The sequence below is a fragment of the Bacillus sp. SA1-12 genome (genome assembly GCF_000981385.1).
In the GTDB taxonomy this organism is placed as follows: Bacteria; Bacillota; Bacilli; order Bacillales; family Bacillaceae; genus Metabacillus.
This window is the reverse complement of record NZ_LATZ01000121.1, coordinates 1-57,671: the sequence shown is the minus strand read 5'-3', so window position 1 is coordinate 57,671 and position 57,671 is coordinate 1. Positions and strand designations below refer to the sequence as shown.

45 protein-coding genes and 6 pseudogenes are annotated in these 57,671 nt (G+C 35.9%); 14 read left to right on the top strand and 37 right to left on the bottom strand.

Annotation, left to right across the window (positions count from 1 at the left end; all coding sequences use genetic code 11):
• Positions 1 to 214: 214 nt before the first annotated feature.
• A complete protein-coding gene (locus WQ54_RS24170) occupies positions 215 to 1,540 on the top strand; it encodes a glycosyl hydrolase family 18 protein (protein WP_046588145.1) in 1,326 nt (441 codons plus the stop codon).
• A 1,199-nt stretch (positions 1,541 to 2,739) separates the two neighbouring features.
• Here the strand turns inward: WQ54_RS24170 and WQ54_RS34930 are convergent.
• The 3 genes and pseudogenes from WQ54_RS34930 to WQ54_RS24150 all read right to left on the bottom strand — a co-directional run.
• The gene (locus tag WQ54_RS34930; protein WP_231597638.1) at positions 2,740 to 2,973 is read right to left on the bottom strand and encodes a CBO0543 family protein; all 234 of its coding nucleotides are present in this window, start codon (positions 2,971 to 2,973) and stop codon (positions 2,740 to 2,742) included.
• Positions 2,974 to 4,824: 1,851 nt separating this feature from the next.
• Positions 4,825 to 5,145 carry a 2Fe-2S iron-sulfur cluster-binding protein gene (locus WQ54_RS24155; RefSeq protein ID WP_046588143.1) on the bottom strand — a complete coding sequence of 107 codons (321 nt, stop codon included), beginning with the start codon at positions 5,143 to 5,145 and terminating at the stop codon, positions 4,825 to 4,827.
• A gap of 701 nt (positions 5,146 to 5,846) precedes the next feature.
• Positions 5,847 to 6,203, bottom strand: a pseudogene (locus WQ54_RS24150) (DNA alkylation repair protein); the annotation flags it as partial.
• Here WQ54_RS24150 and WQ54_RS34925 point away from each other — a divergent pair.
• A pseudogene (locus WQ54_RS34925) lies at positions 6,201 to 6,374 on the top strand (DNA alkylation repair protein); the annotation flags it as partial. The pseudogenes WQ54_RS24150 and WQ54_RS34925 overlap by 3 nt on opposite strands.
• A 222-nt stretch (positions 6,375 to 6,596) precedes the next feature.
• Here WQ54_RS34925 and WQ54_RS24145 read toward each other — a convergent pair.
• The gene (locus WQ54_RS24145; RefSeq protein WP_046588141.1) at positions 6,597 to 7,079 is read right to left on the bottom strand and encodes a DUF6584 family protein; all 483 of its coding nucleotides are present in this window, start codon (positions 7,077 to 7,079) and stop codon (positions 6,597 to 6,599) included.
• A 347-nt stretch (positions 7,080 to 7,426) separates the two neighbouring features.
• Between WQ54_RS24145 and WQ54_RS24140 the strand changes: the two are divergent.
• Positions 7,427 to 8,641: pseudogene (locus WQ54_RS24140) on the top strand (IS110 family transposase).
• Between the two features lie 482 nt (positions 8,642 to 9,123).
• Here the strand turns inward: WQ54_RS24140 and WQ54_RS33030 are convergent.
• The 7 genes from WQ54_RS33030 to WQ54_RS24110 form a co-directional block, all read right to left on the bottom strand.
• Positions 9,124 to 9,216 (bottom strand): YjcZ family sporulation protein, encoded by a 93-nt coding sequence (locus WQ54_RS33030; protein ID WP_084822306.1) that lies wholly within the window; start codon positions 9,214 to 9,216, stop codon positions 9,124 to 9,126.
• 979 nt (positions 9,217 to 10,195) lie between these two features.
• Positions 10,196 to 11,080, bottom strand: coding sequence for a pyridoxal 5'-phosphate synthase lyase subunit PdxS (pdxS, locus tag WQ54_RS24135; RefSeq protein ID WP_046588139.1), 885 nt, complete (start codon positions 11,078 to 11,080; stop codon positions 10,196 to 10,198).
• A gap of 70 nt (positions 11,081 to 11,150) precedes the next feature.
• Positions 11,151 to 12,575, bottom strand: coding sequence for an NAD-dependent succinate-semialdehyde dehydrogenase (locus WQ54_RS24130; protein ID WP_046588156.1), 1,425 nt, complete (start codon positions 12,573 to 12,575; stop codon positions 11,151 to 11,153).
• Positions 12,576 to 12,634: 59 nt separating this feature from the next.
• Positions 12,635 to 13,990: a 4-aminobutyrate--2-oxoglutarate transaminase gene (gabT, locus tag WQ54_RS24125; protein WP_197089669.1), complete on the bottom strand. Its 1,356-nt coding sequence runs from the start codon at positions 13,988 to 13,990 to the stop codon at positions 12,635 to 12,637.
• Positions 13,991 to 14,063: 73 nt separating this feature from the next.
• Positions 14,064 to 15,437, bottom strand: coding sequence for a putrescine aminotransferase (locus tag WQ54_RS24120; protein ID WP_046588136.1), 1,374 nt, complete (start codon positions 15,435 to 15,437; stop codon positions 14,064 to 14,066).
• A gap of 192 nt (positions 15,438 to 15,629) precedes the next feature.
• Positions 15,630 to 17,102 carry an aldehyde dehydrogenase family protein gene (locus WQ54_RS24115; protein ID WP_046588154.1) on the bottom strand — a complete coding sequence of 491 codons (1,473 nt, stop codon included), beginning with the start codon at positions 17,100 to 17,102 and terminating at the stop codon, positions 15,630 to 15,632.
• 325 nt (positions 17,103 to 17,427) lie between these two features.
• The gene (locus WQ54_RS24110) at positions 17,428 to 18,777 is read right to left on the bottom strand and encodes an APC family permease (RefSeq protein ID WP_046588135.1); all 1,350 of its coding nucleotides are present in this window, start codon (positions 18,775 to 18,777) and stop codon (positions 17,428 to 17,430) included.
• A gap of 360 nt (positions 18,778 to 19,137) precedes the next feature.
• Between WQ54_RS24110 and speB the strand changes: the two genes are divergently transcribed.
• A complete protein-coding gene (gene speB, locus WQ54_RS24105; RefSeq protein ID WP_046588133.1) occupies positions 19,138 to 20,106 on the top strand; it encodes an agmatinase in 969 nt (322 codons plus the stop codon).
• A gap of 222 nt (positions 20,107 to 20,328) precedes the next feature.
• On the opposite strand, the gene WQ54_RS24100 is transcribed toward speB, so the two are convergent.
• From WQ54_RS24100 to WQ54_RS24080, 5 genes are all read right to left on the bottom strand, one after another.
• On the bottom strand, positions 20,329 to 22,467 hold the full coding sequence (locus tag WQ54_RS24100; RefSeq protein WP_046588152.1) for a sigma 54-interacting transcriptional regulator: 2,139 nt from the start codon (positions 22,465 to 22,467) through the stop codon (positions 20,329 to 20,331).
• Between the two features lie 125 nt (positions 22,468 to 22,592).
• Complete coding sequence (locus WQ54_RS24095) at positions 22,593 to 22,844, bottom strand: hypothetical protein (protein WP_046588130.1); 252 nt, start codon at positions 22,842 to 22,844, stop codon at positions 22,593 to 22,595.
• A 63-nt stretch (positions 22,845 to 22,907) separates the two neighbouring features.
• Positions 22,908 to 23,177 carry an SAV0927 family protein gene (locus WQ54_RS24090; protein ID WP_052737957.1) on the bottom strand — a complete coding sequence of 90 codons (270 nt, stop codon included), beginning with the start codon at positions 23,175 to 23,177 and terminating at the stop codon, positions 22,908 to 22,910.
• Entirely contained in the window at positions 23,174 to 24,466 is a 1,293-nt protein-coding gene (locus tag WQ54_RS24085) for a Glu/Leu/Phe/Val dehydrogenase (protein WP_046588128.1), read from the bottom strand. Before WQ54_RS24085 ends, WQ54_RS24090 begins: the two co-directional genes overlap by 4 nt.
• Before the next feature lie 334 nt (positions 24,467 to 24,800).
• Positions 24,801 to 25,160, bottom strand: coding sequence for a hypothetical protein (locus tag WQ54_RS24080; RefSeq protein WP_052737956.1), 360 nt, complete (start codon positions 25,158 to 25,160; stop codon positions 24,801 to 24,803).
• Between the two features lie 1,059 nt (positions 25,161 to 26,219).
• On the opposite strand from WQ54_RS24080, the gene WQ54_RS24075 reads away from it, so the two are divergent.
• The gene (locus WQ54_RS24075; protein ID WP_156178118.1) at positions 26,220 to 26,402 is read left to right on the top strand and encodes an aspartyl-phosphate phosphatase Spo0E family protein; all 183 of its coding nucleotides are present in this window, start codon (positions 26,220 to 26,222) and stop codon (positions 26,400 to 26,402) included.
• Between the two features lie 703 nt (positions 26,403 to 27,105).
• Here the strand turns inward: WQ54_RS24075 and WQ54_RS24070 are convergent.
• Together WQ54_RS24070 and WQ54_RS24065 are read right to left on the bottom strand one after the other, a co-directional pair.
• Positions 27,106 to 27,960, bottom strand: a complete 855-nt coding sequence (locus tag WQ54_RS24070; RefSeq protein ID WP_046588125.1) for an oxidoreductase — start codon at positions 27,958 to 27,960, stop codon at positions 27,106 to 27,108.
• 38 nt (positions 27,961 to 27,998) lie between these two features.
• Positions 27,999 to 28,547, bottom strand: coding sequence for an NAD(P)H-dependent oxidoreductase (locus tag WQ54_RS24065; protein WP_046588123.1), 549 nt, complete (start codon positions 28,545 to 28,547; stop codon positions 27,999 to 28,001).
• 358 nt (positions 28,548 to 28,905) lie between these two features.
• Here WQ54_RS24065 and WQ54_RS24060 point away from each other — a divergent pair, with 358 nt between their 5' ends.
• Positions 28,906 to 29,793 (top strand): AraC family transcriptional regulator, encoded by an 888-nt coding sequence (locus WQ54_RS24060; RefSeq protein WP_046588121.1) that lies wholly within the window; start codon positions 28,906 to 28,908, stop codon positions 29,791 to 29,793.
• A 441-nt stretch (positions 29,794 to 30,234) separates the two neighbouring features.
• Here the strand turns inward: WQ54_RS24060 and WQ54_RS24055 are convergent, their stop codons facing one another.
• Both WQ54_RS24055 and WQ54_RS24050 read right to left on the bottom strand, forming a co-directional pair.
• On the bottom strand, positions 30,235 to 30,723 hold the full coding sequence (locus WQ54_RS24055) for a membrane protein (RefSeq protein ID WP_046588119.1): 489 nt from the start codon (positions 30,721 to 30,723) through the stop codon (positions 30,235 to 30,237).
• An 11-nt stretch (positions 30,724 to 30,734) separates the two neighbouring features.
• Positions 30,735 to 31,223, bottom strand: coding sequence for a CBO0543 family protein (locus WQ54_RS24050; protein ID WP_046588116.1), 489 nt, complete (start codon positions 31,221 to 31,223; stop codon positions 30,735 to 30,737).
• A gap of 205 nt (positions 31,224 to 31,428) precedes the next feature.
• Here WQ54_RS24050 and WQ54_RS33940 point away from each other — a divergent pair, with 205 nt between their 5' ends.
• Positions 31,429 to 31,500 carry a DegQ family regulator gene (locus tag WQ54_RS33940; protein ID WP_156178126.1) on the top strand — a complete coding sequence of 24 codons (72 nt, stop codon included), beginning with the start codon at positions 31,429 to 31,431 and terminating at the stop codon, positions 31,498 to 31,500.
• Between the two features lie 309 nt (positions 31,501 to 31,809).
• Here WQ54_RS33940 and WQ54_RS24045 read toward each other — a convergent pair whose 3' ends face one another.
• Positions 31,810 to 33,630 (bottom strand): phosphatase PAP2 family protein, encoded by a 1,821-nt coding sequence (locus WQ54_RS24045; protein WP_231597637.1) that lies wholly within the window; start codon positions 33,628 to 33,630, stop codon positions 31,810 to 31,812.
• A gap of 691 nt (positions 33,631 to 34,321) precedes the next feature.
• On the opposite strand from WQ54_RS24045, the gene WQ54_RS24040 reads away from it, so the two are divergent.
• Positions 34,322 to 34,624 (top strand): helix-turn-helix transcriptional regulator, encoded by a 303-nt coding sequence (locus WQ54_RS24040; protein ID WP_046588115.1) that lies wholly within the window; start codon positions 34,322 to 34,324, stop codon positions 34,622 to 34,624.
• 140 nt (positions 34,625 to 34,764) lie between these two features.
• Positions 34,765 to 35,913, top strand: a complete 1,149-nt coding sequence (locus tag WQ54_RS24035) for an MFS transporter (protein WP_046588113.1) — start codon at positions 34,765 to 34,767, stop codon at positions 35,911 to 35,913.
• Between the two features lie 236 nt (positions 35,914 to 36,149).
• On the opposite strand, the gene WQ54_RS24030 is transcribed toward WQ54_RS24035, so the two are convergent.
• The 5 genes and pseudogenes from WQ54_RS24030 to WQ54_RS24010 all read right to left on the bottom strand — a co-directional run bounded on the left by WQ54_RS24030 (position 36,150) and on the right by WQ54_RS24010 (position 40,401).
• Entirely contained in the window at positions 36,150 to 36,560 is a 411-nt protein-coding gene (locus tag WQ54_RS24030) for a GNAT family N-acetyltransferase (protein WP_046588112.1), read from the bottom strand.
• A 235-nt stretch (positions 36,561 to 36,795) separates the two neighbouring features.
• Positions 36,796 to 37,589 (bottom strand): annotated as a pseudogene (locus tag WQ54_RS24025) (TSUP family transporter).
• A gap of 446 nt (positions 37,590 to 38,035) precedes the next feature.
• Positions 38,036 to 38,842 carry a cell wall metabolism sensor histidine kinase WalK gene (locus WQ54_RS24020; RefSeq protein ID WP_231597636.1) on the bottom strand — a complete coding sequence of 269 codons (807 nt, stop codon included), beginning with the start codon at positions 38,840 to 38,842 and terminating at the stop codon, positions 38,036 to 38,038.
• A 289-nt stretch (positions 38,843 to 39,131) separates the two neighbouring features.
• Positions 39,132 to 39,815 carry a response regulator transcription factor gene (locus WQ54_RS24015; RefSeq protein WP_046588107.1) on the bottom strand — a complete coding sequence of 228 codons (684 nt, stop codon included), beginning with the start codon at positions 39,813 to 39,815 and terminating at the stop codon, positions 39,132 to 39,134.
• Positions 39,816 to 39,837: 22 nt separating this feature from the next.
• On the bottom strand, positions 39,838 to 40,401 hold the full coding sequence (locus WQ54_RS24010; RefSeq protein WP_046588106.1) for a VanZ family protein: 564 nt from the start codon (positions 40,399 to 40,401) through the stop codon (positions 39,838 to 39,840).
• A gap of 460 nt (positions 40,402 to 40,861) precedes the next feature.
• On the opposite strand from WQ54_RS24010, the gene WQ54_RS35735 reads away from it, so the two are divergent.
• Positions 40,862 to 41,050: a YolD-like family protein gene (locus WQ54_RS35735; RefSeq protein ID WP_369094760.1), complete on the top strand. Its 189-nt coding sequence runs from the start codon at positions 40,862 to 40,864 to the stop codon at positions 41,048 to 41,050.
• Positions 41,051 to 41,987: 937 nt separating this feature from the next.
• On the opposite strand, the gene WQ54_RS34920 is transcribed toward WQ54_RS35735, so the two are convergent.
• The 8 genes from WQ54_RS34920 to WQ54_RS23975 form a co-directional block, all read right to left on the bottom strand.
• The gene (locus tag WQ54_RS34920; protein WP_052737955.1) at positions 41,988 to 42,206 is read right to left on the bottom strand and encodes a hypothetical protein; all 219 of its coding nucleotides are present in this window, start codon (positions 42,204 to 42,206) and stop codon (positions 41,988 to 41,990) included.
• 38 nt (positions 42,207 to 42,244) lie between these two features.
• On the bottom strand, positions 42,245 to 43,198 hold the full coding sequence (locus tag WQ54_RS24005; protein WP_052737954.1) for an MATE family efflux transporter: 954 nt from the start codon (positions 43,196 to 43,198) through the stop codon (positions 42,245 to 42,247).
• A 243-nt stretch (positions 43,199 to 43,441) separates the two neighbouring features.
• Positions 43,442 to 44,500, bottom strand: coding sequence for a lactonase family protein (locus tag WQ54_RS24000; protein WP_046588104.1), 1,059 nt, complete (start codon positions 44,498 to 44,500; stop codon positions 43,442 to 43,444).
• A 493-nt stretch (positions 44,501 to 44,993) separates the two neighbouring features.
• Positions 44,994 to 45,824 carry an aldo/keto reductase gene (locus WQ54_RS23995; protein WP_046588102.1) on the bottom strand — a complete coding sequence of 277 codons (831 nt, stop codon included), beginning with the start codon at positions 45,822 to 45,824 and terminating at the stop codon, positions 44,994 to 44,996.
• A gap of 100 nt (positions 45,825 to 45,924) precedes the next feature.
• A complete protein-coding gene (locus WQ54_RS23990) occupies positions 45,925 to 47,109 on the bottom strand; it encodes an MFS transporter (protein WP_046588099.1) in 1,185 nt (394 codons plus the stop codon).
• Between the two features lie 72 nt (positions 47,110 to 47,181).
• The gene (locus WQ54_RS23985) at positions 47,182 to 47,661 is read right to left on the bottom strand and encodes a 2,4'-dihydroxyacetophenone dioxygenase family protein (protein WP_046588097.1); all 480 of its coding nucleotides are present in this window, start codon (positions 47,659 to 47,661) and stop codon (positions 47,182 to 47,184) included.
• Between the two features lie 12 nt (positions 47,662 to 47,673).
• Entirely contained in the window at positions 47,674 to 48,444 is a 771-nt protein-coding gene (locus tag WQ54_RS23980) for an SDR family NAD(P)-dependent oxidoreductase (protein WP_046588095.1), read from the bottom strand.
• Between the two features lie 28 nt (positions 48,445 to 48,472).
• Entirely contained in the window at positions 48,473 to 49,387 is a 915-nt protein-coding gene (locus WQ54_RS23975) for a sugar kinase (protein ID WP_046588094.1), read from the bottom strand.
• Positions 49,388 to 49,749: 362 nt separating this feature from the next.
• Between WQ54_RS23975 and WQ54_RS23970 the strand changes: the two genes are divergently transcribed.
• The 3 genes from WQ54_RS23970 (at position 49,750) to WQ54_RS23960 (ending at position 52,926) form a co-directional block, all read left to right on the top strand.
• A complete protein-coding gene (locus tag WQ54_RS23970; protein WP_046588093.1) occupies positions 49,750 to 50,562 on the top strand; it encodes an SDR family NAD(P)-dependent oxidoreductase in 813 nt (270 codons plus the stop codon).
• A gap of 43 nt (positions 50,563 to 50,605) precedes the next feature.
• Positions 50,606 to 51,334, top strand: a complete 729-nt coding sequence (locus WQ54_RS23965) for an SDR family NAD(P)-dependent oxidoreductase (RefSeq protein WP_046588091.1) — start codon at positions 50,606 to 50,608, stop codon at positions 51,332 to 51,334.
• A gap of 203 nt (positions 51,335 to 51,537) precedes the next feature.
• Positions 51,538 to 52,926 carry a mandelate racemase/muconate lactonizing enzyme family protein gene (locus tag WQ54_RS23960; protein ID WP_046588090.1) on the top strand — a complete coding sequence of 463 codons (1,389 nt, stop codon included), beginning with the start codon at positions 51,538 to 51,540 and terminating at the stop codon, positions 52,924 to 52,926.
• 365 nt (positions 52,927 to 53,291) lie between these two features.
• Here WQ54_RS23960 and WQ54_RS35730 read toward each other — a convergent pair.
• Positions 53,292 to 53,384 (bottom strand): annotated as a pseudogene (locus WQ54_RS35730) (hypothetical protein); the annotation flags it as partial.
• A 588-nt stretch (positions 53,385 to 53,972) separates the two neighbouring features.
• Here WQ54_RS35730 and WQ54_RS33020 point away from each other — a divergent pair.
• Positions 53,973 to 55,320 (top strand): annotated as a pseudogene (locus tag WQ54_RS33020) (IS3 family transposase).
• An 80-nt stretch (positions 55,321 to 55,400) separates the two neighbouring features.
• Here WQ54_RS33020 and WQ54_RS33015 read toward each other — a convergent pair.
• Together WQ54_RS33015 and ltrA are read right to left on the bottom strand one after the other, a co-directional pair.
• On the bottom strand, positions 55,401 to 55,496 hold the full coding sequence (locus WQ54_RS33015) for a YjcZ family sporulation protein (protein WP_084822304.1): 96 nt from the start codon (positions 55,494 to 55,496) through the stop codon (positions 55,401 to 55,403).
• 390 nt (positions 55,497 to 55,886) lie between these two features.
• Complete coding sequence (gene ltrA, locus WQ54_RS23945) at positions 55,887 to 57,161, bottom strand: group II intron reverse transcriptase/maturase (protein ID WP_046517641.1); 1,275 nt, start codon at positions 57,159 to 57,161, stop codon at positions 55,887 to 55,889.
• Positions 57,162 to 57,671 lie beyond the last annotated feature (510 nt).

The following is a 57,671-nucleotide window of genomic DNA, read 5'->3' as shown; positions in this document are numbered from 1 at the left end:
TAGGGTTCTTACCAAAAATGCCTCGGTAAAAGATTTTGATAAATTCAAATGTTAGATCTAGAGATAGCCCAACGAGTAATAAAGTTTTATTTGCAGATCAAAAAAATTTCAGACAATACACAGATGGTAAAAAGTGGTGATTTGTTAGTTGTCTAACATTAAAATAACTACATATACTACTTTCCATAAGAAACTTCTATTAGGAGGAAAGTGTATGAATAAAAAAATTTTGTTTATGTTAATAACCATTACTTTTGTTCTATTTGCACCTATTTTTACTCAGGCACAAGTAATATTTGAAGTAAAATCTGGTGATAGTCTCGATAAGATATCTAAACAATATAAAATAAATAGAGATGAAATATCAAAGCTAAATGGATTAGCTAAAAATGCTCAACTTGTATTAGGACAAGCTCTCGTCATTCCAGGTTCAAATTATTATGTTCAACCAGGCGAGAGTTTATGGGAAATTGCTTACCGTCATTCCATCACCGAGGAACAATTAATGCTCAATAATGCACTAAAAAGCAAAGTAATTATTCCAGGACAAAAGTTAAACATCCCTCACTCCAAGCAAAAGAAAATTTGGACTGGAACTTATTTTGTTCCTAAGGATAAAAATGCAAATGCTTGGATTTTAAGTAATTATAGTAACACTTTATCAAGTATATTTGTTTTTGAGTATAAACCAGATTACGAAGGAAATATCATTGGGCTAGAAGAAAACGAAGCACATAAACTCGCCTGGAAGCAAAAATTACCCCCTTACGCAACTCTTTCAAATTTAAGCGAAAAAGGTTTTGACCCTGATTTAACTCATCATTTAATAAGTAACCCTTGGCGAAGAAAAAATTTTATAAATAATATTCATTCACTTTTACACAGTAATGATTATAAAGGGGTAGTCATAGATTTTGAACAGGTAAGAGACAAAGATCGTTCTAACCTAAATAAATTTATAAAAGAATTAGCTGAAAAGCTACATCCTTCAGGCATGGAAATATTGATGGCAGTTCCTCCAAAACAAGGAGATAAAATTCCATCTCATTCTACAGCATATGACTATAAAACCCTTGGTAAATACTTAGATAAGATTTTTTTAATGACATATGATTGGCATTGGCCTGGTGGCCCATCTGGCCCGATTGCTCCAATTGATAAAGTAAAGGAAACAGTAAATTATGCAGTTTCTGTAGTACCACGATCAAAAATTATGCTTGGTATCCCACAATATGCATATGATTGGACTATTTCTGGAGAAAAAAAGGCCGGTAAAGCTTACTCAACTCAACATGCAATAGACCTATATATAGGTCATATGAGTCAAATCCATTATGATTTAAATGCTGCTGCACCATGGTTTCGTTATGTCGATAAACAAGGAACATTACATGAAGTATGGTTTGAAGATCCCCGCAGTCTTTTAAAAAAACTTCGTCTTATTAAGGAATATAACTTAGCTGGAATGGGGTGCTGGCATTTAGGTTTAACTATGCCTCAAACGGAAGAACTAGTGTTGGAAGAATTTAAAGTAAAGTAAGTTTAAAAATCTATTTGGGTGATGATAAAGCACATCACCCTTTTATTTATCATTAAACGATGTGTAAGGGTTCATGAACCCAAATAGTTGCGACATGCGACTTTTCACCAATTAAACAAAAATTAATAGAGGGTCTTCAAAATATATCAACTGAAATTAGCAAATGAATAGAATCATTAGAAAATGAAAACTATTGTCTTCTAGGTAAACTTGAGGACATAAAGAAAAGTTTTTGAAACAAATTAAAACTGTTACTGTGTCTTTCTTTATTTAACTTCATATTCTAGCAATTATTTAGATATATTTACTTGTATTCAACATTTTGTATCCAAGACATTGGTGCATTGACAATTCATTATTAGAAGAAATTATAATAATGGACTCGTTCTAATTTCTTATTTGTTTGGATTATCACTAAAAAGGGGTAATCGAAACATTATCGAATTGCTTTATTTAATATTATTATATATTTGCATTTATACATACTCCACATTTGAAACTTTTATACAAGCTTAAAGAAACTATCTAATCTTAGAATATTCATGAATGTACTATTTTTTGTACTTTTGAAAGAAAATGAGGTTGATAAGTTAAATGGATACGATCCCATTATTAATGGGAGGAATTATACTTCTTATATTTTAACAGCATATAACGAATAAACAATCCAATTGCCAAACCGGGTATTAAAGACAACATCGGTAGCAAAATGGGTCCAAATGATATTCCGAAAATTAAATTAGGAGAATACATAAGACCTATTGTGACAAAATAAGCTCCAAATGCAAAAGGGAGAAAAGATAATGGAGGGTTCGTCCCTTCTGAAAATTTATAAGCATCATACATAGCATCCATATATACCCATGGATATAACATTAGCCATTGATAATTAACCGTTCCATAAGTATCTGTTATTTTCCCTAAGAAGCTATACATAATAGTTTGATTAAAATATTTTGGTTTTGCTTTAATTCATCTAATTTTTTTAATAAACCAACTAAACCTCTTATTGTAAACAAGGTAAAACTTACACTCCCAAAAGTATGGAGTGGTGACCATTTTTTCCATTTGAATAATCTGGGTTTTCTTCTAAATACCATTGGCCTAAACTCATTGGAACACTAAATATTAAGCTCTTTAAAAGTATCTTACCTATATTATCGTTTTATCGTTATACGATATTTTAACCCAGATAACACTTAAAATTGGAAAAATAATATATCATAAATAAGATTGGTTTTAAAGACTTTTGGAAAAGGGCGAACTGGATAGAAAATTCTTTGGCTTCCAACAGCATAAGCATCAATAAGAGTTGCAAGAACTCCTTTTGAGAAAAAAACAAGTAAATTTTCCCTCATCTTTGAGCCTCTAAATAAAAATGTTAGAGCAACTATACACAGTACATTAAGTAGGTTTAATAATTTTTTCTCCATAAAGTACCAGCCTTTTTCAATGGATTAATTTGACACTTTTAAAATTCCCTATCTTAATAAGTTTTATCCTTCTCTTTTCAATATGTTTACCAAATTTATAACGACATGGGTAAGTGATAATTTTATTAATTTAGCTATCTCATTTATTGAAAATCATAAAACAAAATTTTTATTAACAGATAAGAAAGAGCTAATCAACATTACTTGATTAGCTCAAAATTAAAAAAATCATTCATTAACAATATCTATTCCATTTTGGATAGTCATGATTATAAAGGGGTATTAATCTTTTGGTTAATTATCGTCAAGTAGAGAATCTTGAATTAAAGATATTTTCCTAAAAGAGATAACCACTTAATTCTAGGACTCCAGTAAAGAGTTATACTTTGGGCTTTTTATAATTAATGCTGTATTTGCTAATTATAATTAATTTCTTTCCATGAAACTTAATTGACATTGAAAATGTCCCTGGCCTGATGCTTCAAACTAAGCTTCAATTTCAGGTGGTTCTTTAATTAGTATTTCCTGAAAATAAAGGGGTTTTTGGCGATTTATATGTGGTATCACTTTTAACTTCTTCAGAGTTTCCCTTTTCTGAGGATATATTGGGGGCAAATGAAGAAATGATTACAGTAAAATATTTGAATTATCTAAGTCGGTAAATCACAAAAGATCGCTAAATCATTTGAACAAAGTCAATTTATAGAATTATTAATCTCAATTATGGTTAGTTTGTTAAATATAATGATTCTTTGTTTCCTATCTTACCCATCGCTAACTTAAGTCCTCAAACGTTAAGTTAAAAATTAATTATTTGTTAGAAATAAAAAAATTAACATTAAATGTTAATGTGTTATAGATTTTCCTTAGGACACATCTAGGACACTATCTAAATGTTCTTTTTTTATAGTAATTTTTTTCTTTTTCTTCTTTGGTATTCCCTGCTCCTTGGAATGATTAATCATTTTTTAGTAAGCGTTTTAGAATCCTTTTTTGAAAGACCCATGTGATTTATCTCCTCTCACATTCTTTTTATTTGTTTGTTCCTTGGTAATAAAAACTATACATATATCCACCCAAATCTATATGTAATAAATAACGGACAGAAAGACAGTGTCCCAATGTTAAATGTGACTTAGGCGGATGCGTTTATAGAGCCGAGGTGTTGGGGTTCAACCCGGTTTTTTTTAATCATTAGGAGGATTGCAAAGCAAACGACATGATTCTTGGCTTCAGAAAATGCAATTTACAAAGTCAAGGAAATTCCAATATAAATAAGCCTAATTTCTCAGCATTAAATTGAGAAATTAGGCTTTTATGTTACTTCATTAAAGAGCCTGATCGAATATAAGGTGACATTGATTAGTCAATCGAGTACGTATATTTAAAAAAGAATAACTAACTTCACAATTCGCACAAAGTGGGCACAAAGCCACCTTTTAACTATCAAGGAGAATATTAGTTTCTTGACCTTGTACCTTAAAAGTAAAAATAATCTTTATTTTAGAAAATATTCCAAAGGGAAGACCGTTATAACAATCTGAAGAAGGTAAACGTTCTGGACCATATGTTGCCTCCTCAACCCAATTGAAGAGTTCTTTCAACGTTAGTCAGAGAAATCAAACCTGATAAATCTGTTCCGGACTATTTTTAATTGTTATGTCGCTTCGATTTTTAATAAATTTTGAAAATAATCTCCTCTTTTATCTTGAAGATATTAAAAATACTGTTAAATTTAGTCTCATTTCTTTTCTTGTTTTTTAACTGTGCTTAACAAATATCCTTAGTACTAGACATTTGTCCCATTTCTCTAACTAAGGTCTCAGATGATATAAAATACAAACTCGATATTTATTCGGCTGGTCTTGGACCGGTATCCAAACCAGAGTTTTCTGTTGTCATGATAGGGCGTACGGTGACGTCTCCATTCACACGAATTTGACAGGATAAACGCAAATGATCTTCAATTCCTTTTTCCGAAAAGGCATTCTTTTCTAAATTAGTTACATCACAAAACTCACCTGCCAATACTTCTACTCTACAGGTCGTACATTTTCCTTTCCCTCCGCAACGATGGAGAATATTTACACCGATATCTTCTAGTGCCAATACTAACTTTTTCCCTTGTTCTACTTCAAAAGTTCCTTTTCCTAAAACCTTTAAGATTGGCATTTTATTAACTCCTCACACTATACGATGAATGCTAAAAGTCTTTATTATAGTTTTCACCTCACCTAGTATTAATAATCACAAAAAATGGAGAAATGTATAAATCACACTATAATAAGAAAACTGGAAGGTTTTGCATTATTTAATCTTATTGGACTGAAGGGTTTTCCCATTTACAAACAAAATAGACATAGCAAATTAGCTATGTCTATTATTACTTCAGATCGTAACTTTATTTAGGGAGTACTCTTTTTTGATCAAGATGGTTTATCTTGACTGCGCAGTTTATGAGTACTCTTCATATAATCATCTATTTTTAAACATTTTTTATAGGTAAATTTCATAGACTTTTTCCCCTTATCCTCTGTTGGTTTCTCAACAATTGTACCAGCCTTAAATAAATTCCCGATACACGAATAGACGCGTTATTCATAAACGCGCCCGATTGTTGAATAGTATTATTCAATTGCATAGTATTGTTGTACTGCGCAGCTGGAAAGTTGTTCCTCTTAAAGATAAGCGCCCTACAGATCAAAAAGAGATAGTGGGTTAATCCTTTACATCTTCCTTGCATATTTCACTAACTAGCTGCCATAACGCGTTGTTTTCTTTATTTTTCGGTCCAAGCCTATTACAATTTTCATATTGAGGCTTTGAATTTCTTTATTTTTTGCATTAAACCCTAATAAATTTTTCAGAGGTAACTAATTATTATGTCGTTTGTTAACTTCAATCGTAATGAACTCCGGCAAATAGCTGGGAGTACATCCTTTTGCTACTATTTCATCTTTGTAAAGACCCGTTTTCTCACCAAGTTTAATACAACGTGCACGATTCTTTTCATCATAAACGCCTATCCAGCCTGCGGTGAAATTCATAGCCCATTGAACTTCTGGTTCTTCCTGCGTAATATTAGCTTCTAATGCAGATAGCAAGTCTGCGGTGTTATCAGGCGGTGTTTGTCCAGTCCATCTCAATCGCCCTTGATAATACCAGAAAGCTCGCCTTTGGAGAGCAGAAGGACTATTTTCCCATGACTCCATCAATGCAATTTTCTTCTTGAACTTTGGTCAACCGAAGAGTTTTTGCCCAGACTATTAGCAATCTTAATTATGGATAAAAAACTTCTTTCACAAGATGTGCTAAATAAGCTTGATAAGGATATGCAGACTCACACTTTTGATGAGCGAAATAACTTAATGGATTGGTTAATGGCTAATCAGCTCACCAAATTATTAAAGCAGAACTATCTTCCAAGATATAGCCCATTAACTATATCTAACTAAATACAACAAAACCTTCCAATTTTAGTATGAATGAAGGTTATTTGGCGTGAGCAATTTTAGTATATCATGATGTTATTAATCTTTTTATTGAAAAATGTTGACAAACTATTAGCTGGTTTAGTTTTAAAGCCAACCTATATACATACCCTCTTATCAAGCTGATTTTGATCAAAATATCCAGTTAAAGAATGTGTAAACTCCAATTAATGTAAAAATAATTATTAAAATTATTATTGATAAACAACCAAATGTAACTAATTTATCTTCTAATGAATCTTTGGGTTCTTCTATCAATTTTTTTTTCACTTTATTTTGTGTAGAGGTAATTGCCTGGTCTAATTCTAGTCGTTTTAAGATTTCAGTATTACCTTTATATTTTAAAGCTCTTGCTATTCTAATAGGGTCATTTCCCATTGATTTTTCAAACTCAGTACACGCTTTTACCATTTCTGGTGTTTTGTTTTCTTCTAAATACCAGTATCGACCAGCCATAGAAGGATGTTTTAATTCAAAATATATCTCGCCTAACTTTTTACGGAGTTCTAATTCATTAGGATAGGTTGATATTAACCCGTGTAGTCTATCCCTTGCTTTCCCTAAATCATTTTTTAAAATGTCTTCTTCTATTTTTTTTAGAGTATTAACAGGCATCTTTTCTATGAAAAACACCTCATTTTATTTTTTTCTTCACATTTATTTCTCGATTGTTCATATTAATTCCTTCTTCAACAAAACTGTACGTTCGTATTATAAGGTTAGCCAGGAATGCTAAATATTTCTGGTTGACCATTTTTTAAATGGTTTTATTATATCAATAGCCAGGGTAGAACGTAACTGCTCGTGGGGCTTTGATCCCGTCAACTAAACCGTTCGCCCCTACTTGTAGAAACATGATTGAGGCTGGTTGGGACATAGATCTCGTATAACAAGCGAAGCTGTGACACTGCATGGAGGTAACAGGGGTACTGGCAAATTACTAGTTTAGGAGGAGATTTATAATGAATCCAGTCGTTGGTCTGGATGTTTCAAAAGGGGAAAGTCAGGTTCAAGCTTTTTTAGATAAAGGCAAACCTTACCGTAGGAGTTTTAAGGTTTCTCATACTATGGAGGGGCTTAGTTCACTTGTTTCTTCTTGAGGATGTGAAAAGAGATTCCGGCAGGAAACCATCAATAGTTCTAGAAGCTACTGGGCATTATCAAACTCCAGTTGTTCATTACTTGGAGGAACGGGGTTATTTATTGATTATCATTAATCCGTTGATTTCATATAAGTCTCGAGCGTCAAGTTTAAGAAAAGTAAAGACAGATGTAGTTGATGCTTATCTTCTCTGTGAGTTGTTTTATAAGGAGGAATTAGAGCCTTATAAAAAGCGTGGAATCCAGTTATTAAACCTTCGTAATCTTACAAGACAACATGAAAATATAGCATGAGTGATGATTCAAACAAAGCTTCAATTTCAGGCAGTGCTTGAACAAGTGTTTCCTGAATACAAAGGGGTGTTTGGAGATTTATATTCGGTGGTGTCACTTTTAACTCTTTCAGAGTTCCCCTCTTCCGAGGATATTTTGAATGCAAGCGAGGAAATAATCACAAACAAGATAGCTAGTCTTTATAAGAGTCGTTCAAGCAGATGGGCAAAGGAAAAAGCGATTCAACTTAAAGCTGCTGCACGTAATCCTTTTGAAAAGACAGTATATCAGAGTCATATTTTAAGTCTTGGTATGTATATAGGGATTCTTCAATACTAAGAGCATCTATCAACGCTCGAATCAGAGATAGATGCCCTCGCAAAAGAAGTTGAAGAATACAATATAATCAAGTCTATCCCTGGTATTGGTGAAAAGATCGCTGCAACGATTATTTCAGAAATTGGTGAGATAGATCGATTTAATGACCCTAAAAAGCTTGTAGCTTTCGCTGGAGTTGATCCGAGTGTGTTCGAATCTGGTAAGTTTACAGCAACCAAAAACCGAATCACTAAACGTGGCTCAAATAGGCTTCGTCACGCCTTATATATGGCTGTTCGTTGTGCGATTCGTGACTGTCGTAAGAGCAAAACAAGCGATGAAATTATTCCTCGAAATAAGAAATTACGAGAGTTCTATAATAAAAAACGTGAAGAAGGAAAACCTTTTAAAGAGCTGTTATTACTTGTGTAAATAAGCTCTTACACTGGATATTTGCCCTTTTAAAAAGCAAAACGACTTTCTAAGATATAGCTTAGAACCTAAATTAAACTAAATAACACAAAACCTTCCAAAAACAGACTAAAGGAAGGTTATTTGGCATACACATTTTTAGTATAGCATGAGATATTTTAAGTTTTTATTGAAAAATATTGACAAACTATTAGCTGGTTTAGTTGAAGAAGGGATGCAAACAAATCGAGTCACCATAAGCGATGTTATCGGCATTAAAAAAGGATCTTCGATTGATTGAAGATCCTGAAAGAGAGGCTGATTGCTACTTTTCCAAGGTAACAAATCACTAATATTATGGCTTTTTGGCTTCTTTAATAGTATATGTGTAGATTCTTTTAGTGAAATAGACAAATGTTGTTTTAGTTAGTAAATATTGAAAATGGTATAAACTTAAACTGGATGAATCCTTTATAAAAATTTAGTCAATATAAGCAATATTATCGGAGGGTAAATATCCAGCAAATTAACCCTTAAGTTTATCTTTTCTGTTTAATTAATAGCGAACAAAGGCAGTTCCTACAATAATCAGAAGGATAAACAATACAACAACTAGGGCAAAACCATTGTTATTTCTCTCATCACCCATTCTATACACCCCCTTTTTCTCTTCCTAATTACTAGTTAATGCATACAGGAGAGAAAAGGATTGGACAATTTTTAAAAGATAGCGTGGATTTTTTATCTTGATTTATATATGATCTTCTACCAGTAAACATTCATGATGCTTATCCCATGTATATAATATACAAATCTAGTTTACATAATCGCAATTTTAAGAAGTAAGCAAAAAGGCCAAATCCTTATGTATCAAGGGTTTGGCTCTTATCTGTTTTTTATCGTTAATGCATGATTTTATACATTGTTGATTTATCAATGTTTTTGGCTTCTGAAGAAGCCTGGCAGCTGCATAAAAAAGAGTGGTTTTATGCAATCTCTTTTTTCACAAAAGTAACCGTACTTAAATATGAAAATCCCCTTTTTCAAGAATAGAGCCCTTTCGTATTATAAGGTCATCCAGAATAGATATCTGGTTGGCCTATTTTTAATAGGTTATTCTTTAGGTAGCCGGGGTAAGACGTTCGCGTCCTTGGGACAAGGATCCCGTCCGTTATACTGTCCACCCCCTACTTGTAGAAACATGTTTAAGGCTGGTTGGGACAAAGATCTCGTTTAACAAGCGAACCTATCACATTAAAGGAGATTTATGGAGGGGAAAACGACTAAAAGTATTTCTAGGAGGAGGAGTTTCTCCGTAAACTATTGTAGATAAAAGTATTCCAATTGCACGATACTGACTGTTTTGATCCATAACTTTTGTCAGCCGAAGGAATTTGTGGATGAAAAGTATTCTCGTAGTAATTACTCTTCTAAAACTCTTTTTACAGCAAAGCTTTGATATTTTTAGCATTCTTTTGAAAGACCCTCATTGTATGTATCTCCTAAGAAAAAACTCAATAAATAGAGGCCTGTATTGGTATAGATGCTACCATTACAGGCCGACATAAAAAACAATTAAATAATTACTACAGATAAATCCAGATAATCCTAAAATTCAAGGTGGTTTTTCACCAACCACGCTCTTGCATTCTTTGCTCAGGTAAAAGGTTAGAAATTTCGATTCCTTGCATAGCAGACCCAAGTCCTTTTGATAATTTAGAAATTAGTTCATAGTCTTGATAGTGAGTCGTTGCCTCAACAATGGAACGAGCAAATTTAGAAGGATTTTCAGATTTAAAGATACCGGATCCTACAAATACTCCGTCAGCACCTAGCTGCATCATTAGTGCAGCATCAGCAGGAGTTGCTACACCACCAGCTGCAAAGTTAACGACTGGAAGTCTGCCCTCTCTTTTAATTTGAAGGAGAAGTTCGTATGGTGCACCTAGAATTTTTGCTTCGGTCATAAGTTCATCTTCACTCATTCCAGCTACTTTTCGTATTTGTGCATTTACTTTACGCATATGACGAACTGCTTCAACAATATTTCCAGTGCCAGGCTCACCTTTTGTACGAAGCATAGAAGCACCTTCACCGATTCGCCGTGCAGCTTCCCCTAAATCACGGCAACCACATACGAAGGGCACTGTGAATTCACTTTTTAAAAGATGATATTCTTCATCAGCAGGTGTTAATACTTCACTTTCATCGATATAATCTACTCCCATTGCCTCAAGAACACGAGCCTCAACAATATGGCCAATCCTCGCCTTTGCCATAACCGGTATAGAAACTGCATTCATTACATCCTCAACGATTGTAGGGTCTGCCATTCTTGCAACACCGCCTGCAGCACGAATATCTGCTGGGACCCTTTCAAGTGCCATAACTGCGACTGCTCCTGCAGCTTCGGCAATCTTTGCTTGTTCGGCATTGATAACATCCATTATCACTCCTCCTTTTTGCATTTCTGCCATACCTCGTTTTACACGTTCTGTACCTATATGACTCATTTGGTTATCTCCTTTTATTAAATAATTAAAAATCACTTATTACTAAACTGTTTGAGTGAGAAATACTTATTTACTCCTCACTTAAGGCAATGGAAATATATTTCACTTCAAGGTATTCGTCAATTCCATAATGACCGCCTTCTCTTCCTAAGCCGCTTTCTTTGTAACCGCCAAATGGGGCTTGTGCAACTGAAGGCAATCCATCATTTAGTCCAATGATTCCATACTCAAGCTCTTCCGATATCCGGATGGCACGACTTAGATTTTCAGTGTAAACATATGCCGCAAGCCCATAATTCGTATCATTTGCCCGCTCTATCACTTCCTTTTCCGTTTTAAACGTTGCAATTGGGGCAAGTGGGCCAAATATTTCTTCTTTTACACAAAGCATATGATCATTCACATTCGTAATAATTGTAGGATTGTAATAAAAGCCTTTAACTGATTCAGGCTTATTCCCACTATAAATAACCTGTCCGCCATACATTAAAGCATCTTCTATTAATGTTTTTACTTTATCTACAGCTGCTTGGTCAATCAAAGGACCAATATCGGTTCCTTCATCTAGTCCATTTCCCACCTTCAGTTTGGAAAGCTCTTTTTTAAAGAGTTCAACAAATTGAACTTGCACGGATTCATGTACGTAAATTCTATTTGTACATATACAGGTTTGGCCTGCATTTCGAAACTTAGAATGGATAAGCCCTTTTGCAGCCTTTTCTAAGTCGGCATCCTCCATGACAATAAATGGTGCATTCCCGCCCAATTCTAATGAAATTTTTTTTACGTGTTCGGCTGCACCTTTCATTAACAATTTGCCTACTTCCGTTGATCCCGTAAAGGTTATCTTCCTAACACGAGCATCTTGTTGCCAAGTGTCTCCAATTTCTTTTGCTTTCCCGGTTACAATGTTCAAAACCCCTTTAGGGATTCCTGCCTTTTCCGCTAACTTTGCGAGTTTTAGCGCTGTTAGCGGAGTTTGCTCAGCAGGTTTTACAACAGCTGTGCATCCTGCAGCAAGTGCCGGTGCCACTTTTCGCGTAATCATTGCTGCAGGAAAATTCCATGGAGTGATTGCTGCAATGACTCCAACAGGTTCTTTTCGAATAAGAATGCGCTTATTTGAATGTGAGGCTGGAATTGTCTCTCCATAAATTCGCTTTCCTTCTTCCGCATACCATGAAATATAACTGTTGGCATAATTAATTTCACCAACAGCTTCTTTTAATGGTTTACCTTGCTCTAAGGTCATGATCTTTCCAATCTCATCCTTATGATAATCAATTAGATGAAACCATTTCATTAATAACTGACTACGTTCCTCAGCGGTCTTCCTAGACCATTCCTTAAACGCTCGATGAGCAGCATCAACTGCTTGCTTTGCCTCATAGGCTCCCCCTCTAGGAATAATTCCTACTACTTCATTTGTTGCAGGGTTAGTAACCTCTGTAAATTCTTCACACTCATTACCTACCCATTTCCCATCGATATACATATTAAACAACTGATTTTTATTCCCGGTTTTACTAATATACATTCTTTGCTTACCCCTCTTTACGTATATTGTGGTGCCAGAACTTCAGCAATTGATTCTTCTAAAATCATCAAGCCTTCTTTGAGCTCCTCATCTTTAATAGTTAGAGGCATCAGAATACGAATGACATTTCCATATACACCCGCACTCAATAATAGGAGTCCTTTTTTAGCAGCCTCGTTAACGATTCTTCCTGCTGATTGTTTATCAGGTACCTTACTACGCTTATCTTTTACAATTTCAAAAGCACACATTGCACCGATACCACGAATCCCATCAACCTGCTCAAAACGATCGGATAACTGCTGAAACTTATTCATAACTGTTTCTCCAATCACTTGTGCACGTTGATTTAAATTTTCCTTTTCAATAATATCGAGAACCGCTAAAGCTGCTTGGCACCCAAGTGGACTTCCTGCATAGGTTCCTCCTAGTTCACCAGGCTCTGCCACATTCATCATTTCTTCTCTTCCAATCACACCGCTAATTGGCACCCCTGCTCCCATTGACTTCGAGATCGTAATGATGTCAGGTGTCACACCAAAGTGTTCGATTGCAAAATAGCTCCCTGTTCGACCAAATCCAGTCTGAATTTCATCAGCAACAAAGACAATCCCATGTTCTTTACAAATCTCGTAAACTCTTTGTACGAAAGCTTTATCTGGTATAATAAAGCCCCCTTCACCTTGTATTGGCTCCATGACAACAGCAGCAATGCTCTCTGGCGCAACCTCTGAAACTAAAAATTGCTCAAACTGCTGAATCATAAATTGTGTGTATTGATCCTCCCACATGCTATCGGGCTTGCGGTATACATATGGATAGGGTGCTTTATAAACCTCAGGTGCAAATGGGCCAAATTCATATTTATAAGGTTTTACTTTGCTTGTCATTGTCATCGTCATAAGCGTTCTTCCGTGAAAACCTCTTGTAAACGTTACAATTCCTTGCCTTTTTGTGTACTTTCTTGCTATTTTCACAGCGTTTTCAACAGCTTCAGCACCACTGTTAAAGAAGGCAGCCTGTTTTGGAAAATCCCCAGGTGAAAGTTCAGTCAGTTTTTCCGCTAGTTTAATATAGGATTCATACATCATGACATTAAAGCCTGTATGAATAAAATTCTCTGCTTGTTCTTGTATCGCTTTTACGACTTGGGGATGGGAATGACCAACATTGATAGTTCCAATAGCTCCTGCGAAATCAATAAATGTATTTCCATCAATATCCTCTATTAAAGCTCCCTTTGCTTTTTTAACAAAAGCATGACAACCGTTGCTTATTCCTTTTGGAACAACCTTCTTTCTTCTATCTAGAAGATTTTGTGATTTTAGTCCTGGAATAGCTGTATTTATCGCTGCATAATCTTTCATTATTATTACACCATCCTTATAATAGATATCTAATGCTGTTGATCTAAAAAAGGAGGTTTCCCCCCTTTATCTAAAACAATTATATTTTTACCTTCGACAATACACTCTTAAATGTGTTGATTACCGTATTTACTTCTTCGTATTTAATCGTTAGAGGCGGTTCAATACGAATTGTTTTTGAGTTTACTAGAGTTCCCGCTACTAGTATTCCGTGATCAAACATTGCCTTTGACACTTCGTATCCTACTTCATCCTTATGGAATTCAATTCCAATCATTAATCCCTTCCCGCGAATCTCTAACACTTTATCTTCATGACCTTTTGCTGCCTCTTTTAGACCTTGTAAGAAATAGTCACCAACTTCTCCAGCACGGGCTGGTAATTCCTCTTCAAGTAAGACATCAATTGTTGCAATTGCCGCAGCACAGGCAAGAGGGTTACCTCCAAATGTTGTCGTGTGCATAAATGGATTATCAAACCAGCTCTTGAATACTTTTTCTTTGGCTACAACTGCACCTGCAGGCATAACACCACCACCAAATGCTTTCGCTAGACAAAGAATATCTGGAACCACATTGTACAATTCAGAACAAAACATCTTCCCTGTACGTCCCATACCTGTTTGTACTTCGTCAAAAATAAGCAATGCATCATACTCATCACATAAATCTCTCACTTGTTTGAGGTAACCTTCAGGAGGCAGGATAATACCGCCTTCCCCTTGAATTGGCTCTAAAAGAACAGCAGCAACATCTTCGCCAACTAATGCACTTGTTTCAAACGTTTTTCTCATCATGTCAATATCACCGAAAGGTACATGACGAAAACCTGGAATTAACGGTAGAAACGGCTTACGGAACATTCCTTTTGCAGTCCCAGAAAGTGAACCTAGGCTTTTTCCGTGGAAAGAGCGCGTTGTCGAAATAAAGGTTGTTCTGCTGCTATACATTTTTGCAAGTTTTAATGCAGCTTCCACACTTTCTGTTCCGCTATTTGTAAAAAAAGAATATTTTAGGTCTCCTGGTGTAATATCAGCTAAAATTTTCGCAAGAATGGCACGAAGCGGATCAAGCAAATCTTGGCTATGCAGCGCTTGGCGTTTAAGCTGATCAGTAACAGCCTTTACTACCTTTTTATTACGATGTCCAACATTATAAATCCCAAAGCCACCAAGACAATCAATATATTTTTTTCCGTTTACATCCGTAAAACAGGAACCCTCATCAGACCATTCAACAGCTGCAAATTGTCCATCCTTGGTTACTGTTTTCCGATACTCTAGAAAGCCCGGATTTACATGCTCGCGAAAGTTATTAACGGTTTCTCTTGTAATCCATTTTGCTTCATCATCTGTTACTTGTTCCTTCTCAATTAATGCTAAAACATGCTTAATGTATTGATTAACATTTTCCTCTTGACGTTCTGTTTGTTTACTCTCTAAATTTGTACTCATCGTATCTCTCCTTTTATTAAGGAAATAGGGTATTAATCAGAGTAGACACCCAATTTCCAAATTAGATTAAAATAAGCATTCATATCATAACTGCTCTTTTTGCACTGCCATTTTCTAAGTTAAGCTTTGACTTAATGGTAGATTTATAGATATAGATAATGGCGTTATTTCAAAAGAACCAAAAGATGTTTGTTACTTTGAAAACCAGCCAATTGGTTCTACTTGTAAATTAATGTTTATTTGTTTTACCTCTTGGAACACATCGAGACCGTAAGTCCCAAGTGCACGTCCGATTCCACTTTGTTTATAGCCCCCCCATGGCGCTTCATTGTAAGTATTGTGGAAAGTATTAATCCATGTAATCCCTGCACGGATTTTTTTTGTTACCCGTAATGCTTTCGCTCCATCAACTGTAAATACGGCACCAGCTAGTCCATAATCCGTGCAATTAGCCAATGTAATCGCTTCTTTTTCATCCTTAAATTTTTCAATGACTACAACAGGCCCGAAGATTTCCTCTTGAACAATTTTCATTGTCGGTTTTACATCAACAAATACTGTTGGCTCAATGAAATAGCCTTTTTCTAAGCCATTTCTGGTTATGCGGTTACCGCCACAGACAATTCTAGCTCCCTCTTGTTTTCCTAATTCAATATAATGTAATACCTTTTCCATATGATCCTGACTGACTACAGGACCCATTTCAGTTGATGGGTCATCTCCTGGCCCGACATTAATTTGCTTCGCTCGTTCAACAAAGCGGCTTACAAACTTGTCAAAGATCGCTTCCTCAACTAAGATACGTGATCCTGCCGCACATATTTGTCCCGAGCCTGCATAAATCCCAAATAGGGCATAATCAACAGCTGTTTCAAAATCTGCGTCTGCGAAGATAATATTGGGGGATTTCCCTCCGAGCTCTAAGGAAAGCTTTTTCATATTCCCAGCAGCCGCTTTCATGATATGCTTGCCGGTTTTTGTGCCTCCTGTAAACGATACAAGGTCAACGTCATGACTTTCCGCGATTTCATTTCCGACTGTTGAACCTGCACCTAACACCATATTGGCAACACCTTTAGGTAATTCAACCTCTTCAAAAATCTCGAACAACTTTGTTGGTGTTAGTGGTGTAACCTCAGACGGCTTATAAACAATTGTGTTCCCTGCTGCTAATGCTGGGGCAATCTTCCAAACACTTAATAAAAGCGGATAATTCCACGGAACAATCAACCCGCAAACGCCAACCGGCTCTCTGACTACAAGTGCTTGTATAGGATCTGACACATGATAGGTAAGTCCATCAGGCTTTGTGATCAGTCCAGCATAATAACGAAAACAGGCGGCGGCATCAGCCATATCATAACCTGCTTCTCGTAACGGTTTGCCATTATCCAACGTCTCAAGCCGAGCTAGCTCTTCTGCATAATGATCAATTTTATCGGCAATTTTAAATAGGTAAGATGCCCTCTCTGTCGGGGCAAGATCAGACCAAATACCGCTAGTAAAAGCTGCTTTGGATACCTGAATGGCTTCTTTTACATCTTCAATTGTTCCCTCTGCAGCTTGAGCAAATATTTCCCCATTCGCAGGATTAATGACATTACGTTTTCCCTTATCACTTGATTCTCTCCATTCACCATTGATATACATTTTTAAATCAAGCATCACAACCATACCTCCTTTTGCTATTACATGTTGCAAGATGTGTGCCAACTTTCGATAAAAATGTTGGAGAAAGCGAGGAATTGTGGAAAATGTTGAATGAATTATGATCAACACAGTGTTTACATACATCAATTTCTTTTGAAAAATCTAAGTAGAGAAGGTTTTTTACTTGATCGTACAAAATCAGTAGCTAAAAAAGTATGCAAATTTGCATAGATTTAGTAGAAAGTGCATATTCGACTTATTTCAGCCTTTTAATGAGTAATAATAAAGCGAAGGAAACATATTGTCCTTCGCTTATAACATGTTAAAACTTACTTTTAACTTACATTTCTATCCTTTCTTCACGTTCAAGCTGAGGAGGTAAGGATCGGAACATCTTTGTCTTATATAAAAGGTAACAAAGACCAATGGCTGCCCAAACAATTCCTAAGATAAGGGAGCTTAATTCAAGGTTAACCCATAGTACAACCAAAGTTGCTGCTCCGATTAACGGAAAAATAAGGTAATTAATACACCCTTTAAAAGTTTTATGCTTCTTTCTACGAATAACAAAGTAGCTGATCACACTTAAATTCACACATGTGAATGCAATCAGTGCTCCAAAATTTATTAAAGCTGTAGCTGTCACTAAATCAAAAAACACTGCGGACAAGGAGATCGCTCCAACTATAAGTACATTAATAGTAGGTGTTTTCCAGGTGGGATGGATATAGCCGAACCATTTTTCTGGTAACACCTTGTCTCGTCCCATCACATACAAAAGCCGGGAGACACTGGCGTGTGAGGCAATTGCTGATGCAAGCGTATTAACAAACGTTGTCACTAAAAATATAGATTGAAATAATTTCCCGCCTACATATAGGGCGATTTCTGGAAGAGCTGCATCAGGATGTTTAAATCTTCCTGTATCAGGGAAGAACGATTGAATAAAAAAAGATGTGATGATAAATAAAGCTCCTCCCAAAAGAGCCGTAAGGAATATAGCTTTTGGTATTGTTTTTGTTGGATTTGCTGTTTCTTCCGCTAACGTTGAGACGGCATCAAAGCCTAAAAATGAGAAACAAAGTATGGTTGCACCTGAGATTAATGCAGAAATCTGCATTCCTTCACCGAGGAATGGCTGAAGTGTAAATGCGCTACTCTCACCTTGTCCATCTTGTAGTCCTTGTATGACTAGAATCACAAAGATGCCCATGATCACTAGTTGAATGAGTACAAAAATTGTGTTTAGATTTGCCAAGATGTTTATGCTTCTCATGTTTAAAAATGTAACTATCCCTACAAAACCAACAACCCACACCCATGTAGGTATGGATGGAAAGAGGGCTGAAAGATAAATCCTTGTTAATAAAGCGTTTACCATTGGTAAAAAGAGATAGTCAAGCAATGCTGACCAACCGACTAGAAACCCTAGATGTGGATTGATCGTTTTTTGAGTGTACGTATAGGCGGATCCTGCAAACGGAAAAACTTTCACCAACTTTCCATAACTTGCTGCCGTAAATAACATTGCAGCTAATGCGATTAAATAAGCTGTAGGGACATGTCCATCTGTTATTTCAGATACTATACCAAACGTATCGAATACAACCATTGGAGTCATATATGCTAATCCCATTATCACAACCTGCCATAATTTTAAAGAACGCCTTAACCCTTCACCATTTTCCATGTATCATTCCTCCTTTTTTCCCTTTGCATGTCTATGCTTACCTTTTGTGAAAGTGCATAGCCAATCTTGTATTCTTTATCCTCCAATCTTTTTGAATCATCAGAAAATTACTTGCAATATACATGCCATCATTGATTAAGCCCTAATAATTTACCTTTTATAACAAAACAAATATTTTCTTATTGGATTTAGTGGCATGGTAATTATGCAAAATTGCATAGAATATTCCGTTTGACATAAATCGTATAAAGATTGGCCCCATTCTTGTCGTTTTCTCCTAGAGTCATAAATAGAATGGATTGGCACATAACTTGCATGACTAATATTGAACTTATAAAAACGGTATGGAGGAATGATTTTATGAAGTATCCATTATCACCAGATGTAAAACCTGAATTTTGTACGACTGGCACATATATGCGCCTACCATCCTCTCGTGAAAATGCGAAGGTCGCAATCTTAGGAATGCCATTTGATACAGCTGCATCTTTTCGTGTAGGAGCTAGATTTGCCCCACAGGCAATCCGTCAAGCATCAATGACACTGTTCCCTTATCATCCGATTCATAACGTTTATCCTTTTGAGGATACGAAAGCAATTGACATTGGAGATGTATCAGTTATTCCACACAATATCCATCGTAGTTATGAGCAAATTGAATCGGCTGTATTAGAGTTGATGAAAAATGGAATTATTCCCATTGGCCTAGGCGGAGATCACTCTGTTACACTCGCCACTCTTCGGGCAGCAGCAAAAGTGCACGGTCCTGTTGCTTTAATTCAATTTGATTCCCATACGGACACATGGGATACGTATTATGATGAAAAATATTGGCATGGTTCTCCATTTATTCGAGCGTATGAAGAGGGGCTTTTGCAACCGGACAAAGTATTCCAAATTGGGATTAGAGGTACGCTGAATCATCCTGGGGACATTGTTGCCAGCCATGAACTTGGATATCAAGTCATTACTACCCAGGTACTGAAACAACGTGGAATAAAAGATGTTATAAAAGAAGTAAGAGAAAAAATTGGAGATACCCCTTGTTTCTTAACATTTGATATTGACTTTGTTGATCCTTCCTTTGCACCAGGTACTGGAACACTCGAAGTCGGAGGTTTTACTAGTTTTGAAACATTGGAATTAGTGAGATTACTCATTGACTTTAACTTTATTGGTTTTGATCTTGTGGAGGTCCTTCCACCTTATGACCCAACCCAAATCACCTCATTACTAGCAGCAACATTAGTGCACGAGTTTGCTAGTCTCATTGCGTTACAAGAAAAAAGAGGCGAGACTTCTATTAGCGGAAGTTCTGCTGAAAGGTAAGAATATCAGCCTAGGGTAAATAAGACGATTTAGAAGGTCTTCTTTGCCTTCAATTCTAAATTTACTAGACTATCTTTAGAGGACTAGACGCCGGCTTTCAAAGGCGCGACGTCCTGTCGTATTGTCTCCACTTGAACTGAGTCTTGACCGCTTATCCATTTTTATAGCTTACTAAAAAATAAAGTGGTACAGTCTTACGGCTATACCACTTTTCCTTTTTATCTACAAGGAGAGTTTATCTATCATACCTTGCTTTTCATTTATAATTTTTTGATACTTGCGACTGACTGAAGACTGGCTTACACCAAGCGCTTTCGCAGCTTTTGTTGTTGTTTTATATTGCTTCATCGCTAGCAAGATCAGCTGCTCCTCTACATAATCAAGTGCTTCATGAAGCGGTAGTACTTTCGTTATGACTGGTTTTTCGCTTTTTAAGCCTGTCCCAACAGATAGAAATTGATTGACAAAGTGCGCATCAATTGTTTCATGATCAGCAGAAACGGCTAATCTTTCAATCATGTTTTGCAGCTCACGTATATTCCCTGGCCATGAATAGACTTCCAGCAAATTAAGGGCGTCTGGTGACAAGTGATAATTTTTATTATATCTCTCATTAAGTTGCTGTAAAAAATGAAATGCTAACAATGGGATGTCTTCTGGACGTTCTCGTAAAGGTGGAACGGAGATTGGAATCACATTTAAACGATAAAATAAGTCTTCACGGAATGTTCCTTGTTCGACCATTTTTTCTAATCGTTTGTTTGTAGCAGCAACAATTTGAACGTTAATTCGGATTGGTGTCGTACTTCCGATTGGGATCACTTCTTGTTCCTGTAATACCCTTAATAATTTTACTTGAAGACTTAATGGCATTTCTCCAATTTCATCCAAAAATAATATACCTTTATCTGCTTTTTGAAAGTAGCCTTCCTTCCCGTTTTTATCTGCACCGGTAAATGACCCCTTTGTATAGCCAAATAATTCACTTTCCAAGAGGTTTTCTGGAATAGCACCGCAATTTAATTTTAAAAATGGTTGATTTGAACGATTACCCAGTTGATGAATAGCTTGAGCAATCACTTCTTTTCCGACTCCTGATTCTCCAGTAATCAATACAGTAGAAGAAAAATTAGAGACTTTATTAACATGCTCCATTATTCGTTCCATTTTTGGACTACAATAGATCAGTTTCTTAAAAAACTGATCTTTAATTTTAAATGAATCTAATTCCTGTTTATATTGATCTGATATTTTCTTAATTTCTCGTAATTCTGATTTCAATTTTGTAGTTTCTGTAATATCTCGGGATGCAATAATAATCCTTTCAATCTCTCCATTTTCATTAAATACCGGATTACCAACTGCAAGGATCTTTTTTCCACCTTTGGTTTCTTGGAAAACTGAAACTTTTTTCTTTTGCTCTATTACTAAACGAGTGACTGATGGAGTAAATAATCCTTTATCTTCTAAATCCAATAAATTTTTTCCAAGTAGATCTTTTAATTGTACGCCCCAAAATTCTGAAATATAGCTATCACTATAACGAATTAGTTCACCTTTATTATTTACTACAAGAATTTCATCATAAATAGTCGAAAGAATGGCATTTAAATCCTTATTTAAATTTTTTATGTGTTCAATTTCCATGGCCATTTCCTCAACCATTGGCAAATCTTGAACAATAATCATTATCCCTTCAACATCACCATTAAAATCAATAATAGGGCTATAATCAACGAGTACACCCATTTTATCTGTAATTTGAAGCTGATTTAAAAGGGTTTCACCGGACGAGAAAACGTTTTCAATACACTCGCTATTAAAAATAGATTCTGCAGGCCTATTCAAAACGTGATCTGTCGACATTTTAATCATTTTCAGACCTGATTCATTACAATTAACGATTTGCTTATCTCTATCAACAATGAACATTCCCATTGGAATGGAAGTTAAAATGACCTTTAATAAATCAAAGCTATGGCGATTTTCCTGTCTAAACAATTCTGCTAAAACTTCTTCCCTTTTTATATAACCGGTTAGTTTACCCTTATCGTCTTTAACAAGTGCTATTGGTTCACCAATTATTTGAAAGAGAATAGGAAGTGAAATATTTTCATTCAATTTACAGACATTATCTAAAGTACATGCATATTTAACAAGAGTTTCAACCTTCAGATCATTTGCCTTTCTCCCTTCTAATAAAAGATCTTTCAACTGTATATAAGCAAATAGTTGATTTTCTTTTACTAGGAAAAAGAAAGGTTCACTATTTGTCGTTAATTTGTTTTGCCAATCTTCATCCTTTCGATCGATTGCTATTGAAATTAATGGTCTAATTTTGTCTTTTGCTAGTGAAAACACAGTTGTCCCTCCTTCTAACTCTACTATCATTGTATCATCTGACATCATTTTGAATAGATCAAAATCATTCATTTCGCCTTTATGCGAAAAGGAGATGATAGATCATCTCCTTAACATATTCTTAGTTAATCACTTCCGCTTCCAATTAAATCTTCCTGAATGTAAGCAAGGACCATTCCTGGTATGACTCTATCTCCTTTTTGCACCTCTAAAGAGAGTACTTTTCCACTTAAACCAACCCTTATCGTTTCTAATTTCCCATCGCCTGTTTTTATGGTAAATAAATTTTCCCATTCATAGATTCTTGAATCGTCATCAATTGACACTTCTTCAACGATTCCATAGCATGAGCTTGTGATAAATTCATTATTTTCCATAAGAAAATCACCTTTCTTTTTTAAGAATTTAATATTGATTGTTAAACTGTTTATTAGGCAAAATCATCCGTAAAAACATTTTGCATATTCACTAATGTCCAATGGATTAATTCCTAACCTTTCTACCCAATACCACTCGTTCTCGATATCTTCTTGACACATTAGTACGATTTTCTTTGTCTGAATCGAAACCACCATTGCTTTTCCAAAGTAAAAATTTGAATAAATAATCGTTATATCATAACTGTGATTATCTGTTGCTATACAATAGTAATATACCAAGGTACTTTCCCTATCTTCAGATATAATTTCCATTGTATGTTTATCCTTCATACTGATATCCATCCACGAAGTCTTGACGCCTCTGTCACTCTACGGATCCCTTCTATATAAGCAGCTACCTTCATATCTATATCGAATCGCTGTGATGTTTGGTAGACCTTCAAAAAGCTAGAAGTCATTGTTTCTTTTAAATGTTGATCTACTTGGGATTCTTTCCAATAGTAACCTTGGTTATTTTGGCACCATTCAAAGTAAGAAACAACTACACCACCAGAGTTTGCTAATATATCTGGAACAATAAGAATCTCTCTTTCTTGAAGAATCTTGGCAGCTTCTTTTGTTGTTGGGCCATTCGCCGCCTCCACAACAATTTGACATTTAATATTATGGGCATTAGATTTTGTGATTTGTCCACCAATAGCCGCTGGGATTAGGACATCACACTCTTTTTCAATGAGCTCTTGATTTGATATTGGTTTTTCAACTAAATTTGATACAACCCCAAAGGAATCTCTATTGTTTAGAAAGTATGGTATATCTAACCCTGCAGAATCATAGATTCCACCATGTACGTCAGAGATACCTACCACCTTTGCCCCTAAGTCGTAAAGATACTTTGCAAGGAAACTTCCAACATTTCCAAAACCTTGAATGATAAATGTCATATCTTTAATGCTCATCTTTCTTAGTTCACTTATCATTTCAAGAGTATACAATACACCTTTTGAGGTTGCTGTTTCTCTCCCTTCAGAGCCTCCCAAAGCAAGTGGTTTACCAGTAATAAAACCAGGTGAATCAAATTCTCTAATATGATCATATTCATCTAGCATCCATGCCATAATCTGTGAATTTGTATACATATCTGGAGCAGGTATATCTTTAGTTGGACCTACAATTTGACTAACCGCCCTAACATATCCCCTACTTAATAACTCTAACTCTCTGAAACTCATAGATCGCGTGTCACAAACAATTCCCCCTTTCGCTCCTCCATAAGGAATGCCAGTAATTCCACATTTCATACTCATCCACCCTGATAGTGCTTTAACCTCATCAGGTGTAACATCAGGATGAAAGCGAATTCCTCCCTTAGTAGGTCCCGTTGCATCATTATGTTGTGCACGGTAACCTCTGAATATCTTAGTTGAGTTGTTATCCATCCTGACCGGGATGCGTACTTCAAAAAATCTTAAAGGTTCTTTTAATAATTCAAAAGCTTCATTAGGATACTTAAGTACATCAATTGCTTCTTTTAAAACGGATTGAAATTCAATAAGTGGATTAGAAAAAATTATCTCTTCTTTGTTTGAGTAACTCTGTATTTCTTTTATTGCATTCATGCTAACACCTCTTTATTATTATTTTCTTATATACTTGCAACAATTGTGCCAACATGAATGAATAATAGGGGAGACACTAAAGAATTGATAACTTAAAAGCCCAGTAGTTAAAAATATGTTTTAAGAGTAAACAAACCAACTTGATAAAGTCTTTAATAATTGCATAAACTATTCAGTTTTGAATAGCATTTTTTTAAAAAGGTTCAACTGTTTGATCTAATTAGTAAATTTTTATTGAAGAATCAACTTCATTCGATAAAAGAGTTTATAATGAGATATTCATTATCTAGATGTGTAAATAAAAAGGGGAGCCATTATTTTGGCCCCCTTTTTATCAAGATTCTAAGGTTATAAAATCGGCTCCAAGATCTTTTGCCCAATTATTTATATAATTAAGTAGACTATATCCAAGTCCACTAGGATGATGATTTACATTTGTTTTTATACTCTGTACAAATACATGTCTTTGAATATATAGGTCTTCGCGCCATTCTATAATAGCTATAACTACAATTGTTGTATCATGATATAAGGCAAATACTTGATAACCATCTTTAATTAACCTATTTAAAAAGGTAGGATATTCGGATAAAGTTAAATCCGGATACAGCTGTTTCATTAATGGGTAAGCATCTAAGAATTGGTGTTTCACTTTTAACTCAACAAAATTTACCACAGGTACTTTTATATTCATAACTATCTACTCTCCTTATTTATAAGTTTTAAGCATTATTTAGTGGTATATATAATGTATTTGCAAGAAATATGCCATTAAAAATACTTCATAAATATATGGGAGTAAGTGTACCTAAAATAAATAGACGCTTGTAATATTAGAAAGTGGCCTCTGAAGAAGTAACCCTATAGTAGATTTAACGTTTCATAGAATAATTGGGAGAGTACAATTAACTAAAGTCAATAATATCAGGAATCCATCCCGTAGCCCCCAGGGTGCTCCAAAAACAAGTATTTTACCTTCTAACAAATTTATGTCCGCTCCATGTTGGCACTATTTAGCGCAGGATGCCTTTGTATCTTCGGTTCATGTGATTTCTAAAATCCTCCAAATGATTGCCCGCAAATTGCTAGTAAAACTGCTTGATATGAAGCTACCCAAGAGAGGTCGATACACATCTAATAGTAAGTCATTGTTATAAACGGAGATGTTCATTTCCTAGAAGGCAGTTCTTTAATGAGTCGTATAAGAAGAGCGTTTGGCAAACCCATATTCTACGGCACAAAAAAAGAATCCATTTTGAAAAAAGTTTGATCAAAATGGATTCTTATCTTTTTGAATGAAGATTCCGTTTTATAAAAAAGTTTGATTAAACTCACTTAGAATTCTTTAAATGCATCAAAACGTCGCATCTTTTTTATAAACATCGTAACCCTATTCATTCGACTTAACTAGTAGAAAAGATTTATCATCATAAGACCAAAAAATACTTTTAAAACAATGCTTTACCCTGCAGCTAATTGGTTCGATCTTTACTACCCTTCATTTTAGCCTTTACGAATCAATCCCAAAAGCTTAAATGTATCGTACTGCTAGTCCTTGATTCCTGATTTCCGGAAAGAAATTTACATGACTATGAACTTAATTGTAGGTAGTACTACCATCCTGATTTAATAGTAATTTTGTTATTTCTCTTTAAATTCAGTTGGAAATTCCGCATAATATCTCTTGGTGTATCTAAAATAATTTATCGCTTTAAATAATTAAAGATAAAATGATTGGGAGATTATGTACGCTATGTATAACAAGGATGAATTAGAAGGAAGGATCAATGATTTAAGAAAAGAACTAATCCAAAGTGTTGAAAAAAACGGATTAAATAGCCCTGACACTATTAGTTGTAGTCAAAAATTAGATCAACTTATTAAGGTTTATCAAAAAGAATATCAAAACCAAAAAGAGAAAACTGGACCCTTTTGAGGTTGTTTGTTGTCGATAAATATTCGTACTTTTCTTGGATTCTTAATTACAAGGAGCTAGCTTGTAATTATATAAAGCAAATTATTTCTTTATTATGTTCTGTAAGATAGTTTATGGCTAGCTCCTTACTATTATATGACACGAAGAATACAAAATATCACCCTCCTCCCCTTCTTGGTGCATCAATCAATTTTGGTTCACTGAACCAAAATTGATTGAAAATTCTTGGTACAATAAAATTTTACTTGTTTAAATCGAGGTCACCTAAATATTTTATCATTTCCGTTCTTTAACTGTAGATAGTTAGACGGGGAATTGTATTGTTGGGTAAACATTACTGAAAAGGATAAAACGGCCCCTTTGAGAAAAAAGACTTATAGCCCACTGACCAATCACTTACAGAAATTGGTGTATGAGTCCCGACGAAGAAGTAGAAGTCCGAAGTTAAAAAGGCGAAGACTCGAAGTTGGAAATTACACCAAAAAATATAACAGTGAAATGGGTGTATACGAATAACTGTGAAAAAGTTGTATTTTTTACCAGTCCAATTTTATGATAACCTCCCATTTTGTTCTGTTAACTTAAGCATTACATGAAATGGGAGGTTTTATTCTGATATATTACTTGTATCTCCGTCAGAGTTGGGCTTAATTATCCAAAGATGAGCCCATCAAGTCTTAATAAGATTTCATTTCAGCCATTTTTATTGAACATTTACATCATCGTGATTTGTACCCGTAATCACGTCATACCAAGCTTCAATATCCTTTTCAAAATTAGCCGTCTTTTCCCGGTATCTTTGCAGAGAATCCATGCCAAGTGGCAAGTGAACCGGCGGCTTCTCCGCGTTGGCAACCTTCACGATTGCCTTGGCCAACTTGACAGGATCGCCTGGTTGTTTCTTATTTGCCTGGATAGCGAATTTTCTCATCTCTCCTACCGTTTGGTCATAATCCGGAATGATGTGACCTGAGCGCGTTAGTGACGCAGCATCCAGAAATTCCGTACGGAAGAAGCCCGGGGCTACTACGGTCGCATGAATTCCAAGCGGAGCCAATTCCAATGCAAGTGTCTCTGTTAATCCTTCAACAGCGAACTTGGTTGAACCGTATACGCCCCAGCCGATATAACCGCTCAATCCTCCAACGGACGAGATATTTATGATATGTCCGGAACGTTTTTTACGCATATGAGGCAGGACTGCCCGGGTCACATTCAACAAACCAAAGACGTTGGTTTCGAAATTTTTCCTAACCTCATCAGCAGTAGCTTCTTCAACGGCACTCAGCAGCCCGTATCCTGCATTATTGACAAGAACATCAATTTGGCCGAATTTCTGTACGGCTTGATTCGCAGCTGCAATTGCCTGTTGTTCATCGGTGATATCCAGAAGAACAACTTGAAGATTCTCCGGATTTCCTAATTTATCAGCTAAAGACTCCGCTGAGCTACGGACTGTTGCAACAACGTTATCTCCGGTTTCCAACACGGCCTTCAGTATTTCCAAACCAATGCCCCTTGCTGCACCAGTAATAAACCAAACTTTTTGCTTTGTCATCTAATATCCCATCCTTTTTGTTATTTTTTTGTTATATGTTATCTACTTGGAAACCTAGGAATCTTATCAGCGAGGAGATATTCTGCATATAGCCGAGAGCTCTCAACTAATTCTCCCTCGCTTTTATCATCCGTATCAAAGATGGTAAAAGGTATCAACAAATCGGTTTCGATTAAATTGCTCGTAGCATGGAAGGGGCTAAGGAGTTCATGAATCGTATAGAGATCGCCTCCTCCAGGCTGATAATCCATTTCTGAACCACCGATAGAAATAGCCAGACCCAGCTCCTTCCCCCGCAGTTTCCCTCCTTTTGACGTGTAGCCCCAGCCATAAGTCAGTACTTCATCCAACCACTTCTTGAGAAGCGGAGGTGAACTATACCAATAGAACGGAAATTGAAAAATGATCCGTTCATGCTGCATGGCAAGTTCTTGTTCTCTTTGAACATCAATCCGCCAATCCGGATAGGAAGCGTATAGATCATGAACGGTGATCTTTTCCGGATACTTCTTAACTTCCTCCAACCAAGTCTTATTCACGCGAGATTTGTCCAAGTTAGGATGAGCGACAATTACCAATGTCTTCATCAATTTCCCTCCCTTCGTCGATCTCATACCTGCTGACAAGTTAACTTTATCGTACTTTAAGCGATGGTGCTTATCTGTGCAGTTCAAACCATTTGTCTATTTAGCTCAAGTTCGATGTCCAGCAACCTGCCGAATTGAAACCTGGGGAAACAAAAAGGTTTTTTAGAGTAACAAGGCGATTGGTTGGATGATTTGCCATAATATTTAACTCAACATTTCACCCCCATAGAATAGTATTAGGCGCCGTTTGATGTCCCATGCCAGCTTGCTGCTCTTAAGGTAGTTATTTTGAATCGCACTAGCAAAGTTGTACGGACTGGCTTAATATTATGTTATGGAATAGCGAGGAGGGGTATAAATGATTGTACGTTCCGAAAAGATAATGAAAGTACCACAGGGTTTAACCAATGATGTTCATCAAATAGCGTTAAAGTTGAATGGGTTAACGGTCTTTGAGTCCTGCGTTTATTTGGAAAGTAAATCAGGTTCATTATTTCTAGAAGACCACCTGCTTTTATTCGTGCTCAATGGTACATACACCGTTCGTTTTGGGAACCAAATACATACTGTCCGGAAAGATGAAATGGTTTTATTGCAAAAATCTATTGTCATTGAATATGAGAAATCTGGCGAGGACGGATCGGAAAGCCGTCTTGATTACATGATGTTTTTCTTGAAAGATGAAATACTAAACGATTTTATCAAAATGGCGAATGTAATGCCTGCTTATCCCTCGGTCATGGTCCCAATATCGGTCTTGTCAGTTAATGAAAGGCTCATTCACTTTATAGAATCGTTAAAATTGATGATTAAAGAACCAGACCGAATTAATCCTGGTTTAATTAAAATTAAATTGTTAGAGTTGCTGTTTGATCTCGCAGACGCAGATGACAAGTTATTGTTTCAGTTTTTGCAAATAAAACGCAAAGAAAAAAGGCATATTACTGAGATCATTGAAGAAAATTTGTTCAATCCAGTATCTTTAAACGATCTTGCCTATTTGTCAGGGCGGAGTTTGTCATCCTTTAAACGTGATTTTCAATCAATCTACAACACTTCGCCCCTTCATTGGATTCGAAATCGTAGATTAGATCGTGCCATGGAATTACTTGCAAATTCGGCATTGTCGGTTACAGATGTTTGCTACTCAACAGGATTTGAAAATGTGACTCATTTCTCAAGGGTCTTTAAAAAAAGATTTGGCATGCCTCCATCCATGGTAAGAGGGCGTCATTTGCAAACGTAAAATTAAACTGTGGATGGAGAAGAGATTTAGAATAGAGCAAGACTAGGACTGGTGTGTGGTGAGAGAAGAGATTGCATCCTCACCTCCTCAGATACTTTCAACTCTACAAAGTACGGATGGCCAAAGTTAACCTTATAAGCCGACACCCCTTTCTAAATAGGAAGGGATGTTTAAGTTACTATGCACATTGCTAATCTTAGCTGATGCTATGTCAAAAGAATCAAAAAATCCACCAACCAGTCTATCAGGTAAAGCAGAAAATGGATCATGAATGTATTTATTTAATCTGGAGCTGCTGAAAACCAATATGTATGTGAAACAAATTTGTAACTATCTAATATTTTGAGCCTGAAATCCATTCCGTTTTTGTGTGTTAATATTTTTTTTGAAATTTTTCTGATTGAATAATAGTCTAAAAAATTATCTGATTCTTATATCCTTTTAGGAAGTTCTCCTACTATAATGGGGTCTAGATGTAAATTTTATTAAAAGAAAACGAATAATAAATCCAATTCCTAACCCTGGAATTAGAGAAAGCATTGGAAGCCAAATAGGACCAAATAATATACCGAAAATTACATTTGGTGAGTACATAAGACCTACTGTGACAAAATAAGCTCCAAAAGCAAATGGAAGAAACGAGAATCGAGGATTTTCCCCTTCTGCAAATTTATAAGCATCATACATTGCATACATATATACACAAGGATAAAACATTAGCCATTGATAATTCACCGTTCCATAAGCCTCTGTTATTTTTCCTAAGAAGCTATACATAATGGCTTGATTAAATGAGCTCATTACATTAATAGTGAATTCTAAAATAATAAAGATTATTCCTTTTAACAGGTGCCCATTTAGAATTTGCCCAAAACCAGGTAAAGCAATGCTCCATAGGATGGCTTCGAACTTAACTGTTTTTTTAACCATAATATCAACCTTTAATAATCGGTTATATTTTGTTTTTGGTTTAATTTATCTAATTTCTTTAATAAACCGACTAAACCTCTAATTGTAAACAAGGTAAAACTACAACTCCCAAAAGTATGTAGTGGTGACCATTTTTTCCATTTGAATAATCTGGAATTTTCCTCTAAATACCATTGACCTAAACTAAATGGAACACTAAATATTAAGCTCTTTAAAAGTATCTTACCTATATTATCGTTATACGATATTCTAACCCAGATGACACTTAAAATCGGAAAGAATAATACAGTATAAAGAATATTTGTTTTAAAGATTTTTGGAAAAGGGCGAACTGGATAAGAAATTCTTTGGGTTTGAATAACATAAGCATCAATAAGAGTTGCAAGAACTCCTTTCGAGAAAAAAACAAGTAAATTTTCCCTCACCTTTGAGCCTCTAAATAAAAAAGGTAAGGATACTATACACAGTACATTAAGTAGATTTAATAATTTTTTCTCCATAAAGGTACCATCCTTTCATTCAAAGGAAATATTTAATACCTTTAAAATTTCCTATTCCAATAAGTTTTATCCTCCATTTTTGAAGCATATATATCTATGTCCATAAAGTAAACTAGGTTATAAGGAGGTGAAAGAATGATAGATCTTCGTAAAATTGAAGAAATGGCCAAATGTTAGTTATGCTTGAAGAAGAAATAAAGAAACAATAGAATCACCTCATTTAATAAATAAAAGTATAGATAAATATGACAAATATACATTTTTAAATGTATCCTAAATGGACTACAACTAAAACCAAAAAAAATCTCCGTTTATATCCACTATTCCTTATTAAAGGAACGAAACCCTTTACTACAAGATTTCTTGTCACTTAAATACTTTATACAAATTCAAATTACATAATGAAAACATTATTGGCATGAAAAAAGGATCTTCAATCGAAGATCCTTTGCTAATTTACTTATGCCATTCCCCTATCTCTAATGGAGATGTAGGTAAAATGTTTTAATTTAAATTACTAATAGAAGAATTGTACGAATTAACTTCTCCCTTGTTAAGGTAGGATTGCTTTGATGATATTTCGATATTATTTTCTATTGACTTTTAACTGAATACTGTTAGTCTTATAGAACACCTTCAGTTGGTACTTGCTTGGTAATCCTACGGTTTCAATAGAAGAAAATTCTCCATTACGCTTATTATAGGTTATGATAGTTGAGCCGTCAGCTGGTACATAATTGTCCGAAAAAATGAGACGTAATTTCCCTTTAGCCATTGCCTCGCCTTTAATGTTAAGAACATCTTTTTTACTACTAAGGTTGAGTTCAAGTGTACCTTTTCCAGATTGTGTGTAATCTTCTCTGATGATCAGTTTACCTGAAACATCTTCACTAAGGGTGCCCCCGTTATTCGTAACATCACCTCTCCCCAAAGCTGTCTTTGAATTAGCTTCAAGTATGCCTTGATCAATCTGTGTACCGCCGGAGTATGAATTGTTACCTTCAAGCTTTAAAGTACCTGTCCCTTTTTTTGTTAGCTTTCCAGTACCGGAGATATCGTTGCGCCAGCGATCCAATGCATGGAAACCACCTTCTGATGAATCCATTGTTACAGTTACGTCAGTCTCAAATGCTTCATAACCACCTGCTGCAGCAAAAAGATTTAATCGTCCCCAGCCTTCAGTATCATCTAGAACAGGATATCCGGATGGCAGGCCTGTTGTATATAATATCCATCGACGTTGAGTATCATCTAGGTATGGGAAACGTGACTCAAGTAGAACCTCTGCACCCTTTGGTACCATCATTGGCTTTGTTGTATCGCCAATTTGTTGAAAACCATACGTCAAGTGCTCTGTATATTTCTTCTTATTGGTTTCATAATCACTATACGAATCCACAGAAGTACCTTCTTGTGTAAGCAGGACTTCATGAGCTTCTTTATAGGCAGCTTCCTTCAAGCTTTTGTTTGCTGGATCATTCAATGCCGCAGCGGCAACCGCTGTTGACATTATTCGACCACCGATCACATCTAACGGTGAATGCATACCAGCTACAATTCGACTATGGCCGAGATCAGAAGATCTTGTCAACAATTCTTCAAACCGTTCTGGTACGGCATAGGCTAAACCATATGCAGCAAGATACGCAGCATTTGTATGTCCACTAGGAAAACCACCATCACTAGTAGGATCGTCTTTTTTGGCTGGTACAAGAGTTGGAACAATACTCACTTCCTCGCTCCATCGGAACGGGCGCTTATAATTGTAGTAGGCTTTGGCAGAAGAAGTAGAAGCGCCAGTCCCACGTATTGCATTTACTAATCCCACCATATTTCCAAGACTAGAGTCTGTGTCTGCCCAGTTGCCATTGCTATTTCCTCTGTCATCATACTTTACTGTAGTCGCATCTTGCGGAATTTCATTAGGGATGGTTGTTCCAGCATTGGCACCTACCATAAAATTATTTGCATAAGGACCTAGACCAGTAATTACGCTATAGTTCTGATTACGGCGATCGTTTAAATATGCCTCTTTTTCTTCTTCAGCTGTGCGATTATTTGTAATTGATACAACGGTATCTATATTTTGATTATGTACATTAGCATTTAACACCGTTCCGTTATCCCATGAGTCTCCAGGTGTCCAAAGCTCCAAATACTTTGAGAGCACACCAATAGATGGATTTGATTCAGGTGTCATGTTTATACTCTCATTATTTTTATAGACGTCTACATAGTATCCGTAAGATGCTGCTTTTGGTTTTATTGCAGAATCAGTTGAACCATCAGCCGCCAAAGCAGAAATAGCACCTTGGGAAGTTAGGATCGATATTAGTAAAATAGCTGGTAATTTAGACCTTCTCTTTTTCTTATTCATATGCTTATACCTTTTTTTAGACAAAACCATGTGCTTCTCTCCCCATATTTTAGTTTTAACATGGTTATTATAATGACTAATTGTAAAGCTAGGATGAATTTTCTGTAAAAATAGGTTGAATTATGTAGAAAAATGTAGAGTTTTGGATAAAGAAGTATATTTTTGTCATATTAAACAGATGAAACTTATCTTATGAAATATAAAGTAAAGTGAAATATTACTAAGGAGAGTATAATTAACATTAGACAAATCGATAAAAAAATATAAATACGTTTATTGATCAAAGATTTTTTCAAATTATTCCACTCTCCATTAAAATAATGAGAATTTAATTAAAAATTATGTACTCCCTTTCTCCAATGTTTCGAATACATTCTTTATTAATCTTCACAGTATTGTTTTTGATTTTCAATTTCCATAAAAAAGAAACCAAAGCACCAAAAATTAACGTTAATGGAGCCGTTCAACTTCAACTTACCTGCTTCTTCGTATTATAAGGTTAGCCAGTAATGATTCCACCTAAAAGAATGAATGAAGAATATTGAAAAGAAGACTGTTTTGCCTATGAGAAACATTATATTTAAAGTTCTTCGCTCATTTTTTCTTTTAAAAAAATTATTCTAGAGAGGGATAACTAAAGGTCCAGACGTTAATATTTAGGATATAGATTTATCATCAAACACATATTGACATATCGAATTTTTTAGATATAATAAAAGACATGAAGCCTATTGAAATCTTTAAAGCCTTATCTAATGAATCAAGGTTGCAAATTTTACACTGGCTAAAAGAACCTGAGCGTCATTTTACACCCCATGAAGGGATTGATATGAGAAAAACAGGGGTATGCGTTAGTCAAATAACAGAGCAATTAAAAATGACGCAATCAACAGCTTCTCATTATCTCAATATTCTATTACGTGCCGGGTTAATAAAAACCGAGCGTATTGGCAAGTATACGTATTACAAAAGAGATGAGGAAGCCATAAAAAATATTGCAACCATTCTTGAGCAAGAGATCTAACGTAAATTTAACTGAATCCTTCAATGGATTCAGCTTTATTTACACAAAACATATCGACGTATCTAGATATGTTTATTTATTTCATTAACATATCGTCTTTTCTAGATATGTAAATATATTATATCTAAGGAGTGATTATTTTGTCTAACACATTTAAAATTTATATTTTAGCACTTATAAGTTTTTTAGTTGGAACATCGGAGTATATTATCTCAGGTGTTTTGGATAACATTTCAGATTCACTAGGAATTACTTTGGCGGCTGCCGGACAATTAATAACCATATTCTCGCTTGTCTATGCCATCTTTACACCTATTCTGATGGCACTAACATCAGGCATGGATAGACGTAAGCTTATGATCGTATCTCTAGGTTTGTTTGTAATAGGGAACATATTTGCATTCGTCTTGCCGGGTTACACCTTATTTGTTTTATCAAGAATAGTAATGGCACTAGGGGCTGGTATGGTCGTAGTTACAGCTCTGACTATCGCGGCAAAAATAGCACCTGAAGGTAAACAAGGTAGTGCGATTGCCACTGTAATCATGGGCTTTACCGCATCTTTAATCATTGGTGTTCCTCTAGGGCGTATTATCACAGATGCATTCGGCTGGAAAACGGTATTTGGCGGAATTGCTTTACTTGGATTTTTAGCGATGATCATCATCTCATTAGTCATTCCATCTACTAAAGGATATAAACCGGTTCCATTAATGCAACAGCTTGCCCTACTAAAGGATCGAAAAGTAGCAATTGGTTTATCCATCACCTTCTTCTGGCTTGGAGGGTATTCAATCGCTTACACTTATTTATCTCCTTACCTGTTGGACATTTCGGGTATCAGTGAAAAATTATTAAGCGGAGTTCTGCTTATATTTGGTGTCGCTAGCTTATTCGGCTCGAAATTCGGTGGTTTTAGTACAGACAAATGGGGTGTGTCACGTACACTAATAGGTTCGATGCTTCTGCACATTGCCATGCTTATTCTTTTATCATTTATTACCCACAGTTATGTCGGGGTTTTAATTATATTAATATTGTGGTCTTTTGCAGCTTGGGCATCAGCACCAGCACAACAGTTCAACTTAGCGACAATAAAACCAGAATCATCAGGTGTACTTTTAGGACTAAATCAGTCAATGATGCAATTATCAATGGCTGCAGGAGCAGGAATTGGTGGGATTTTTGTAGAAAAGGTTTCGCTGGGTTCCATCACTTGGGTAGGAGTACTCGGATTAGCTATAGCCATTATTATGACATTAATGGCATCTCGTGGTAAATCTAAATAAATCGGTAAAATTAGTGTAAAAGAACAAAAGGCTTCAATATAAAAAGGTTTCTCTTTAAGGTTGTTAATACAATTGATAGTTTTAGACAGGTTGCTGTTGCTCAGGCAACCTTTTTTCTTTTGTTTTGGTTCAAAAAAGTTCAATACAATTGCAAGGATATACTGATACTTTTACTCTAAAAAGGTATGATCAGTATGGAAAACCAAAACTTGTAATAGGGTAGTCCCGATAATGGACTACAAATATTTCTCCATTATTATGTAGGATTTACCCTCTTTTATAAAACTAGAGTTGGTTTCTCGCAAACCAAATTTTTTGTAAAAATTCACCTTATTCATTCTGGCATTACACCAAATTCTCTTAACGCCGTAAATCTTTACTTCCTTTAATACATAGTTTAACAAAGCACTTCCATATCCCTTACTTTGTTCATGTTGAACAGTAGCAAATTTTCGGAATTGACCTTCTTCATTATTAATAAAAAGTGTGATGACAGAAATTAGGATGTCTTCTTTGAAAAGACCAAAATGAATAGCTAAATGATCATCTTCTAATTTAATGTAGTCAAAAGCCTTATGGGACCACATCACTTTATGCCTTAATTCCCAAACTTCTTCCTTATCTACTTTTCTAATCGTGGTTACCATAGTCCTCTCCTTTGTCTTCTCTATAAAATAAGTAATGCAGGGAACCTATTAGTCTCCTATTTAATAGTATATTTCTGTTCCTCTTAAGTAAGCTCAATCGTTTACCAAACCGATTTCTATGCTCTTAATACGGATAAACTTTCCGAGCTACACCAAAAGGGGTTAAGTACCCAGTTTGGAGTGGAAAACAAGATCCTATATGTTTATTATTAGAACCTTCTCAATAAAAAACCTTTTAGGGAAGGAAGTGTAAATCGATAAGATCATATATATTTTTTGCTAATAGTAAAAATGTTACAGCAATAAACAATGCACGTACATAACCACTTCCTCTTTTAATGGCAAATTTCGAACCATAAATCGCTCCAGCAATCCCTGCAAGTGCCATTGGTAATCCATAAGCATAATTTACTTCTCCTAAATACATAAACATCAACAAACCAGCAACAAACCAGCAATATTACTGCCAAAGTTTAAAAATTTCGCATTACCTGCTGCCTTTATAAAATCAAATCCAATCATTAAAAAAACAAATATTAAAAATGAACCTGTTCCCGGACCAAGAAATCCATCATAAAAACCAATAGCAAAGATTAAAACCATAAAAATAATGAATATTCGAGTGGACAATTTTTTATAGGTCGAGATACTACCCCAATCTTTCTTAAAAATAGTGTAAACTGCAACAGCAGCGAGCATTATCAACATCAACGGCTTAAGAACTTCAGGGTTCATCATATGAACAGTCCACGCCCCAAGCATTGAGCCAATAAAAACGAGTGGAAAAAATTTATATATTGATTTTAAATCAAGTTTTCCAGAACGATAAAACATAAGTGTGCATGTCAAGGACCCCATTGTTCCTACCAATTTATTCGTAGCAACTGCTGTAGCCGGACTAAGCCCTGTAAATAACAATGCAGGTAATGCAATCAGACCTCCTCCCCCTACAACGGAATCTATAAAGGAAGCTACAAAGCCTAGCACAATCAAAGTAATCAATAAAGATGGGTCGAATTCAAAAAGCATCAAATCATCCTTTGCAATAATAAGAATTTAAACTAAACCTAAGTTGCTCATCTAATAGCACGAAATGTACTAAGCTTATTTCATTGGTATCTTTGGATCATCCTCGATTCACATTAAACTGAATGGCTTTTACTAGAAATACCACAATCCACCTAATATAATTTTAATTTAATTGTACTTGAACCTTTATTATAAAAAAAATTAAATATATTTATCTATCTCTATAAGAAATACTTATCTTTAATAAAATTGATTTTCTTGAACCTGCTCCGTTGAAGAGTGTTGAAAACCTTATTGAACAAAAACACATGTTTCTTTAAGTATAATCCTACACTCTTTAGTGAAAATATATATTATTTTTCTATACTATGTCTTCTTCACATATTATTTATACTTTATTATTAATTGTATAAACTGTTGTTAAAGTTTTTTACTCTACACAACTATTACCTTTTGAATAGCTTTATTGTGAAAGCAGTTCTTCCCGGTGTACTCATCACCTCAATGTGACCATCATGAAGATCGATGATGCTTTTTGCGATTGCCAGTCCTAACCCTGAGCCTCCAGTAAATTGTGATCGTGATTTTTCAACCCGGTAAAATCGTTCAAAGATATGGGGAAGATCCAATCGTGGGATGGCTTGGCCGTAGTTGGCGATTTCAATTTCAACCGTTTTTTCTGTGTCTCTTAGCATAATATCAATATATTTGCCTTCACTACCATAGCGAATAGCATTTTGTATTAGATTCTCGAATACTCGTGCAAGCTTTCCACCTTCTCCCACAACAATTGGATCTGTCGCAGAAGAATATAAGCGATACTCCATCCCAGCTTCTTCTAACTGCATTCTTGATTGAACGGCCAACTGATTAAGCATTTCTTCAATATTAATGGATTCCTTTCGAAGTTTTACTTGCTGATTTTGCATATAGGTATATTCAAAAATATCATTGATTAAAGTATGCAAGCTGGATGCCTTGTCATGAATCACTTGAAAATAATGTCTAAGCTCCACCTCGTTACAATAGCGGTCATCGTTAATAAGATCTAGATAACCAATAATAGACGTAAGTGGTGACCTGAGGTCGTGCGCCACACTAGTTACAAGCTCATTTTTTAATTGTTCTGCCTTCTTGACTTCATTGATTGCTTCTTCCGATGATGCAATGATCTTTTGAATCTCTTCAGCAAGTACTTGGAATTCGGGTTGAACTGAAATATCACCAGTAGTTCGTTCTACTTTTACTAACATCTGAACGTCCTCAGTCATTTTATTTAGATGAAAAGTAAGGTATCGTTTCCGCTCAAATTGATACAAGAGCAACAAGTATATCCCAGTGGTAAAAACATAAAAAACGAGAAATATCAATTCACGAAAATAGGATAATATGAAAAACAAGCTCTCAAAAAACCTTGAATTGTCCTCTAAATACCATATTACTGGCAAAAGAATGACTCCAGTCACAACCGCTAGGAAAAGAGAAATGAGAATGTACATAATGATTTTCCATTTCGGCAGAAACTTTAACAGATTCATTAAATTATTTTTCAATTTTATATCCCACTCCCCAGACTGTTTGAATGATTCTTTCACCCGGTACAGCTGCCTCAAGTTTATCTCGAAGATTGCTGATATGAACCATCACGGTCTTATTCGACCCCTCACCAGGTTCATTCCACACCATTTCAAAAATCTCTTCCGATGCAAACACGCGTCCACGGTGCTTAGCAAGTAAATATAAAATCTCAAATTCCCGTGCTGTTAGCTTTATAACGTTATCCTCTGCGGTAACTGTATAACTTTGTTTATCAATGAATAGAGAGCCGACATTTAGCACATCCTTATCCTTTTCACTCTGTTTGTAATTAGCCCTGCGAAGCAATGCCTTTACTCTCGCTGTTAACTCTAAAGGATTAAACGGCTTGATCATATAATCGTCTGCACCCGTCATTAAACCGATGATTTTGTCCATATCCTCTACCTTTGCACTGACCATCAGGATGGGTACATGATTGTTTTTACGAACCTGTTTACAAAACTCAAGTCCGTCCATGTTTGGCATCATAATATCTAATATAATGAGGTCTGAAGGAGTGTGCTCCAAAATTTGAAGAGCCTCCAAACCATCTCCCGCTTTATCGATCATGTATCCATCATTCTTCAAATATACCTCAATCAACTCAGCAATTTGCTGATCATCATCTACAATTAAGATTCTAGTCATTTTTATTGCCCCCTCATATCGGTTAGAGCTGAAACTGTTTGAGCATGTTTTTTAATTGAGAAATCTTAAACAAAGTCTTAACAATGAGAAAACCTATAACAGCACCAATTGTATTCGCCAATAAGTCATTAATATCAGAGCTTCTCCCGCTTCCTAACGTCACTCGAATGAGTAGCTGTAATAACTCAAGGGAAAGACTTAGCATAAATCCGAGTTTTGCTGCCTTCTTAACAGAAGCTTTAGTCTTTTTTAAAAATGGAATGTACATCCCAAAAGGTATAAGCATGAGTATGTTTAACAAAAACGTTGTAAGATCGATTGTCAAGATTGGTATAAAGTTAACTGTCATATACCAAGGTGTTTGATTTGCATAACGTCCGATATTCACATCAATTGGAAAAAATACTAAGTGAATAACACATAGTAAGTATATCCCAAACGAAATAAGAAGAATGTATTGTGCCAGATTTACTTTACCTTTTTGACGCTTTGCCCAACTAATGAACCAAATTAGTCCTATAATACCCACTGGGCCTAACACATACCAAGATTGAATTGTAAACATAATTGACAATGACTCTTCCATATAACTTCCTCCTTAAGAAACTTTCTAGATTACAGTATAGATAGGAGTTCTAAAGTTTTTATAAAGAAAGAATTAAGGATATCTAAAATATTTAGAGGTGAACACTTTGAAGTTGTTAATGGAAAAGCTAAAATACATCAGATACAAATAAAGGATGAAGTAAAAGGTATACTTCAAATGCTAAAATAAGAGAAATTTCTTGTAACGATTTGTGTCTCCTATTTAATGATCATTTAGAATGTGGCCGGTCAATATTCAAAAAAAGTTCTTTTCACAATGGAAAAGCGAACATATTTTCGTATAATAAGGATATAATATTAATAGGGGAATGGTAAACATGATTAAAGATCATGGATCAATTAAATGGACATCCTTGTCTCTGCCAGAACATGTTAAATTACTAAGAGAATATGATAATTCTCGATGAACATCAGCTCGAAAAGATTTAATATTACGATTTGTGAAGCAATGGAATATAATAAAGAGCTTGTATTTTACTTATTATGAAAATGGAGATATTAAGCTATATATAGGATATATTCACTACCTAGATGAATTAAAGAAAGAAGTTAGAATTTTAGGTTTTCATCAAGAAAAATATATTTTAAAGATCGAGGATATCTTAAGAATCGATATATTTAACCACTGATAACTTAACACCTTAACCCGCCATGTCCTTTCTCCTGACTTGGATACCTGGTTATTCGAAGTACCTTTGGCCCAGTTATCTAAACCAAACTACTTTAACTTCTTACGACTTCTTTTGCCATGAGGTTTAAAACGCCGATTTAAGGCTGGTATTTGCTTTGATTACATCTATGTAATGAAAAGGACATCATAAAGCTTTTCTTTATTAATAAAATAAAATTAAAAATGATTTTTTTAAAAAGAATTAAAAATAGCTGGATACAATGTATGTGTCCGATCCAAAGTTTTAACTATCTGGTATTTTTTTCACTTCAGACAAAATATTGATAGATTTAAATTAACGGATTTTGATAATAGGTAAATTAATCTAAGAAGGGACGTCTAAAAAATTTCTTTTAATTAGTCATACAATCAGGGAGTGATTTCCTTTTCAAACATTCAGATTTCTCCTTATTTATCCTTAACAGGTTTAATAAATACTTGGATAATGAGTTTAAAGTTATTCATTAAATGATCTTTCTTTTCATCACCTCAAAACATGCCCTGCTGGCATGAAGCGGTCCCTTCCATAAAGAAACCTTTGGCAAATGTAATTGAGGTATTCCTTCCTTATTCACCTCTTCAAACCATTCCCCGTATTTGTGATCTACGATATATCGCTTAATAAAACACCAGCTACGATATGAGTTGTGTAAAAATACCGGATGGTGACAAATTTCATAGGAATTCAAAAAACCAACGATTACTTAGGTACTGGTGCCGGAGGAAGCCTGCGGATACTTATCTAAAGAAGAGATACATTAACTTATGGAGGAATATATTAAATAAAAAGAAGGAAAAAATATTAATCTTTTTCTTCTTTACTTTAGGATAAAGTATCTATCCTTTTCAAGGAAGCTCCTTTTCTTCGTTTATATTGTGATAATCTTAATTTATCATTATCCAACAAATGCCTTTGTTTTCCCATTGTTTTGTTTTACAAGTGATTTATTCTCCCAGGTTCTACTCTTCCAACGCAGGAACAGGATCAACCCACGGACCCATTCGTCTGAAATAAATGCAATCCATATTCCAATCAGCCCATATCCCAAATAAATACCGAGAAAATAAGTTAAAGGAACACTGAAGCACCAAATCACTAAGATGGAAACAGACATAGAAAATCGTGCATCTCCTGCAGCTTGAAGAGACCTTTCTATAAAATATTAAAATTCCTTTCAGGTTCAAGCAAAAAGCCCATCAACAGCAACAATGATCCAATGGCAATGTTGTCATCATCATTTGTAAACAAACCAAATAATTGTTTCCTAAATAAACAAATAATGAAAACGGCACTTATCGTAATCAACAAACTGCGTCTCAAATTCAAAAATGTTTGCTTGTAGGCTTCTTCCTTCTCGCCGGCACCAACTAAATGCCCCACGATAATCTGTACGCCTCTTCCCATAGAAATTGCAAGAACCATAATAAAAAACATGATATTTTGTGTATAGATCCTTGTAGATAACATTTCTGCTCCAAGTGAGACTATAAAAGCAGTTGTGACGATTTGATTTGCTGAATAGGATAAGTTTGATGCAGATGCAGGCATCCCGATTTTTAAGATCTTTTTAACATGGTCTTGTTTCCACCGAAAAAGATTTTTCCAATTTAGCGAAACCCTAACCTTTCTCGTCAAAACATGTAAGTTAATGAAAAGACCGATACATATGCTGATTACAGTCGAAATTGCTACGCCAACTACTCCGAGCTTTGGAACACCTAACGCACCGTATATAAACAAATAATTACCAACAATATGTATAATATTTATTCCGATTGCGACAAACATTGTGTATTTTGTAAAACCGTGTGATTGAATGATCGCAGTGACTGTAATCATAACGGCTTGATTAAACAAAGATCCCCCAGCAATGATCAGATAAGATTTTGCGAGTGAAAATAATGAAGGATCAAGATCGAACATTTGTAATATTTGATTGCTAAAAAAGATCATATTCATGCTAATCATTAAACCAAATAGCAAATTCATCGATAGTGATGTAGCTACAAGCTTTCCAATTTCATTCCGCAATTGAGCTCCGAGATATTGAGTAATAACAACCGCTGAACCAACTGCAACGAAGTTAAACAATAAAAATGCAAACATGATGATTTGGTTTGCAACACCAACTGCTGCAAGCTGAATCAGATACTTTGCTTAGCATAAATGTATCGGCCGTTCTTAAAAACATTTGCAGTGCTGACTCGATAAAAATCGGCCAGGTAATAGCAAAAAGAGAAAGTTTGATAACGCTATTTTTATTATCCACACAAAAGATCCCTTCTGGGCTAAAATAATTGAGAAAACTTTTATTTTCTATCCCCAATTTTAGGTAGCAGTCAAAATCCTTTAAATAATATTGTTCATAAATTTTATACAAACCGGCTCACTTATATTTACGGTACTTATCGGTTCTGATAGTTGACCAGTTTTTTGATCAATTTCAAACGTTACAATTGAATCAGAATCTTGGTTTGCTACGATCAGATATTTTCCATTTGGAGACAAACAGAAGTTGCGTGGGGTTTTTCCTCTCGTCGATGTATAATCTATAAACTTTAGTTTTCCTGTTTCGTGATCAATTGAATAGATTGCTATACTATCATGGCCCCTGTTTGAGCAGTACAAGAATTTCCCTGATGGTGCTATATGGATATCTGCACAGGTATTTCCCTTGAAAAGTATTGGTACAGCTGATATGGATTGAATCGGTGTTAGATGTCCTAATGTATTTTGATAGTAGACCGTTATAGTAGAATCAAGCTCATTTATGACATAGGCATAAGGCTTATAGGGATGAAAAATCAAATGTCTTGGTCCTGCCCCTGGCAAAGTGTTTATTTCATGATGAAAGTTTATCCTACAATTCTCTTGATCAAATTTATATATGACGATTTTATCTTTTCCTAAATCAGGAACAAAAGCGTATTGTACTAGTAGATCAAGAACAACGGAATGAGGATGCGGTCCCTCCTGTCTTTCCAAATTAATACTCGACCCTTGATGCTCTACGAAGTCAGTCATTCTTCCAATTACCCCATTATTAATTGGAAAAGCGCAAACACTGCCTCCGCCATAGTTCACTGCAAGCAAGCAATCTCCTCTACGATTCGTTGTTAAATAACAAGGCCCCGAGCCTATTGTTGTTTGTTCGCTTAAAGGAGAGAGCTTTCCAGATGTTTGATCGATTTCATAAGAAGCGACTTTCCCCTCCGAGGTTTCACTCACTGCATATAGATATTGATTATTCGGATCAACTGTTAGGAAGGAAGGATTTTTAATTCCTCCTACACTATCAAAATACTCAATTTCTCCTGTTCCCAAATGAAATGTAAAAATATTGATTCCTTTTGAATCCTTGTTTGTGTAAGATCCAACAAACATATACATTGTTTCCGAATTATTCATATGATCAAAACTCCTTTTTTACTTTAACGTTTCCCGAAAGAAGTATCCCTCTTCAAGCGTGTGAAGGGCGTAGCCCAACGGTAAGGGGGATATGAATTTCGGTTGGCGCTAGCCAAAACTTTTGATACAATTTTTTCTATGACGTTCTTTGATAACTGGATATATGAGGTTGAGTAGAGAAATGATGCGAAAACCAAGCACATTCTACTCGTAAAATATCCAAAGTACAAAAGAGACGAAAGCGTCTCATTAGGGCAGGAACTGTCCGAATCTACGCCTGTGGAGACTACGTAAGACTTAGTTCACTAAGCTATAGTCATGGAAGCAGGAAGCCCCCACTTCAAGATTGCTTAGTGATGGGTGGTTCACAGAATTATTACTATAAATAACGGGTTACAATCCTTAGCTTTTACCTAAAAAGCTTACCACTAAGTGATAAGCTTTTTAGATAAGTTTTCATGATACCTGGTATTATGTGATCCTTCACCACAAACTAAAAATTAAAATTATCAGGATCTGATCCTACACGCTTATCCTGATTTAATCCATTAATTCTTTCTATATCCTCGTTCGTTAATTCAAAATCAAAAATAGAGGCATTTTCGATGATACGATGTTCTTTAACTGATTTTGGAATAGTGACAACGTCTTGCTGGATATTCCATCTAAGAATAACTTGAGCAGGCGTTTTGTTATACTTTTCTCCAATTTGTACTAACACTTCATTGTCTAAAAGTTTTCCTTGCATAAGCGGTGACCATGATTCCAGTTGAATATCATTTTTCTTACAGTAGGAGAGTAAGTCTCTTTGCGTAAGACGCGGATGAAATTCAACTTGGTTCACCATTGGTTTTATTTCAGCATCCTGCATTAAATCTTCAAGATGGTGGATTTGAAAATTACTCACTCCAATCGCACGAACCTTTCCATTTCTATAAAGTTTTTCAAGTGCCTTCCATGTTTCTTTATATTTTCCTCGTACCGGCCAATGAATTAAATAAAGATCAAGATAACTAAGACCTAGTCTATTTAAACTTTCATCAAATGCCTTTAAAGTAGATTCATAGCCTTGATCGCTGTTCCAGACTTTTGATGTTACAAATACCTCTTCACGTAATAGATTAGATTCCCTAATCCCCTGTCCAACACCTGTTTCATTTTTGTATGCTGATGCGGTATCAATACTTTTGTAACCGGTACTCAATGCTATCTTCACAGCATTCACTACTTCATCTCCATTTTCTACTTTGAACACCCCAAGACCAAACAACGGCATTTCCACACCGTTATGTAAAGCTGTTGTGGTACTTAAGCTTTTTAACATAAATAAACATCTCCTTTTCATTAGCTCAGATACAATCTAAAACTTTATAATCAATCTTGGTTAAGTATGTTTAAACTTATGATAAACCGCTAAATTCGATTTATCTGATGTGTGTTCCATGTGTCTGGTTTTTACTCGAAATCACTGCGTTCTTATGACTTCGTTTGTCGATAACATAGGTAGCAATAGCGGCGAAGGTACCGATAAGTGCAAAAATGCTTCCTACACCATAAGTAGTATGCGATCCTAACTTTTCAAAGATATAACCTCCCGCAGCATTACCGATAATTCCAGCTATCCCGCCAAAGGTAACAGAAAAGGCTGCCTGTCCAGTCGCCCTAAACTCAGAGGGCACAATGTTTAAGATATACTGTAGAGAAGCTACAAGTAACAATGGAAACGTTAAGCTGTGCAGTAACTGGGATATGATTAATACAGATGGGCTATCCGCTTGACTGTATATAATCCAACGTAGGGTATATACAAATGCAGCAATAACAAATATACCGAGTTCATTCCACTTTTTGATCAACTTACCTACAAACAAAAGAGCAGGAATCGTACTCAAGGTTGCCACAAGCCAAGCCAAACCAAGTTGCGTCTTTGATGCCCCCAATTGAATTAGATAGATTGCAAGCATCGTATCGTTCATCCGATGCGGAATTGCAATAAGAAGGATCATCAATAGAAACCAAAGTAATTTTGGTTGTGTAAAGATTTGTTTAAGAACTGCTATATTCACAGATGCTGTTGAAGCTTTTGTATCTCTCACTAGAGTGGTAGCAGCAATCGTAATACATAGCATGACTAAATAGATGACTGATAGATAGTTAATTCCTATGTGGTCTATAATAATTCCAAGAAAGAGAGAGGCTGTCCCGACTCCTACTTCCCCCCAAAGGCGCATCCTGCCAAAATCTTTATTGTTCTGGTATGCGTATGAGAGACATAATGTTTCCGTTAAGGGACCAGCAGAACAATTAAAAAAGATAAACATAGCATAAAACAGCATGATCAAATGAAATTTTTCAGATGAAAATAATCCGATGCTCAACAAAAAACTTGAGATTAAACTCATCTGAACGATCCGCTTGATTGTCTTTTTTTTATCGCTGACATACCCCCAAAATGGTTGCCCAAATATGGATGCAAACGCCCCTAATGCAATGATGCTGCCAATTTGTCCAGATGTTAATCCTTTGCTTTGAAGATATAACGGCAAAAAGAAACCCATTACACTGAATGTTGAGAATAATAAGTATATAAAGAGAGAAATGCGAACCAATTCCACTCCTCCTTAGCAAATTGAAGCTTTGCAGAAAAATAGAATTAGAGTGAGAAATGATGACCAACCATTTTAGTATTTCAGATCGATTATTGGAATTTGGTTTTCTTCGCAATATTCAATGTATCTTTTATACTTGCTGAACACATCGTCCTGATAAACGATACCATCTTTATCATCTAAATATTGGATTGTACCTTCTAATAGAAATAAAGCGATCATCTCATCTTTTCCATCCACTACAAGCGTATGTATATCGCCTGGTGGCTCATAGACAAATGTGTGCGGCTTGGCTATCCAATCTCTTTCTAGATATCGCCAAGTTCCTTGAATCGTAAAAGCAAGTACTTGACCACCGCTATGGCGATGCCTATTTACGACTCCACCTGGTTTGATCCTTAACAAATTAACCCAGCTTCCCCGTGCAAGGTCAAACCGGAGAGGCTTAAACCAAACCCGATCAGTTTGAGGCACCCACGGAATTTTATCGAAATCGATGGCCCTGTCGTCCAATTGTGCCATTTTAGAAAATTCATATAAAGCTTCAGACATGATTGTCCCCCTTTATTTTCGAATTGTTGCCGGTGGAAACAATGAAGGATCTCCAGCTAAAAGACCCCCATCGACCGGCAACACCGCCCCTGTAATAAAGCTTGAATCCTCTGAGCATAGGAAGTCAACAGATGCTGCAACCTCCTCGGGCTTTCCAAATCTGCGAAAAGGTGTTCTAGAAAGGATTCTCTCTTGGAAAACTGGATCTTTGGTTGCCCCAGATGACAACGGTGTCTCGATATATCCCGGACTAATGGCATTTACACGAATGTTGTATTTAGCCCATTCAACCGCCAAGCATTTGGTAACCTGAATAATTCCACCTTTCGATGCTGCATAGGAAAGCAGATTTTCACTTCCGTAATGTGCAAGCATTGAGCCAAAATTGATAATGGCTCCGCCCCCGGATTCTGCCATATATGGTTGAACTGCTTGGCACATATAAACCGTACCAAGAAGGTTAACATTTAGAACCATTTTGATTTCTTCTTCTTGAACATCTGCTGCTGGAGAGCGCCGAATAATTCCCGCGGCATTCACTAAATGATCGATCCTACCAAACTGTTCCTTTACTTTCTTGATGACTTTGCTCGGACTTTCTTTATTTGTTACATCAGCCTGAAAGGAATAGAGTACTCCAGAGCTGCTCGAGTTGTCGATTATTTCTTCAATATTTTCCGATATATCAATAACTACCACGGTGTGTCCTTTGTTTACTAATCTTTGTGCGACAGCACGACCTAATCCGGACACTCCGCCAGTCACAACGGAAACGACATTCACTTTATCACTCCCCTGTTCCTATTGATCGTTAACGTTCAATATGAACTTCATTATTCCAAATTGCTTGTACCTTCTCCCAAGTAGGAAGTCCTTCCCAATCTCCCTCGGTGTGGATAACGAGTGCTCCAATTAAATTACCTAATTGAACAGATTTTATATGACTGTATCCTTTGAGCAGCCCGGTGATAAATCCTGCGCAAAAACCGTCTCCTGCCCCAACTGGATCTATAACATGATCTACTTTTTCATACGGGCATGAAGTAATCTCACCTTTTTCAACAAGAAGTGTTTCGTTATTGCCGCCCTTAACGACTGAAACTGCATTTAACTCTTTTAATCTAGAGAAAATCTCAGCTTCATTTTCCGTTTCATATAAGAGCTTTAGTTCATCCAGCCCTGGAAGGAGATAATCAACTTCCTCTGATAAAGGTAAAAGGACCTTCCTCGCTTCCTCTAAATTCCAAAGCTTCAGCCTTAGGTTTGGATCAAAGCTCACTTTCACTTGATGCCTGCGAGCTATTCGAATTGCTTCATAAACTGCATCCCGTGCAGTTTCGCTAATCGCACAAGTAATCCCAGTAATATGCAAAATACGTGCCTGCTTAATATAATGTTCATCAATATGCCAAGGCCCTATTTCACTTGCTGCTGATCCGCGTCTATAGTAGTAGACGGATGACTGACCAGAAACAATTTCTCTAAGCATAAAGCCAGTAGGTGATCGATCCGTTAATTCCGCCCGGCTCACGTCTACACCTTCACCACGAATTGATTTTAAAATTAATCTACCAAATGGATCCTTCCCCAATCGTCCAAACCATCCAGATCTGTGTCCAAGCCTTGAAACGGCGATCGCGAAATTGCTTTCCGCTCCACCAAATGACTTTATAAATTCACCACTGTATTCAATTCCCTTTAAGTTGGATGGAGTCATTAAGACCATCGATTCCCCAACGTAACAACTTCCGGTACTTGTGTACCTGACATATACCTTATCACCCCTATCCGATTGTTTTTAAGGAATGGTTCCTCATAACTTAAATTACTAGTTTCAATGGAATGATTACAGGAGAGATTTTTAAGATTTTGTTTGATTTTTTTGGTATAAAAATGAATTCGAAAAAAAACAAACAAAATCTTAAATTTATAGCATCGCATCATATTAGATTTCGTTTGTATAGTTAGATTGTGATGCAGAATAGCAAATTTAACATCTTATGGTACACACAAAGATTTACCAGGTAAACTTCAAGTTTCAAATTAGGTTTTTCGTTTTGCTACATTTATTTGAAGGGAGATGGATAGATGAGATTGCAAAACAAGATAGTCTTTATTACGGATGCAGACAGTGATTCAGGAAAAACACTCATTAGCCGTTTTGCTGATGAAGGTGCTCATTTCATCCTGAACAGTACGTCTGATGGTGATCAAATCCAGTCATCCATAGATCACTGTCGAACGCAAGGTTCTATGTCAATGATTGTGAATGTCGATTTATGCAAGAGCTCTGAAGTTAGGACTATGTTGGAGGCGGTAGAGAAGAGATTAGGTACAGTCGATGTTTTGATACACAACAATAATGTTGTTGCTCCAACAAGCGTTGAAACATGTAATGAAGAATTGTTTCTTCAAATCATGAATGAAAACACAAAATCTGCCTTTATATGCACACAAGCTGTTGGCAATCAAATGAAAGCTAAGCAGTCAGGAAAAATCATATACATCAGCTCCATTCATGCAGAAAAACCGACTGGTTCCTCATTTGCTTACAGTGCATCAAAAGGTGCAGTAAAACTGCTCACTCGTGAAGCTGCACTTATTCTGGGACGTTATGGTGTAAACGTCAATACGATTGAGATGGGTCCTATTGAGGGGGATGATGAGAGGTTTAAAAGTGACATTTCATCACTATATGATTCCTATCAATTTAAAGTCCCCAACGCCATACTGGGCAGCCATGACGATCTAGCACAATGTGCTTTGTACCTCTCCTCCGATGAAGCAATCTATATGAATGGCGCCGATATCCGCTTGGATGGAGGATTTATGCTTCATTATGTAGATAAAAAGATGAAGAAAGCAGATCTAGCAAAAGAGGAAACAGAGCTAAAATTGTAAAAAATCTCTGAAAGATACATATTGAAAACGAGGAGTTGATGTAATGAGTCTTTCTGGTAAGGTCGCGCTGGTCACCGGTGCTGGGACGGGGATCGGTAAAGAAATTGCAGTCGAGCTAGCTAAACAAGGTGCGAAAGTAGCCATTAATTACAATTCCAGCGAGGCTGGAGCAAAGGACACCAAACAGCGTATTGATGAGTTTTATGGAGACTCCATCATTGTAAAGGCAGACGTATCGCAAAAAAATGAGATTGATCAAATGGTAAAAGAAGTTGCGGACCATTTCGGAGGAATTGATATTCTTGTGAACAACGCGGCATTGCAACTCAATCTCGATCTGTTTGACTACACTGACGAATTGTACGATAAAATGATGAACATTAATTTAAAGGGATACTGGCAATGCATACAAGCCGTCACTCCTTACATGAAGAAAAAGCAATGTGGAAGAATCATTAATATATCTTCCGTCCATGGAAAGAGACCTACTGATTTTGACACCGTCTACTCCATGACAAAGGGCGGTATTAAAATGCTTGCTAGAGAAAGTGCAATTGAATTAGCAAAATACGGTATCACTGTAAATACGATTGCTCCCGGATATGTTAACGTCGGTAAAGGCGGAGACGGAAGTGACCGTAAAAAATTCCCTCTTGGGCGTGGCGGTCTTCCTTCAGATATTGCCCATATGGTTTGTTATATTGCTTCCGATAAGACTGACTATATGAGTGGGGCTTCTGTTCGATTAGACGGTGCAAGTATGCTGTTGTAGAAACCAGTAACGAACTGTTCTAGCTTTTTTTGGCTAAACAAGTTTGACTTTCATAAAAATATAATCGCTTTTATCAAATTCATTTTATAGTCAATGGCTTAAATAAATGAATCATTTAGATAGAAAACTCCCAACATACTTAAACTAAATTAAATCATACAAATTATTTATTATAAAATAAACATGATAAAGGAGACTTAATTATGTCCAAACAAACTCCAACATTCGAAACCACTTTAGCTTATGTCAATATTAATTCAAAACCATCAGAATTAAAAATCACTGACATCCGTTTTGCAGATATTGTTGATGCACCTATGCACTGCAGCTTAATTAAAGTATACACAAACCAAGGATTGGTTGGTTTCGGCGAAGTGCGCGATGGCGCTGATAAAGTCTTTGCTCAAATACTAAAACCTCGTCTTTTGGGAGAAAACCCTTGTAATATCGACAAATTATTCCGCAGAATCAAACAGTTTGGCGGACATGCTCGTCAAGGCGGTGGAGTAAGCGGTCTGGAAATTGCTTTATGGGACTTGGCTGGTAAAGCATACGGGGTACCAATTTATCAAATGCTTGGCGGAAAATTCCGTGATAAAATTCGTATGTACTGTGACACGGATGTAGACGGAAAAGACACAGGAACTGCAATGGGACATGCTCTTAAAAAACGAATGGAACAAGGATTTACATTCTTAAAGATGGATCTTGGCATTGGTCAAATTATTAACGAACCAGGTACATTAAGTGCCCCTCTTGGATTTTTAGATGAAATGAAAACGCTGTCCAAAATGTGGCGTAACCGTGGAGACTCCAACTTATCTGAATCAGAATTACGTAATCTAAAAAATCGATTATACGATATTTATAACATCCCTCACCCTTTCACAGGCATTCATGTAACTGAAAAGGGATTGGATATGTTGGAGCAATATGTTGCTGAAGTTCGTGATGTCATCGGTTATGAAGTGCCATTGTCAATCGACCATTTCGGTCACATCGGTGTTGAGGATTGCATCAAGCTTGGACGCCGCATCGACAAGTTCAACCTGGCATGGATGGAAGATATGATTCCATGGCAATATACTGATCAATATATCAGACTTGCAAACTCAGTATCTACTCCAATTTGTACTGGTGAAGATATTTATTTAAAAGAAAACTTCAAGCCGCTTCTTGAATCTGGTGGTGTATCGGTTATCCACCCAGATGTACTTTCTACTGGCGGCATTTTAGAAACTAAGAAAATTGGCGATATGGCTCAAGATTACGGTGTAAATATGGCAATTCATATGGCAGAAAGTCCAATTGCTTGTCTGGCGGCTGTTCACGCTGCAGCTGCAACAGAAAACTTCCTTGCGCTCGAGTTTCACTCTGTTGAAGTTCCATGGTGGGATGATCTCATCATCAGTAAGCTTCCGAAACCGCTTGTTAAAAACGGTTTTATCACTGTTCCAGACGCACCAGGTCTTGGAATTGAGGATCTTAACGATGAAGTTATCGCTCAGCATCTGCATCCTGATATTCCTGGTTTATGGGAATCAACGGAACAATGGAATAACTCCTACTCTAACGACAGACTTTGGAGTTAAGAATCTATTATTAATAGAAGATAAAACGAAAACAACCTGTTCCCTATTTTCAACTGGGGACAGGTTGTACATTCAAAGAAAGTGACTTCCAAAACACTCAAAAAGGAGATAAAAAAATAAAAGCTATTCAAGATCAATTGAATAAGATAAAACAAAACTAAAATAATCCTCAAAGATGATAAATGAAGGTGCACTCTCTGACGCAATGAAATGAACACTTTTGTACTACTTCATAAACTCATTTCAGTAGAGAGCGTTTTACACACATTTTGAGAAACGAACATTTTAGTGATCCTTCTTGCATTAAAGAGCCCTTTAATGGAAGAAGAAATTAGTTGGTTTAGTTAAACGAGGATAATAATTTTTTAATTGATAAGAACCTTAACTTGATCTCCATCTTTTAAATTGACTTTATCACAAAGCTTTACATCAGTCGCGATTTCAATAATTGTTTTTGGATGAGCTCTATTTTTCCACTTGCATTACCATCAGTCCTCAAAATATCCTCAAAAAGTACAACCTTTAACACCATTAGCAGCTTAACTGAACATTTATAAATTAAATACCTATCAATTAATATTTAGATTAGTATTTTATCGAATGTTGCCTTATTCGTAGGATCTCAAAAGAAAGCACGGAGTACTGGATGTGTTCAACCAAAGGGCACCGACCCGTTCCGTTAGCAACAAAACCTGCCTCCACCCCTTGGCTAGGCATGACGAAGGAATGAGGGGGCTTAGACCCGCTGAGACATGAAGAGGGATAGCCTCCAGGGGCGGCGTGGAGAATGCGTTCATTATATGATAATAATTGGAGTTATTTCTACCTCCTCTATTTCTGCATGCCTTCATGTAGACAAAAGTATCTAAACTTATTCCATTCATTCGATATAGTTCGATCCAGTGTTCGAAATTCTGCGAATAAGTGAGCATTCGAGAGATAAATGTATCTAACTGAGGGAGTTGAACAAAGTTTTTTTATACCGTCTACTCAAGAGGGATAATATCAGTTAGACACAACTAACAATTGGAGGTGCAGTTTTTGTTATGACCAAATATTCTTTAGAAACAAAATTAGCAGCTGTTAATGCTTATCTTGAAGGTGTAGAATCCTTTAAAGATATAGCTAAAAAATACAATGTAAACATGACAATGTTAAAAAAATGGGTAGTTAAATTTTGTGCACATGGATTGGCAGCTTTCCAAAAAAATATACAAATTACTCAATTGAGTTTAAAATGGACGTACTTAATTATATAAACGAGATGGGAGCGTCCATCGAAGAAGCTGCTTTAGTATTTAATATTCCTGCCTCCACCACAGTGGAGAATTGGAAGTATTTATTTGAAACACAGGGAATAGACGCTCTTCAACCAAAGGCAAAGGGGCGTCCATTCATGAAAAAAGAAACGAAGAAAAATCAACCTATTGAGGGATCTGAAGAAGCTTTAAGGGCTGAGAATGAGCGATTACGTATGGAGAATGCTTATTTAAAAAAGTTACAAGCCTTAATTCAAGAAAAGGAAAAATCTCAGAAAAAGACAAGGCGCAAATAATCTATGAATTAAGGCATGAATATAGAATTATAGAATTAGTTAAGATCGCTGGCATTCCACGTAGTACCTATTATTATTGGGTAAAACAAATGAATCGACCTGACAAATATAGTGAAGTTAAAGAAGTCATCCAACAGATTTTTGATGAGCATCAAGGTCGTTATGGCTACCGACGAATTACATTGGAATTACGTAATAGAAGTTATTTTCTAAATCATAAAACTGTCCGTCGTTTAATGAGAGAAATGAATTTAGAATGTCTAGTCCGTATAATAAAGTATTGCTCATACCGTGGTAAAGTAGGTAAAATCGCGCCAAATATTTTAGAGCGTGATTTCCAAGCAACCAAACCTAATGAGAAGTGGGTAACAGATGTAACAGAATTCCATTTAAACGGTGAAAAGCTATTTTTATCACCAATCCTCGATTTATATAACGGAGAAATTATTGCGTATAACGTTGAACAACATCCAGTTTACCCGCTAGTTTCTAAGATGTTGGATAAGGCTTTTAAAACTTTAAAAGAAGGAGATTCCCCTATCCTTCATTCAGATCAGGGCTGGCATTATCAGATGAAGCAATATCAGAAGGCATTGAAAGAACAAGGGATTACACAAAGCATGTCTCGAAAAGGCAATTGTTTAGATAACGCAGCCATGGGGAGTTTCTTTGGGTTATTAAAGAGTGAGTTACTTTATCTTAAAGATTTTAAGAGTATGGAACATTTTAAACAAGAATTAGAAGATTATATCCACTATTATAACCATAAAAGAATTAAGGAAAAGTTAAAAGGCATGAGTCCGGCTCAATACCGAATTCATGCCCAGGAAGTTGCTTAAATTTCGTGTCTAACTTTTTGGGTTCAGATCACTGAAAGATCCTTTTAAACTTTAAAACGTTTGGTTGGTAATCTGTTTAATTAATAGCGAACAAAGGCAGTTCCTACAATGATAAGAAGGATAAACAATACAACAATTAAAGCAAAACCTGCTCCTGCTCCACGAGATTCAGACATTTTCTTCACCCTTTCTTCTTTGCTAATAATAAAATATGAACAAACTTAGAAATTGGCAGGGCTTTGGCCAAAAATAGATGAAAAAGGGTGTTCCTTATTAAGTTTAACAAGATTTCAAAGTATTACATGAAACTCTATACAAATCTAGTCAACATAAAACCATTTTTAAGTAGTAACTCAAAGAGCCAAACCTAGTAGTACCAAGGGTTTGGCTCTTATTCATTTTTTATCAATTATGCATGATTTTTTTATACATCGTTGATTTATCAACGTTTTAGGCTTCTGAATAAGCCTGACAGCTGCATCAAATCGAGTAGAGGGAAAATAAATGTATTATTTTCGCCCCTCTCACAACACCGTACGTACGGATCGCGTATACGGCGTTTCAATTTATATCACAGTGTGTACTTTTAGATAATGTTCTAAAGCAGAGGGGACTCCCCTTTGCTTTAGTCTTTTGTTTGAGATTGCTCTTTGGACGACTTTTGATAATCCTATGTATCGGTAACCTTTTCGACAGTAGGTTAATCCTTTTGCTTCTTCCTCTGGAATCCCTAACTGGATAAGCGATTTGATTTGTTTCTTCGCTACTTTCCATTGTTTCCAGATGATGGCCCTAATTCTGGAACGAAGCTTATTGTCTATTCGTTCAGTCACCTTTTTCATGTTTGCCACTCTGAAGTAGTTTACCCATCCAAATATAACTTGTTTCAGTTTCAATATTCGGTAGTCTAGTGGAACACTCCAGCTTCGTTTTGTCAGTTGTCGAAGCTTCCTTTGAAACTTCTGTACCGAACTTGGATGAGGTTTCACTTGATATCTCTTATTTTTATAATCGTAATAATATCCAAATCCTAAGAATTTCAGATCTTTTGGACGAGAGATTTTACTCTTCTCTGCATTGACTATCAGACCTAATTTCTCTTCTATAAATCTCACGATTGATTTCATCACTCTGCTCGCTGCTTTCTCGCTCTTCACAAAAATCAGGGCGTCATCAGCGTATCTCACGAATTGAAGTCCTCTACTTTCTAGTTCCTTATCCAGTTCGTTCAACATAATATTACTCAAAAGAGGGCTGAGGTTGCCTCCTTGCGGAGTCCCAACTGGTGTTTCTTCATATTTCCCATTCACCATAACCCCACTAACTAAGTATTTTCTTATTAGAGAAATGACATCTCCATCATTTATTGTGTTGGATATAATTCGCATGATTTTATCGTGATGGACTGTATCAAAGAATCTTTCAAGATCAATGTCGACTACCCAGTCATGACCATCATTCAGAATTTCCAGGCTTTTCATAATCGCCATCTCACAACTTCTTTTTGGTCTGAAACCGTAACTGAATTCGCTGAACTGTTCTTCAAATATCGGGCTGAGAACTTGATGAATGGCTTGTTGAACTACTCTATCCACTACTGTTGGTATTCCCAACTTGCGCATCTTTCCATTTCCTTTTGGGATCTCCACTCTTAAGGCAGCTTGTGGTTGGTATTTTCTTGTTCTGATGCGCTGACGCAGATCATCCTTATTCTCTTTCAGATATTGCTTTAGTTCGTCGACTGTTGCTCCATCGACCCCACTTGTACCTTTATTTTTATAGACACGTAAGTAAGCTTCATTCATATTTAGATTACTTAGAATCTGTTCTAAAAGTTCCACACTCGTTTCTCCTTCCCTCTCACGTAGTAAGTGATAGCTCCCTTTTGGATATCCTTTGAGATACGCTCATACTTTTACCATTAACACATTCGGAGTTCGTCACTCACGCATTCGTGGTGTTGAAACACTATAAATTGTTCAGCCCTTCATGAATTTATTTCATTACTATGGCTTCTGCTGACTTCTTGCGACAAACCTTTTTTCGACTGTACTTCTGTACATCCGCAAGATCTCCCAGGGTAAGACAACTATCTTTCCTCTTTTACTCGCCTGATTTACTCTACAAAGTTACGCACATCTTTTGGACTTTAACTTGCTTAGGAGTCTAATCCCTTTGTAGAGCCTTAGTATCAGATTTCTGTTCGTCGAGTCAAGATTTTATTCCACGCTTCCTCCAGCCCTTACCTCACGATAAGTACCTTGCGCTTCCTTAGTGGTTGGTCGATGTGTACCCCCACAGTGGACTTTCACCACCTAGATAGTTGCCATGCCTGGCACACTAAGAAAAAG

Bases quoted from the DNA above. Each gene is read 5' to 3' on its own strand.
- WQ54_RS23995 (WP_046588102.1), bottom strand. From the start codon at position 45,824: ATGTTAAAAAGCTTAAGTACCACAACAGCTTTACATAACGGTGTGGAA.
- WQ54_RS24130 (WP_046588156.1), bottom strand. From the start codon at position 12,575: ATGTATATCGATGGGAAATGGGTAGGTAATGAGTGTGAAGAATTTACA.
- WQ54_RS23985 (WP_046588097.1), bottom strand. From the start codon at position 47,661: ATGTCTGAAGCTTTATATGAATTTTCTAAAATGGCACAATTGGACGAC.
- WQ54_RS24040 (WP_046588115.1), top strand. From the start codon at position 34,322: ATGAAGCCTATTGAAATCTTTAAAGCCTTATCTAATGAATCAAGGTTG.
- WQ54_RS23975 (WP_046588094.1), bottom strand. From the start codon at position 49,387: ATGGTCTTAATGACTCCATCCAACTTAAAGGGAATTGAATACAGTGGT.
- WQ54_RS24005 (WP_052737954.1), bottom strand. From the start codon at position 43,198: ATGTTTGCATTTTTATTGTTTAACTTCGTTGCAGTTGGTTCAGCGGTT.
- WQ54_RS24055 (WP_046588119.1), bottom strand. From the start codon at position 30,723: ATGGTTAAAAAAACAGTTAAGTTCGAAGCCATCCTATGGAGCATTGCT.
- WQ54_RS33030 (WP_084822306.1), bottom strand. From the start codon at position 9,216: ATGGGTGATGAGAGAAATAACAATGGTTTTGCCCTAGTTGTTGTATTG.
- WQ54_RS24045 (WP_231597637.1), bottom strand. From the start codon at position 33,630: ATGGTTTTGTCTAAAAAAAGGTATAAGCATATGAATAAGAAAAAGAGA.
- WQ54_RS24000 (WP_046588104.1), bottom strand. From the start codon at position 44,500: ATGAATAATTCGGAAACAATGTATATGTTTGTTGGATCTTACACAAAC.
- WQ54_RS24085 (WP_046588128.1), bottom strand. From the start codon at position 24,466: ATGAATGCAATAAAAGAAATACAGAGTTACTCAAACAAAGAAGAGATA.
- WQ54_RS24065 (WP_046588123.1), bottom strand. From the start codon at position 28,547: ATGAAGACATTGGTAATTGTCGCTCATCCTAACTTGGACAAATCTCGC.
- WQ54_RS23970 (WP_046588093.1), top strand. From the start codon at position 49,750: ATGAGATTGCAAAACAAGATAGTCTTTATTACGGATGCAGACAGTGAT.
- WQ54_RS24170 (WP_046588145.1), top strand. From the start codon at position 215: ATGAATAAAAAAATTTTGTTTATGTTAATAACCATTACTTTTGTTCTA.
- WQ54_RS24095 (WP_046588130.1), bottom strand. From the start codon at position 22,844: ATGGAAAATAATGAATTTATCACAAGCTCATGCTATGGAATCGTTGAA.
- WQ54_RS24120 (WP_046588136.1), bottom strand. From the start codon at position 15,437: ATGAGTACAAATTTAGAGAGTAAACAAACAGAACGTCAAGAGGAAAAT.
- WQ54_RS34920 (WP_052737955.1), bottom strand. From the start codon at position 42,206: ATGTCTGTTTCCATCTTAGTGATTTGGTGCTTCAGTGTTCCTTTAACT.
- WQ54_RS24030 (WP_046588112.1), bottom strand. From the start codon at position 36,560: ATGGTAACCACGATTAGAAAAGTAGATAAGGAAGAAGTTTGGGAATTA.
- WQ54_RS23965 (WP_046588091.1), top strand. From the start codon at position 50,606: ATGAGTCTTTCTGGTAAGGTCGCGCTGGTCACCGGTGCTGGGACGGGG.
- WQ54_RS24050 (WP_046588116.1), bottom strand. From the start codon at position 31,223: ATGGAGAAAAAATTATTAAATCTACTTAATGTACTGTGTATAGTATCC.
- WQ54_RS24010 (WP_046588106.1), bottom strand. From the start codon at position 40,401: ATGGAAGAGTCATTGTCAATTATGTTTACAATTCAATCTTGGTATGTG.
- WQ54_RS24110 (WP_046588135.1), bottom strand. From the start codon at position 18,777: ATGGAAAATGGTGAAGGGTTAAGGCGTTCTTTAAAATTATGGCAGGTT.
- WQ54_RS24115 (WP_046588154.1), bottom strand. From the start codon at position 17,102: ATGCTTGATTTAAAAATGTATATCAATGGTGAATGGAGAGAATCAAGT.
- WQ54_RS33015 (WP_084822304.1), bottom strand. From the start codon at position 55,496: ATGTCTGAATCTCGTGGAGCAGGAGCAGGTTTTGCTTTAATTGTTGTA.
- WQ54_RS24075 (WP_156178118.1), top strand. From the start codon at position 26,220: ATGTATAACAAGGATGAATTAGAAGGAAGGATCAATGATTTAAGAAAA.
- WQ54_RS24070 (WP_046588125.1), bottom strand. From the start codon at position 27,960: ATGACAAAGCAAAAAGTTTGGTTTATTACTGGTGCAGCAAGGGGCATT.
- speB (WP_046588133.1), top strand. From the start codon at position 19,138: ATGAAGTATCCATTATCACCAGATGTAAAACCTGAATTTTGTACGACT.
- WQ54_RS24080 (WP_052737956.1), bottom strand. From the start codon at position 25,160: ATGAATATAAAAGTACCTGTGGTAAATTTTGTTGAGTTAAAAGTGAAA.
- WQ54_RS24060 (WP_046588121.1), top strand. From the start codon at position 28,906: ATGATTGTACGTTCCGAAAAGATAATGAAAGTACCACAGGGTTTAACC.
- pdxS (WP_046588139.1), bottom strand. From the start codon at position 11,080: ATGAGTCATATAGGTACAGAACGTGTAAAACGAGGTATGGCAGAAATG.
- WQ54_RS24145 (WP_046588141.1), bottom strand. From the start codon at position 7,079: ATGCCTGTTAATACTCTAAAAAAAATAGAAGAAGACATTTTAAAAAAT.
- WQ54_RS24090 (WP_052737957.1), bottom strand. From the start codon at position 23,177: ATGAAGGATAAACATACAATGGAAATTATATCTGAAGATAGGGAAAGT.
- WQ54_RS24155 (WP_046588143.1), bottom strand. From the start codon at position 5,145: ATGCCAATCTTAAAGGTTTTAGGAAAAGGAACTTTTGAAGTAGAACAA.
- WQ54_RS24020 (WP_231597636.1), bottom strand. From the start codon at position 38,842: ATGTTAGTAAAAGTAGAACGAACTACTGGTGATATTTCAGTTCAACCC.
- WQ54_RS23960 (WP_046588090.1), top strand. From the start codon at position 51,538: ATGTCCAAACAAACTCCAACATTCGAAACCACTTTAGCTTATGTCAAT.
- WQ54_RS24015 (WP_046588107.1), bottom strand. From the start codon at position 39,815: ATGACTAGAATCTTAATTGTAGATGATGATCAGCAAATTGCTGAGTTG.
- WQ54_RS34930 (WP_231597638.1), bottom strand. From the start codon at position 2,973: ATGGAGAAAAAATTATTAAACCTACTTAATGTACTGTGTATAGTTGCT.